Genomic DNA, 57,671 nt, shown 5'->3' with positions numbered 1-57,671 from the left:
CGTGTTCCGGCTGGCAGGGGGTATAGACCGTCAAAAGCGCCGGGGTTTCCTGATGATTGAGAAGATCCAGGACGTTTTTCAGAAAATGGTTCTGGATGCCGACCGAGGTCTGGACCACGAAGACATGGGGATGAAATGCGGCCAGAAGCCCCAATTCCTTGCGACTCTCCGTCTTTCCGCCATGTTTTTTTCCATGACGCGCCAGATCGGAATCCTGCCCCATGTAGCTCGACGTCGAGGCCTGGCCTCCGGTGTTGGAATAGACGCCGGTATCGACGATGACGCATTTGATCGGTGTCCGGGTCGCCAGCAGGCGTGACAAGGCGCCAAAACCGATGTCGAACTGGGAACCGTCGCCGCCCAGGGTCAGAACCGTCGGCAGCAGAGAGCGCTCCTCATGATCGAAATCCTCCCAGCCAAAGTATTTGAAAAAGCCATCGTGGACGGCGGGGTCGTAGCTGTCTTCGATTTCAAGTCGTGCCACCCGGACCGCCTTGAATTCCTGGGCCATGTTCTGCGACAACCCTTCGAAAATCCCCTTGGCGAGGGGCGCGGTATCGTGAAACAGGCTGTTGACCCACGGGTCGGTGTAGGGATTGAAAGGAAAGGTCGAACCATAGACACTGGTACACCCGGTGGCGTTGGCGAAAACGGCATTGGCGGGACCATTGCCGGTCGGGCCGCTTTCCAGGTTGAACAGGCTGCGTTCGATGACGGGAACGACGGCGTGCAATCGCCGGCGACGGTTTTCATCGCCGTCGAGTTGCGACAGCTTCTCCTTGACCTGGGCCAGGAGCTGTTCCAGATGCGACAGACGGCGCCGATGACGTTCGCTGTGCAGTGCCCGGTTCATGCCGGTGAACAGCCGGACCGCAGTCACTTCGCCGCATCCGCGGCAGGCGCCATGGCCTCCGGTCAGGGCATAATAGTTCTTGTGGTCGAGCATCAGTCGTTTGGTATCGCCTCCGGCCCCCAGTGCGTTGTTGAAAAACCGGTTCGGGGTATTGGGAAGGCGTGACAAAAAGGTGAAGGATTCTTCGAGCCTCCGCGCCAGGTCCGGGGTCTGGACCCGTTCGACGAGCGCCTTGGGGCCGCAGACATCGACGCATTCGAGGCATCCGGTGCATTTCCAGGGATCCACCGCCACCGAATAGAGTCCACCGCTTCCCGGAACCCCCTTTTCCATGGCATCGAAGAAGGGGCGGGTCTTGGCCACCTGAAACCGTGACAGGACCGTGACCAGTTTTGAAAAATTTTCCCGGGTGGTGGTGCTGGAACCAAAGTCCATCCCGATGTCCATCTGGAAACCGGCGTCGGCGACCGCTTCACTGAACGGCTTCGGATCCTTGGCGGGCAGTTTGCGATAGATCTCCCGGACCACATTGGCAAGAGGAATCACCAGATCGCTCAGGGCGTGCTTTTGCTGGGGAGGAATGGGCAACTCGGCGATGCCGGCGTTGATGAGGTCGTGGATTTCATGCACAGTGTTGGGAATGGCGGCGTCGGGACAGGCAATGGCGCATTCCATGCAACCGGTACACAGGTGCGGTATGTATTCGGGAACATCCAGCCGGAACAGCCCCTTGTCCTTCCATGCGGCGGTGGCAATGGGGATGTGCAATCCCTGACCGGGGAAGACCGGGCTTTCGCCGATGGTCCCCGCCTTGATCGGATCGGCGGCTGTCTTGGTAAAATAATTCTGGTCGAACATGCCGGCGCAACCCGAGGCGGGACCACGTTGCACCATGGCGGCGGATATGGCCACTCCAGGCCCGCGGCTGCTCTGGGCCTGTTGTCCCTCCGCCTCGACGAAGGCAGGCTCGTTGTATTCAACCTTGCGGGTCGAGAGGATGCCCCGTTTGATGACCGCCATGTTGCTGGCGACCACCTTGTCGCCCTTGCCGCCAAACTTTTTCTGGATCTGGTTCTGGATCTTGGTCAGCAGGGTCTCTTCGGTCGATCTTCCGACCACCTGGGAGACATTGCCGCACATGGCGCCGATGAAGGCAATGCCCATCATCCGCACCTGGAGATCCTGGGTCGGCGCGTTTTCCTTGGCGATGCTGAAGGCATCGACAACATGGAAATTGATCCCCTTTTCCCGAATCACACGCCGGGCGGAGGCGGGCAGTCCTTTCCAGACATCGAGCGGCGTCTCGTTGGACTGCATGATGAACGTGCCGCCATCGGTCAGACCGCGCAATGGATTGGTGTGCTCGAAGACCTTGTGGTCGGGGGAAAGGACGATTTCGACCTCTTCGAGCTCGGCATTGGTGATCTTGATCGGTTCAGGGCTGAGGGTCAGATAGAAGTTGGTCGGGGCGCCGCTTTTTTCGGAGCCGTATTTCGGCGCCGATTTGGAATGGAGTTCCATGACCCCGGACAGAATGTCGGTCAAAAGTTTCCCGGTGGCGATGGTGCCGTATCCGCCGACCGAATGAAACCGGACCCGGAGCGCACCGGAAGGCAGTAGGTGGGGATTGGTCTCGGTGGCGAAGGACATCCGCGTCGTTTCGGGATAGGCCTGGCGCAACCGTTGTTGCAGATCGATCAATTCCTGATCCTGGGCCTCCTCGAAAAACCGGGAGCCAAGATAGAACAGAGGGATGTTCTTTCCTTCCTCCATGTTGCGAAAAGCCGCGACCAGATGCCGGGGTTGCAGATCATGACCGCCAAGGCCGAAAATTCCGGTACACAGGATCGGGGCTTCGTGGATTGCGGGGATGCCGTCATGTCGCGGCTGTTTGTGGTTTTGCACCGCCTTGAAGAGGGCGTTGGCCACAAGTTCGCTCAAGAGGGTGGAATCGGAGCGTTCCAGGACGGTCACTGCCCGTTTACCCTGGAGTGCCGTCACGATATCCGCCTCGGGGAAGGGCATGAACTGTTTGATGGAGACGGAGCCGACCCGATGTCCCTGGTTTCTCAGGTGATCGACGACCGCTTCGACGTCGTCGGTGACCGATCCCATGGAGACAATGACACAATCGGCATCGTCGTTGCGGTAGGTCGCAACCGGGGTGTAGGAGCGACCGGTGAGCTGGGAGTACTCTTCCATCGCCTGACGGATGAATCCGGGCACGGCGCTGGCGAAGTGGGAACGGTGATCGGCGGAGCCGGCCTGAAAGTCGGGCTGGTTCTGCACCGGCCCCGTGGATCCGGGATTGTTGGGATCGATGAGGGCCGGGACCCGTTGGCGCGTACCCTTGGGTTGGGCATTGCGCCATTGACGGCTCCAGCGGGCTTGAAGGGGTTCGGGGATCCATTCGAGGGTCCGACCAATGGTGCCTCCCTCATTGTCCTGTTCCACTTCGTGGGCGTTGGCGTCAAGATGGGCCATGAGTTGACCGAAGGCGGCATCGGTAAAATCGGTCCGGTTCTTCTGGAGGAAACTCTTCAGTTGAACGACCCGCCCCTTGGCGCCAAAAAGCATTTCCTGGGCCAGGGTCGGACAGGGGATCCGTTCTTCGGGATCGCCGACGAAGGTCTTGAGCAGCTGCGCTTCGGGGAGGAGCGCCTCGCTTTGCATGTGGGAGGTGGCGAAGCCGTCCATCGCGTTGGCGACGGGAATCAGCGACAGGGCGCTGACCTTGTAGCTGATGGCCGCCAGATCCGCCGCCTCCTGGGGATTGCTGCCGAACAGGATGGTATAGCCCGAATTGACCATGGCGTAGACATCGTCATGCCCCGCCATGACGTTGAGGGAGTGTTTGGACACCACGCGCGCGGCAATATGGAGAACGAATCCACCGACTTTCTTTCCGGCGGTGACATAATGCGATTCCAGGCCATAGAGGATTCCCTGGCTGGACGAGGCGTTGGAAACATAGAGACCACCTGTCATCGCTGCCCCGAGGGCGCCGCTCTGCGCCGAGTGTTCCCCTTCCGGTTCGAAGAAAAAAGGATGCCGGCCCCAAACGTTCATGCCGCCGTTGGCCCGGTAGGATTCGTAGATCTCGGAGATTTCCGTGGAGGGGGTGATGGGGTAGCCGATCACGCCGCCACAAACATGTCCCATGACATGCGCCACGGCGCCGTTGCCGTGAATGACCGCCTTGAGACCCGGGAACCGGGGTTCCCCCGAAGAATTGCCATTTGCCATTTTCTTTCCCCATCTTTATATAAGAGACGCTCTATCTTTGGAGTTTCTCGGACTGAAACGAAAAAAGCCCATCTTTCAGGCCCTGGGCTTCGTCGATGATCCCGGAATGGGATGACGAGGGGGTTTCGGTCCGCCGTTGAGTATCGATACACCGCAGGTTACTGGTTCTAAGCCACGTATGCCCCGGGCGCAAGAAAAAATGATCATTTTTTTTCTTTATGGTGTCATCATGGTGATGGGATCGCGGCGCCGATGACCGGTTTGGACACCTTTTCCCGGGAGTGGTTCCGTGTTCCGGTCGCGTTGACCGGCAGGGGTTGGGGAGATTTCGATCGATGCCATCGAGTGACCGGAAAATGCCCGGACCGTTGTATTGCGCCAGTGGCTGTGATTTACTATCATGGGCGGAGGATCGGTTGGTCATTGAAACATCGGTCTTGAAAACCTGTGTCCAGGCAGGAAAAACAAATTAGAATAATTTCAGAAAAAATAATGAGTTGTCCAAGTGCCTCTGGCGACGGTGTCAGCGCGTTGCAGGGTATGGTGGGTTGGCAGAGCGGTTGATTGCACTAGTCTTGAAAACTAGCAAGGATGAAAGTCCTTCCAGGGTTCGAATCCCTGACCCACCGCCATCGTATGCATGGTATTGCAGGGGCTGACGGAGCATGACCATGAGCAAACGTCGCCTCATCACTTTCGACTGGGCCTTGAAACGGTTTTTACGCAGCAAGGCCAATTTTGCAATCCTTCCAGAGAGCGAAAGCAATCAGGAAGCCCGCAACGACACATTCAACCGTGTCGATCCACAAATCAAAAATACCCGTGATGAAATTGTCATCGTCGAGCCGCAATCGGATTTGCGCTGAACCAGCACAAGGTCAACCATGATCGTTGGTGTTACCATAAAAAATTTTAAAGGTATTCGTGCCGTTACAAATATCCCGCTATCAAGATTTCATGTTCTGGTCGGGCCAAATGGCGTTGGAAAAACAACATTTCTGGATGCCATCGACTTTGTGCGTGATTGCCTTGCGAAAAGCCCCGCTATAGCCGTTGAGTCTCGCCATAGTGCAGATTTTAATGACCTTACCTGGATGCGTCGGGGCGGCACGATTGAAGTTGAATTATGGCTTGATTTCTCGGATCGCCTGCCAATACCGGCGTAACCGTTCAGACCCCGTCATTCCCTGCTACAGAGGGAATCCAGGATTTGCGGGGTCTCCCTGGATCCCCGCTTTCGCTTAGGATGACGCTTGTCAAGGGGGGGATGAACGGTTGCCTTTCATCATATTAAATGCGCTGAAGAGTGGCTGAGTGGTTTAAAGCAGCGGTCTTGAAAACCGCCGTGTCGCAAGGCACCGGGGGTTCAAATCCCTCCCCATCCGCCAAATCCTTGTTCCATGCCTTTTGGTAACCTCCATGACGTACTTTCGTGCATGAACCACCCCAATAACAAACACGCCATTCGACGACGAGACTTCGACCCATTGGACGGATCCTCTTCCCTGGGTGATCATCAGGCTTCAGGGAATGAATAGCGACTTCAAAGCGGGAATGACGGTCACGACAACAACAAGCGCCAGCATCCACTTGATGAGTTTGAGTTCACCATTAATTTTTTCGAGTTCTCCTTTAAAAGTAAGATCGAGTTCTTTCAGATCGGCCTTCGTCGCCAGCCCCTTGGATTCCAGGGCTTTCGAAAGTGCGCGAGCCTGCGCCTTCGCCTGTTCTTCGGTAAAACCGGCGGCTTTCAATTCTTCGGCAAATTCCAGGGTGTCGAACGTAATCGTTGTCATATCTCTTTCTCCTATTCCGCAGAAGCATACCACATCGGAAATCATCCTGACAGTGGAACGTTCCTGGACGCAGGGCAATCGCATTTGAAATTTCTTGACACCAACAAGAAACGCTGACTGCCTTTTCTACGGTTCTGGTCGTTTCGAGAGATTGCCCGCCTCGTCGAGAAGGTCTCCAAGGGCTGTGCGCAGGGGGTGCAGTTCGTCTTCGAACCGACGCCAGCGCGCCACCGAGGTTCGATAGAGCGGTTGCCGCACCTCGATGAGGCTGGCGGTATCGACCGGACGGGAAACCTTGTGAAACTCAAGGCATCGATCCTCCCAGGGGAGTCCACAATGTTCGAGAATCCGACTGATCGATTCCTTCGGATGGGCGACGATGTCCTCATAGTGGATTTCCAGAAGGTTTTCCGGAATGGTTCGATGCCAATGTACCATCAAATGGTGATGCATGCGGTAATAACGACCCAGTTCCGTCAGATCATAGGCGTAGGGGTGGAGGCTTGCGAACATCTGCTGGTAACAACTCAGGCAGGTATCCATCGGATGGCGGCGGCAATGAATGATCCGCGCCTGGGGGAGAAGCAGGCGAATCAGTCCCAGATAAAGAAAATTGTGCGGCAGTTTTTCGGTGACGCGCAAGGCGTCGCCGCCGGCCAGGGTCAACCCCATGACAAAACTTGCTCCGAGGAGGTCCGCCTCTTCCGGGGTCAGTTCCCGGACCGCCTCGGGAAACGGTTGATGATGACGTGAAAGCACCCCAAGCGATTGGGCGCATTCCATGAGGTCGGTCCGTTCGCCGCCACCATGACAGGAGGGGTGGGCCGCAAGAATCTGTTCGACCAGGGTCGTTCCGGAACGGGGCATCCCGACGATGAAGACCGGCTTCGCCGATGAATGACCCCAGCCGCGACGCACGGCGAAAAAATCGTGATCGAACACTGCCTGGATGCGTTGAAAAAACAGCGCATCCTGATGAATGTCGTAAACGATGCCCTGGCGGACCAGGGCGTTTCCGGCACGAAACTGGGAGAAGGCTTCCGTGTGATGGCCCTGCTTCATGAACACCTTGGCCCGGGAAAAATAGGTGATGGCGCGTTCCTGGGGATGGACGTGGGGGCCAGAGGGCGATGGTTCGACCAGGGTGTTCGGGGAGGGCGCCGTACCGAAGGTTTCCCCGGGGAGTCGTCCCAGGGCGGACAGGGTTTCCAGGGATGTGGGATCGTTCGGGTTTTTCTTCAGGATATGGGTATGAATCGCGGTGGATTCGTCCAGTCTTCCCAGAATGTCGAGTGATTTGGCCAGAAGGGACAGGCAGCCCTCATGATCGGGGTCGAGGGTCAGGGCCTTGCGGCAAAGTTTTTCGCAGGCCTGGGCATCGACATGTTCCACGGAAAGGTGGAGCCTGGCCAGGTGAAAGAGGGGGGTCGGATGGTCGGGTTGGCAGTGAATTGCCTGTTCGAAGGCATGGACTGCCGCGCCATGGCGCTGGCGCCCCATGTAAAGCGATCCCAGTTCCAGCCACAATTCCGCGTGTCGCGGTTCCAGTTCCAGGGCGTGCCGCAAGGATCGTTCCGCGGCGGTCCATCGTCGCGAATGACGATAGCTTCGGGCAAGGTCGGCATGGATCCGTGCGGTTTGGTGTCCCTGTTTCAGGGCTTGATGCAGGCACGGGAGGGCTTCTCCGAAACGTCCGTTGGCCACCAGCAGGCGCCCTCGTTGTCCCCACGCCCGACCGTTGTGGGGAAAGACCCGGAGAAACATGCCCAAGACCAGAAGGGACACCGTGTTCCATCCCCGGACGAAGGAACGCATCGAGGAGATGGCCGATTCGTGCGTGAACGACGGCAGTCTCATGCCGACACGACTCCGGGGCCGCTTCCGGAGAATTCCTGGTGTGTCCACGCTTCCACGGCGGCGACCGCTTCATCCAGGCTGCCGAAACGCAGTTGCATCATCCTGGAGCGGCGGACAAGATCGGTGATCCCTTCGAAGCCGGTGGCGCCCATGGTTTCATAGTTGAAGGCATTGGCGGCCAGACGCAAGAATCCTTCGGCGGGATCGACCCGCTCCAGAGTGGTCGGGCTGTGTTCATTGAAGATGGGAAAGATGATCCGGGAAGGGGGGGCCGGGTGATCGGCTTGAACGATGCTTTGGCGGGGTGGTTGCAGATAACAGACCGTCCCTTTTCGGGTATTGGGATATTCCTGGCCGAGGATCGCCTCGGGGGCGAAGTCGCGGATGACCTCGATCGATTCGTTCTTCAGGCCGATGGGACGTGGATGGGGCAGGAATGCACGGCGTTTGGGACAATACAGGCCGAACTCATCCGACAGAAGGCGGAAACCGCGCAGCGTCAGAGCGGCGCACAGGGTGCTCTTTCCCGATCCGGGCGTCCCCGGCAACACCAGGGCCAGGCCGTCCCGTTCCACAACCGCGGCATGCAGCAGCAGAAGATGATTGACGCGGGCGGCGATGGCCATGTTGAGGCCCCATTCGAACAAGGGGGGGGCATGGTCGCGGGGAAAGGGGGCAAAAAACGAGTTGCCATCCAACCGGAAATGGACCTTGGGACGAATGAAGCGGCGCCATCCCCGGGAAGGTTGCAGGGTCAGGTGAAAATCGGCAATCTCATCCCAGGGGGGGAAGGTTGCCTGATTGTCGCCATAAAACTGCAAAAGAAACTCGGAAAACCGGGGGACGCGACTGCGAAGATGAATCAGAAACGGTCCAATCATCCAGCGCAAGCCCGTTGATCCGAGATGATGTTCAAGTGCCTCGGATGACAGATGCTGAATCTTCACCGTTCCACCGGCGCGAGCAGTCCCAGTCGATCCAGATCCTCGATGATTCGCTCCAGATCTCCGAGCACCGTTTTTTCTTCCGGATCCAACTGTAACCGTCGGGCCAGTTCGAGGGCGTCGCCGGGTTCCCGGGCCAGGGCGTGAAGGATGTCGATCACAAGGTCATTGACCCGGTGCGTCGCTCCCGACCGGCGATCGAACAGCAGATGATCCGCGCCGAAACGGGCGTGAATCCAGGTGGAGGCATCCCCGCCGACCCACCGCCGTGGCACTGGAATGGCCGCGTTTTTCAGGGGGAAAGGGGCGGAGGACATGGAATCCCGAAGATAAAACGACGTGATCAGTGAAAAGAGGTCCAACAGGATTGACGGACGGCGTAATAGCCGCTGGCGGGGGTCGTGGGATTGGCGGCGCCGGTACCATTGCCGCCAAAGGACCCTCCCGTGGCGATATTGCCCAGATTGTCAACGAAAACTGCTCCGTAATGGGTTGTTGTCGGGCAGGGACCTCCACCGACTCCCCATGTGGAGGTGTCGGTATCGATGACGTGCTTCCAATTGTTGGTCCCCGCGGCGGTGGCTGTTTTGCATCGGGCCTCATTGAACGAAGCGCCGCCACCATTGCTGATGCAGTTGGAACTGGTGCTTTGCGCGGCCAGGGCGGCGCCGCTTTGCAGGGTGACGATGGCGGGGACGCCGGCGGCAAGCCCCTTGAGAAGAAGACGCCGCCGCGCCAATCGGGCTTCGGCGGCTTCGGCGGCTTCGGCGTCTGGGGTTTGCGCGCAAGACAGACCATCGGACCGGAACGCTTCGGAGTTGGAATCATCCAATTCGTTGGAATCGTGGCGCCCTTCAGCCATGGATTTGGATCCTCGAAATCTTGTCGAAATCGTGTCGATTTCTTTGTGATGTTTGGCATGCCGGCGTCGTGCCGCCGGAATCTGTCCTCTCTGGTTGGAACATGGACACGACTCTGGCACGAATACACCATTCATGCGCAGGATACCCCGTGCGCGGAAAAAAATCAAAAGGAGATTTGTAAATTACCGTCTCTTTTGTAACAAGGAATTCTGGAACAAGATTCGATAGCTTTCGACCATGGCATCGAGTGCGTGGTGTCGTTGGACCCGGATCCTGCCCTTATTGGCCAGGGTTTGGGACCAGGCGGGATGGTCCAAGTGTCGTCGAATCGCCAGGGACAGCGCCTCGGGGTCGGCGGGGGGGACGAGGGTTCCGTTCAGGCCATCCTGAAGAAGATCGGCGACGCCGCCGACACGGGTGGCGATGACCGGTTTTTGGCAGGCCATCGCCTCCAGCAGAGTCAGAGGGGTCCCCTCGGCCAGGGAGGGGAGGACGAAAAGGTCCAGGCAGTGCAAAAGGCGTGGCACGTCGTCGCGCCAGCCGGTGATCCACATCCTGTCGGCGATGCCTGTTTCCCGGGCCAACCGTTCGAGTTCCCCGCGGTTGGGACCGTCGCCGATGAGGACCAGGTGACAGCGCTCGAACAGGGAACGGTCGTGTTGGCCGAGCCGGGCCATGGCACGGACCAGAGTGGCCTGGTCCTTGATGGGCCACAACCGACCGACGCTGCCGATGACGTATCGGTTCCCGGCGGGGAGTGGGGGAAGATCGAGGGGCAGGGAGGTCCGGGGACCGGGGTGATGAAGGGAGGTATCGATGCCGTTTTCGATACGTCGCACCTTGGCTGCGGGAATTCCGACCCGGTTGGTCAACCAGGTGTCGAGGTCGCGGGAGACGGCGACGAAACGGTCGATCCACGGATGAAGGAAGCGGCGCAGGAAAATATATTTTTTGTTTTCTCCATCGGGATCGCTGCTGTCGCGACCGTGTTCGGCATGGATGGTGACGGGACGTCCGGCGAACCAGGCGGGAATGACCCCTTCGATGGCGCCAATGTTGAAGGTATGGACCAGATCAGGTTGGATGCGGCGCAACAGTTTCCAAAGATTGAACCAGACGATCCAGTCCTTGCCCTCTTTCTTGTTCAGCTCGTAAAACCGGACCTGGGGGTTGTCGATTCTGTTCTTGAAGGAGGTGCATCGGGTCAGGGCGACGACGTGATGTTCGAACCGGTCGCGTGGAAGACGGTCGATCAGGTTGACCACGACCGTTTCCAGTCCCCCGACATCCAGGCGATGGAGCAGATGAACGATCCGCATGGATTACCCTTCCAGAATGGTGAGCACTTTTTGCAGATTGGTGTCCCAGTGGTAGAAGGTGCGCACGAACTGTCGTCCCATCTGGCCGTATTCGGCAACCCTGGGGGTTCCTTCGACGGGGTCGAGCAGTTTGAGGGCATAATGGGCAAAGAGTTCCGGAATGTCGGTGACCCAATGGTGCAGGGGGGAATGATGACGGATCCCCTCCATGGCCTGGGGGGTGGCGATGACCGGTTTGGCCATGGCCATCGCTTCCAGGACCTTGTTCTGCACCCCGCGGGCGATGAGCAGAGGGGCAACGGCGATTCGGGCATGGGCAAGGTAGGGACGGATGTCGGGGACGGCGCCGATGACTTCGATTCCCGCCCGACGGCCAAGTTTTTGCACCGCCCGGGTGGGACGGGCACCGACGATGGCGAACCGGGTGGTCGGCGCCTTCTGGCGGATCATGCCAAACACCCGCTCGGCGAACCACAGGACCGCCTGGACGTTGGGGGGATAGTCCATGGCGCCGGTGAAGACGAGCGTTTCTCCGGGGCCATAGGGATTGGGACTGGGAAGGAGCGGATCGAAATAATCGCTGTCCACTCCGTTTTCCCAGAAGTTGATTCGTTCGGAGGATTCGGGCGTCAGATGGGTGAAGAGTTCCGCTTCCGCCTGGCTGACGAACAGGGTGGCATCGAAGGTTCGGGCGATGGTTTGTTCCGCTTCGAGCAGGGTTCGCGCCTCGCGGGAATACAGCAGCTGCATCGGCCCGCGGCTGTTTTGCGCATACTGCCGCCATTTTTCCGAATCGACATCGACCAGATCGATGATGCGTCTGGGGCGGTGTGGCCAATTCTTGAGGACAAAACGGCTGGGGGCGGCGGAATAGACCAGGATTCGGGGAATCTGGTAGCGCTGCATCATGTCATCGACCCAGCGTTCCATCCCCGTGTGGGCATAGTAATGAAAGGTCAGGGCATCGTTTCCGCCGAGGGCACGAAGGGCGCGCATTTTTTGCATCCTCGGGCGCAACGTCGCCCAAAAGGTTTCTCCGCCACACCATTCCTTCACGGTTGACCCATGGTCCCGATCGGTCGGATCGTCGATGAACGCCCCGAGATGAACGCGGTAATGGCGTTCCAGAAAGCGCAACAGATGGTAGGAACGCACCTTGTCTCCCTTGTTGGGAGGGTAGGGAATTCGATGACAGAGAAAAAGAAGGTCTTTCATGCTACGGCTTTGGACAATGGGTATCCCCGGCATTTCCCCGGATATCCGGAACAGAAATTTCTTCAACAATTTCGTTGGTTCCATTCAGACCTTCCGAAACCGGGGAAATCATTTTCCTGCAAGATATTTTTTCCCGTTCTTGCAATGCTTTACCCATGGCGCGCAAATCAAAATTGAATCGAGCGGCAAACTCTTCTCGGTTTTTACGAACTTCTTCAACAATCGGATCGGTCCACATATTCAATCTTCCTCTGGCAGTTCCTCGGGTGTGACGATTATAGGAGGTACCATCATTTGTGCATGCAATGCGTTATCGATAGCACGTTTGGTTCTGCCATTTGCGATATGGCGACAATTCCACGTCAGCAAGAAATCCATACAATGGGAGGCTGCCAAAGCAATATGTAATCCGTCTGCTTCCGCTTTTTTTGGTAGATTCGCAAGCCTGTGTAAGTTCTCACCAAGCAGGATCGTCGCATCATCAAGCCTTAAAACAGGAACGGACACCACCAGAGACAACCGTCTTTGCGCTGCATCGCGATTTCCCATTTCAATTTCTTGTATGACCAATTCCGACACGTATAGTTCGTATCGATCACGTCGTTCATTCCACCATTCGTGCGTGATCTGTTGATGGGCGGCAACGATCAGATCCCGACTTGGTAACGCAGCCAGGTAGCTGATGATGCTCGTTTCCAGGTAAAGACGCGGCTTCATGCAGGACTTCCTGAAATTGGCAACGGCTCCAGTCGATCTTCCACGGCAGGAGGGTGTTCCTCTGGTGGTGTGTCGGACTTCCCGGCTTGTTTTGCCGATTTCCTGCTCCTTTTTAGTGAAGCAGCACCCCCCTTTTCGTCGTGGGCCATATGCCCAATCATGCTGCCAACCAAACGCGAAAGCAATGTCTCGTCGATTTTACCCCGATTAAAATACAATATATTACTGTTAAATATGCGCCAAAATCGTGCCAAATCCTGTTCATGGGCAACTCCTTGGGGTTTTGACTTCGTATCCCCGCAGCCAGGTTTGGCATCGGTTGTTTGCGTTCCATGAGGCATTCACTTTCCCCGAGGCCGTGCAAGGGGCTATAGTGGGGCGGTCCAGGACCAAACCTTATCCAGGGATCGATGATGAAAAAAGGCTATTTTGGCACCTTTGGCGGGGCTTATATACCGGAAATTCTGCACGAGACTTTTCGCCGTCTCACCGCCTCCTATGAAGAGGCGCGCGCCGACCCCCATTTCTGGCGGGAATATCTCGATGTGATGGAGAACTATTCGGGCCGCCCGACCCCTCTGACCTTCGCGGAAAATCTGTCACGACATTTTGGCAGGAAGATCTATATCAAACGCGAGGATCTGAATCAAACCGGCGCCCACAAGGCCAACAACGTCATGGGGCAGGGGTTGCTGGTGCGGCGGATGGGCAAGAGGCGGGTCATCGCCGAAACCGGGGCCGGACAACATGGCGTCGCCACCGCCACCATGGCGGCGCGCATGGGATTCGAATGTGTCATCTACATGGGGGCCAAGGATGTGGAGCGGCAACGCCCCAACGTTTTCTGGATGCAGCAGTTGGGGGCCGATGTGGTCCCGGTCCATTCCGGCTCGCGCACCCTCAAGGATGCCATCAACGAGGCCATGCGCGACTGGGTCGGGAGCATGGATGACACCCACTATGTCCTGGGTACCGCCTGTGGGGCGCATCCCTTTCCCGAAATGGTTTCCTGGTTTCAGTCGATCATCGGCATCGAGGCCAGAAAACAGATTCTCCAGCAGGCCGGACGTCTTCCGGACCGGGTCTATGCCTGTGTTGGCGGCGGTTCCAATGCCATGGGCATTTTCCAGGGGTTCCTGGAGGATCCCCAGGTGGAACTGGTGGGGGTCGAGGCGGGTGGGGAGGGGCTTGACTCGGGACGCCATGCGGCGCGTCTGGCCTCGGGAGATGGCCGGGTGGGGGTCGCCCACGGTTACCGGACACGATTCCTCCAGGACGATGACGGACAGATGTGTGAAACCCATTCCGTGGCCGCCGGACTGGACTATGTGGGGGTATCGCCGATTCTGGCCGATCTTCATGAGCGGGGGCGGGTCCGCTTTGCCGCGGCCAACAACCAGGAGGTCGTCCTGGCACTGAAAAAACTGATGCGTTTCGAAGGATTGATCGGCGCCCTGGAATCGACCCATGCCGTTGCCGGCGCCTTCTCCGAAATTTCCTCCATGCCGCCGGATTCGGTCGTGATCATCAATCTTTCGGGACGCGGCGACAAGGACATCTTCACCATCGCCGACGCCCTCGATGATCCGGGATGGCGTGCATTCATCGTGGAAAAGAGTCGGCAGTACCGCGCCGATTGACACATCGATCGATTGTTCCATGGGACACATTTTCGAAAATACTTCTTTTTGCTCGGAAGGGATGAACATGACCGCCGCCGCTCCAAGTTTCCTTGAGGAATGCATTCGTTCGCGTTCCGACCCCATCCAGATCATGTCCCATCTGGTGTTGGGATATCCGTCCCTGGAGGAAAACCGGAAGGTGATGGATCAAATGGTGGCGGCGGGGGTGCATGTCATCGAATTGCAGATTCCCTTTTCCGAACCCATCGCCGATGGTCCGGTGATCGCGCATGCCAATCAGGAGTCGCTCAAGGGGGGGTTCCGTGTCGCGGAGGGGTTGAAGTTGATTGCCGAGAGCGTCCGCCGCTATCCCATTCCCATTCTGATCATGACTTATTTGAACATTCTCTTGGCCCGGGGGATGGAATCCTTCATCAAGGAAGCGGCCGCGATGGGCGTCCGTGGTCTGATCGTTCCCGATCTTCCTTTCGACGAGGCGGGGCCGGCCATGGAATGGTGTCGGATCCATGGCAAGGGAACGCTGGACTGGATCCACCTGTTTACTCCGACGACGCCCGGGAATCGCCTGGAAACCCTGGGCCGGCATGCCTCGGGGCTGGTTTACTGTGTTGCCCGACGCGGGGTGACTGGACAGCATACCGAATTCGACCCCCGGTTGATGGATTTTCTTGGTCGGTGCCGTCGGGCAACGGGTGTTCCCCTGGCTTTGGGGTTCGGTGTTCGCGCGACGGCGGATGTGCAAAGTCTGATTGGAAAGGTCGAACTGGCCGTGGTCGGAAGTGCTGCCATCGAAATCCATCGCGCCCAGGGGGCGGAAGCGGTGGGACGGTTTTTTGCCGGGCTCAAGGGATGAGGACATTTTTCTCGGAGCCATCCATTGTTCCGGTTCGTCAGGGCGGTTGGGTCGAAGAGGAACGACCGAGGGCGCGAAACAGACAATTGACTCGATTCCACGGGGAGAGTTGCGGTTTTGATCGCAGGGTGTTGCCGCCATTTTCCTCGATCTTGTCAAGGATGGCCTGTCCCTGTTCGATCATGGTGGCCAATTCGAGTCGAAGGGGCCACTGGACCATTTCGAGCAGCATTTGCCCGCGATGAAACAACTGGCGGGTATCGCCGATCAGATGCAGCATCAGGTCGCCAAGCATGGGGGTGAAACGTCGCGCCAGGATCATTTCCTCGGTGACCCCGAAGCGGTTCATTTCCTCGATGGGCAGATACAACGGTCGGCCACTCCAGGGATCCTGGCCCAGGTTCTGCCACAGATGGGTCAACATCATCGCGGTGCAGATCGAATCGGCCAGGCGAATTTTGAGCGGGACCGGTTGTCGTGGTTCCTGGGTCGCCTCTCCTGCCAGGTGCATGATGATCCGACCGATGGGGTTGGCGGAATAGCGACAGTATTCTTCCAGTTCGCCGATGCAGTCATACCGTTTATTGGTGATGTTCATCCGGCAGGCGATCAGAAGCTCGTGCAGATAGATCGCCGGCAGGGCGGTGACATCGAGGGTATGGGCCAGGGAACGGAAGATGGGATGGTCCGGTTCCCCCGCTTCCGCCTGCAACAGCCGTCGCGACCAATCATCCAGCAACCGCAATCGTGCCGAGTCGTCGCGACCGGGCAGACCGGTAAAGTCATCGGCGGTCTTGGCGAAGGCAAAGATGGCATAAAGAAAGGGGCGCAGCTTGCGCGGAACCAGAAGCGACCCCAGGGAGTGCTGTTCCGAGTTTTTCCGCACGATTTCCCGGCAATACTGGAAATCGTCCGCCAGATGGATGGGTATGTTGGGAGCATGAAACATGGTAGCCGACTATAACCAGTTTTTCGTTCCGAATGAAGTGCCGTCGATGCGGGCGGTGTAAAAATATCCGTATGAAATTTATCCATTTTTTTCTTACATTTTTCCATTATTCGGGATCGATCGGACGCAGTTCGGGCTTCGGGCGTTGCCGGAACGCCTGCGTGTGCGATCCCGGGGAAAATGAAAAATATGGGACCCATGTTCATTTGAAGTCTGGACCTGTCGCGGGAATCCAGGTTACTTTAAATCTTTTTTTCAACCAGTAACCAATTCCACGGAGCGTGATCGATTCCAACATGGCCGCCGCCGTGCCGGCAGGAAGTAAGGTTTTTCGAGCGCCGTTTTCCTCCATGACGGAACCCCTCATGAACAAATCACACAATAGCGACTGTTTTGGACCGCCAATGAAAGACATGCCCGCTTACACCGACGCAGCACCCCGTTCGATCCTTCCCTACACGGACCTGGACCGCCTTTGTGTCACCACCCTGCGCATGCTGGCCGCCGACCAGGTGGAACAGGCCCGCTCGGGCCATCCCGGCATGCCCCTGGGGACTGCGCCGATGGCCTATGTCCTGTGGTCGCGGATCATGCGCTACAACCCCAAGGATCCCAACTGGCCCGATCGTGATCGGTTCATTCTTTCTCCGGGGCACGGTTCGGCCCTTCTCTACGCCCTGTTGTACATGACGGGATTTGGTCTTGAGCTTGACGAACTCAAACAGTTTCGGCAATGGGGCAGTCGCACGCCGGGCCATCCCGAGTTCGGAGTGACTCCTGGCGTGGAGACGACGACCGGCCCTCTGGGACAGGGCTTTGCCATGGGTGTGGGCATGGCCATTGCCGAACGGCATCTGGCGCAGAACTTCAATCGTCAGGAATTTCTTCCCATCGTCGATCATTTCACCTATGCCATCGTTTCCGATGGCGACCTGATGGTCGGTCTGGGATGCGAAGCGGCCTCCCTGGCGGGACATTTGTGCCTGGGAAAGCTGATCTACCTGTATGACGATAACGGGATCACCATCGACGGACCGACCAGCCTGACCTTCAGCGAGGATGTCAAGGGCCGTTTCGAGGCCTATCAATGGCAGGTATTGCGCGTTGACGATGGCGAGGACATGGAAGCGATCGAACGTGCGGTTCGCGCGGCCCAGGCCGAGGAGGAACGGCCATCGTTGATCATGGTTCGGACCCGGATCGGCCATGGGTCTCCGAAGGCCGGGACCTGTGCCAGTCATGGCGCGCCTCTGGGGCCGGTCGATATGGTGGCGACCCGACAGTTCTACAATTGGCCGGAAACCTCTTTTCATGTCCCTGCGGAGGCGTTGCATCATTGCCGGAGGATGGTCAAACGGGGGGCGGAACTCATGGGGGAATGGGAAGCCCGTCTTGGGGCTTTCGCCACCCGTTTTCCCGAGGAGGCGAAAAGATTGCGTGACTGGATGGCCGGTGTCCTTCCGGAGGGATGGGACAAGGGGCTTGATACGATCGATTTCGGCGGCAAGATGGTCACGACGCGCCAGGCTTCGGGAAAGGCGCTCAATGCCGTTGCCCGCCGTCTTCCCGCCATGATCGGCGGTTCCGCCGATCTGACCGATTCCAATCAGACCTGGATCTGGGATTCGGAAGACCGGTACATCCATTTTGGCATCCGCGAGCATGCCATGGGGGCCATCACCAACGGCATCGCCCGGCATGGGGGCACTGTCCCCTTCTGCGGCACGTTTCTCGTCTTTTCCGACTACATGCGCGGCGCCATACGCCTGGCCGCGGTCATGGGGACCCATGTCATTTTCGTCCTCAGCCATGACAGCATCGGTGTTGGCGAGGACGGACCGACCCATCAACCGATCGAACATGTCATGAGTCTCAGGCTCATCCCCCATTTGACCACGTTGCGTCCTGCCGATGCCTTCGAAACGGCTGGGGCCTGGAGGGTGGCCATCGCCAACAAACGACCGGTCGCCATTTGTCTGACACGGCAGGCGCTTCCGGTATTGACCGAACGTTCCCGCGAAATGGTTGCCAGGGGGGCCTATATCCTCGAAGATTGCGACGGGGATCCCGACCTGATCATCATGGCCAGCGGTTCGGAGGTTCATCTGGCGGTCGAGACTCGCGAAGCGTTGGCAAAACTTGGCCACGTCCAGGTGCGCGTCCTGTCGATGCCCTCCTGGGAACTCTTCAAGGAACAGCCCGCGTCCTATCAGGAGGAGATCCTTCCGGCCCGGGTCCATGCCCGATTGGCCATCGAGGCGGGGGTGACCCTGGGTTGGCGCGAATGGGTCGGCGTTCGCGGCGATGTCCTCGGCATCAACCGTTTCGGGGCTTCCGCCCCCTACAAGACGGTCCAGGAACAACTTGGACTCAGCCTTGATGTGGCACTGGCAAAATCTCTGGCTCTGCTGAAAAAATATAAAACAAACTGAAGCCCGTTGACCGATGGAACAGATTGGCGACGCAAGGGCGGGCGATGATCGAAATCCTTCCCGGCGGTCCGATGAAGCCTTCGCCGAGAAGATGCGCAAGTTGACCGAAAAGCTGGGCGAGCAGATGGCCAAGGGGCAGGAGTTGGACCAGTTGATTCGGCGGAAATTGGGTTCCTTGGGGTATGAGTTCCGATGACCATGACGGATGAACTTGACCTGTCACCCTTGGAAAGAGCGGTTCAGCGGCTCGATGAGGGTTTGAGCCGTTATCAACTGGATGTCTCCGATATCCAGATTCGAGACGGCTTGATACAACGCTTTGAATTCACCTACGAAATAAGTCACAAAATGCTCAGGAGATTTTTGGCCTCGGCATCTCCTTCGGCAGATGTGATTGATGATATGCTTTTTCCAGATTTGATTCGCACGGGCAATGAATATGGGCTGTTGTTGGGGAATTGGACCGATTGGAAAAAATACCGGGAGTGCAGAGGCAAGACCAGTCATACCTGTGATGAAATGATGGCCATTGACGTTGTTCGGTACATTCCTGCCTTTCTGAATGAGGCCCGTTATCTTCTGGAACAACTGCAAAAAAAAAAATCGAAAAGAGGTGAGAAAACAACCCCCGATTGATATCCGTCCAGACCATCTGCAAATCGTACTGGATATTCTAAAAAAACATGTACCCAACCATGAGGTGTGGGCGTTTGGTTCTCGCGTCAAATGGACCGCGAAGGAATATTCAGACCTGGACTTGTGCGTGATTTCCGACCAGCCCATCGGTTTGGATGTGCAGGGCGATTTGCGGGATGATTTTTCGGAGTCTGATTTACCCTGGAAGGTGGATGTGGTGGATTGGGCGACGACCAGTGCGTCGTTCAGGAAGATCATCGAGCGGGAGAAGGTTGTGGTGCGGATTGGGGAACAGATTTAGAGTGTGCTGGTTCAGCGCAAATTCGACAAACGGTCATCTCGTATCAGCTGGTTTTCAATCTCTCTTCAGTACATTCATGTGACGGGAGCAGCGTTTTTTCAGGCATGAAGAGGGGGCGATGATCAAAGTCCTTCCCGGCGGCCCCGTGCCGTGGTTATTGGAGACCGGATGATGAAAATCTCGCGCGTCAAACTGGAAAATTTTAAACGATTCGGGACACTGGAAATCGAGATCAAGAACGCACTGACGGATGACATCTCGGATTCGTTCCTGATTCTTGGGGATAATGGCACGGGAAAAACGACTGTGCTTCAGGCGATTGCCTTGTGCCTGTCCAGAATTACCGACACAACCCATGATGTGAACGATTTTGATTGGCAAGGGTGGGTTCCCGGACGCTATGAGAAATGGGGGACGCCCGTGGTCGAGGTGGAGGTCCATTTCAGCGACGACGAAATCATGGCGACCCAAGAGGCGGCCCGGTTATGGTATGGAAACGGAAGCCATTCTGTCGCGGGGTGTTATGTCCAACCCGGTGGTGCAACGAAGGTGACCGTTCGCTTGGAAGGCGGCCATTATTCCATTGTCGATGGCCAGCAGGAACACATTTTCCAGTTTCGCGGTCGGTATTATGCAACACAATTGGTGAAGCGTGGCATTATTGGCGCCAGGGAGTTTTTTACCCGCCTTCCTGGTATCTTTTGGTTCGACCAATACAGGAATTTGGCTTCGCCGCGGCCTGATCAACCGGAAAAAAAACGAGGACAGTTTGCCGATGACGATCAGACATTACGCCGCAACGAGCACTTTTCAATCGGTGTCTCCCGGTTGAGGAAGCACCTCAATGGATGGATGATGAATCGGTTGACAGGTGGTGCAAGCGATTGGTTGACGGAGCTTGAAAACAGCTATAAAAAGATATTCCCAGGTCGTTCATTCTCCATGCCGGAGCCCATGTTTCGAGGTGGGATGCCAACTGCGGAGGATTATTACTTCTGTCTGAACGACGGCAACCGAACCTATGACATCGAAGAGATGTCCGCCGGTGAGCAGTCGGTCTTTCCGATGCTCTATGAGTTCGTTCGGATGCGGATTCGCAACTCCATCGTGTTGATTGATGAAATCGACCTTAATTTGCATCCTCCCATGGCGCAAGCGCTTCTTTCGGCTCTGCCAACCATCGGTCCCAACTGTCAGTTCTTGTTGACCACCCATTCCGAAGCCATCTCTTCCCTGGTCAGTCCCGAGGAGACCTGCCGCTTGTCGGGAGGACGATTATGCCTGTGAATCAGCTCCTGTGCGAAGGGAAAAAGGGCAGTCCGGATGTCAGGGTCCTTGGAAAACTCCTTGCAGGGATTTGCATGGTCTCGTCTGAAGGGGGGAAGTATGGAATGGGCAACAAGATTATTGCCAAACGGGAGGTACTTGGCAATAAGGCCGTGGTGGGGATCCTGGACGGCGATTTCCTTTCGACATGGGAGCGACCGATTGGAAAACCTCGTGTCTGGAAATCAGGGGATGAGACGATCAACTTTGGTTGGCGTTGGGAGCGCAAAGAGATTGAAAACTACCTGATCGACCCGGACATCGTCGGCAAATCCATGAAAAACGAGGTTGATCTGGGTCCGTATCGTCTGGCCCTTGAAGCGGCCAGGGACCGGATTGCTGATTATCAGGCGGCACGAACGGCGTTGAGTGCCAATCGGAAGCGTTTCCATGATCTTGCTTCCAGTTTCGGTGATGAACGGGGAAAGGAACGGCACCTTTTTCCTAATGAACTGGATGAACGGCATTGCCTTGATGGCATCAGAAAGACGGTCGGCGACCACCGGCAGGGTCAATTGGTCTGTGAGAACGAAGTGGTGGAATCCTTCAAAAGGTACCTTGATGAATGTCGTCCCCAAGGAAGCAGATGGCGACATTTTCTTTATGCGTTCGCGGGCAAGGACCTCCTTTGGGCCATGGATTGCTGGCTCAAGAAAAATCAGTTGGGTGGAGCGTGGGCATTTCGAGAAAAGGTGTTGAGAGGCATTAGTGGTACCGATAAAGACATCGCGTCTTGGTTGCCTGAGTGGTGGCAACTCCGTCAGTGGATCAAGGATGAACCATGAACCAATGAATGCCCGAATGATTGCCAACGGGCAAAAAAAAAGACCGCCGATGAAAAACAGGGCTACTCCTTCAGCCCGGTCCGAATCACCGGCAGGTCTCTTTTTTACAGACGTTCCATCCACACCACCAGTCCCACCCAGAGTGGAGGACCTTGAAGCAGGTCGCCCTTCGTTCTCTCGACGAACTGGGGAATCATCCTCTCAGCACGACATCCGTTCCGTTGGACTTGATGGTTTGACTTGCGAATTGCTGCTGTTCGCAACCAAAACCTGCCACTGATCGGGTGGATCGAGTTGTTCTGATCCCCGGAGGGGTAAGGAAAAATGTCTAGACCACCTCCACGTCGTTGGCCTGGAGACCTTTTTGGCCTTGAACAACGGTGAATTCGACCTTTTGACCTTCCTTCAGCGAACGAAAGCCGTCGCTCTTGATGGAGGAAAAGTGGACGAAGACATCTTCACCATGTTCGCGGGCAATGAATCCAAAGCCTTTGCTGTCGTTGAACCATTTGACGGTTCCTGTTTCCCTGTCAGCCATTATGCAAAACTCCTGTTGGTTTGATCAATGTACAGGGCGTTTATAGCATGTTGCAGCCCGGAAGCAAACAAATTTGTGCAAAAAAAAAGCGAAATCGCAAAAAAAACGATTTTCCGGATCATTGACGGGTGTGAATCCACGGTGACCTCCGCTGGGCTCCTGGTGAATGTGATGCCGGGGGGGACATGTTTTCTGGCTTCATTCGGGGTCGGGTCGATGGTGGTCGATGAGGGCTGTGTCGGAGGAGCGGATCCAGGCGCTGCCGCCGTTGGCCAGGGTGATGCGGATCCAGTCGCGGCGTCGTTCGAGGATGCGTACCTCGGTACCGGCGGGCAGGGGTTGGGGAAAGGCGGGCGGGGAATTGATCGAGTCGGCGGCATGGCCGATGGTTTCTTCCTGGACGATGACGGCGTGGTCTTTTTCCCGGGCGGTGCGGATGGTCTCGTGGAGGAGCAGGGTCATCCAGAGCAGAAAGGGGATCAGGGCGATGATACGGGTGCGAACGCTTTTGCGCTGGACCGCAATGGCGACGAGGGCCGCGCCAAGGAAAAAAAGAATCCCTTCGAGCGCGGCCCGTCCGGTGGTCGAGCGCATGTTCATGCCCGGTATCGGGAGGAGGTCCAGGTCATCCGTCGCCGGACGGGGGATCGTCGGGGGGAGGGTGTCGCGGGCATGGTGAAGATTGTTTCGCGCCTGTTCGTGTCCCGGATCCAATACCAGGGCGCGGCGAAAGGCGAGAATCGCCTGACCCAGATCGCCCCCCTGGAGGGCGGCATTCCCCAGATTGGTGTGCAGCGCGGCATGAGGGGTCATCCCATCGGCCAGTTCCCGGAACAATCGGGCCGATTGACGAAAACCATCGCGACGGGCGGACGGATCCCGTTCTTCCTGGGCCTTGAGATACAGACCGATGGCCTCATCCAACCGTGACTCCGTTCCCGCCCATGCGGGGACGACGACAAGAAACAACAATAACCAACCATTGAAAGAAAAAAGGGGGGCCCACCGTGGCAGGGAATGACGGGGATTGCCCCAGGATTTTGTTTTTGACTTTGATGTCGGTATCTTTTTGACCGCCATATCCGCACGCCGATTGAAAATGTTCATGATGCCGCATCCATGAGCCGTTTGGCAAACGCCACGGCCCGGGATTTCAGTGCCGATGGAATGTCTTTTTCTCCCGTTCCCGGGGCATAGGCCAGGTTGTCCAATGCTTCGAGCAGTGAATCCAGTTCAGGGCGCGAAAAATCGGTCGCGACCATGGCCATGCGGCGCAAGGCGTCGGCCAGGGCCTTGGGCGTTTTGCCGTGCGTGACCTCCAGGGCCAGGGGACGGAGCATGGCCCGGCGCCGCGCCTTGATCGGATCTTCCCGATTGCGCCGCCAGCGCCACAAGGCGTATCCAAGACAGACCACCCCACCGCCGTATCCTCCGATCCACACCCCCTGGAGGATCCGGTCGGTGGGTGTCTTTCCCTGGAGGACCGCCACCCGTCGCTCGATGGCAAAATCGGCCCCGGTCCAGGGGGAGGTCTCCGTGTTCAGGCCCTTTCCGTTGGCGGCGGTGGCGTCTTCCTTCACGGAGGTTGAACCGGGGGGCGTTTCGGGTGTGACGGTCGGTGTTTCATGCCGCTGTTCCGGAACGGTCGCGGGCACGGCATCGGTGGCCGACTCGGGCAAGCGGTCGGGGTGTTCTCCCTCCGTTCTTCCTCCACGCTCCACATCCGCCGCCGATACCCGCCGCGCCGGGCTGACCGACAGGGCGATGGGACGGGAGTGGGTGGTTTCGTAGCGTCCGCTTTTCGGGTCGAACCAGGAAAAGGCAAGCGGTGGAATTTCCCGGACCCCTTCATGCAGCACCCGGACCGTCATCTCGAATTTCTTGACTCCGTCGGTGACAATTCCCGCCACATGGCCCTCCGGAACGCGAAAATCCCCGACCGGCAGGCCCCCATCCGCCCGGTCGAGCGGTGGCAGCCCCGCCATCGTCAGCGTCCCTTCTCCTTTGAGGGTCAGGGTCAGATGAATCGGATCTCCCGCCTGAACCACCGAACGTTGGGCCGTCACCTCCAGGGAAAAATCCTGGCCGATGGCCCCGGAAAATCCCCGAGGCCGTCCCTCTTCGGGGAGCGGTTTGACGTGAAGCGTCCTTGGGCTGTCGGCAACCCGCAACCGCCGTACCTGGGTGGCGGTTTTTTCACCGAAAAAGGTGCGCTGCCAGCGGATTCCCTCCTCCAGGATGACACTCGTTCCCGGAATGTCAAGATCCCCCTCCTTGAGCGCGATCATGATCCGATCGACCGTCAGCACCAGCCATGAACGCCCCTCCCAGGTCCCCCGCGAGGTATCGGCGGCAAACTTTTTCGCGCCGGAAGGGGAGTGTATCACCAGGGCGTTGGTTTGATTGTCCTCCCTGACCTCCTCGAAGGCCAATCGATCGGTCATCTCGAACAGGGGAACCCGCGCTTCATGTCCAACCAGCCGTTCCGCCAGCGATTCCTCGATCCACCATTGCAGGCGGACCGGAACCCTTTGTCCGACATAAATGCCCTCTTCCGGCAGGCTCAATACAATCCGTTGATCCTTTCCCGCGACCGGGATTTCCCCCAGTTCCAGGGTCACGGGGGTGGTGAAGGCTTCATGCGTCCCCTGCACCACCTGAAAGGGACCCAGGGTCACCGTTCCGGTCCGGTCGCCGATGAAGCGGTAGTGGAAAATAAAGCGGACGCTTTTCCACTGGCTCATCTGGCCATTGACGATCTGGACCTGCGAACGGACCTCGGGACTGATCCCCACCAGTTCAAGCTGTCCCCAGGGGGGGGCCGCAACCCGGACCTCGGGTTCCGGCGTCTCCGCGAAACCGGTGGCCACGATTTCGATACGAATCGGGACTTCCGTCTGATGGGGACCTTCCTCCAACCGTATTTGCGCCTCCTGGCCCAGGGCTGGGGCGGCCAGGGTCAGCCAGATAAAACCCATCACCACCAGCCATCGCCGGATCACCATCACCAATCCTTCTCCACCGGTTCATACTTCATGGTTCCACGAGCGCCCCTCTGCCGTTGTCGCAGCGCTTCCCGATCCCGGATCCCCTGCAATAGCGGTGATTCTCCCTCCATGGTGGGGGACGGTCGCCGAGGCTCCTGTCCCGAGGCCTCTTCCCCCTTTTTCTCCTTGTCACCCGCCTCTTTCGCGCCGTTTTCCGAATGTGTCGCTGTCCCTCCCGCTTTTTCCATCCCTTCCTTGTTTTTCGACGGGTCATTTTGGTCCGGGGGGGACAACAAGGCAAGGGCCTCGGCCAGCGCCACGAGCGCCGCCTCTTGTGAACCTCTGGCCGATTCCAGTTGTTTTCGCGGATTGTCCAGGGACAGGGCCGCTTTTTCCATCTCCTTTTCCGCCGTGTCCACCTGGACGATGGCCTTCCCCAGTTTTTCAATGTCTCCGGTCCGGGTCGTCTCGGGGGTCTGGGCGGAGGTGGGGGGGGGTCCACCGGCTTTTGCGGGTGCCGCTTGAGGAGATGTCTGGTGATTCTCCGCGGGGCTTCCGGGATCGCCCTGGATCGCCGGGGCGGATGGCTGGGGCGGGGATGACATCGCATCACGCTGTTTTTCCAGGGACTCCCGGATCGCGTGCGTGGTCCGGGCCAGGCCCCGTTGCCGTTCTCCGAGCGGTCCGGCGCGCTCTTTCAAGGGTTTTTCTTCCGGTTCCGCCGTCAACGGTTCAAGCCCCCGGGTTTCATCCGCCAGATCCTGCTGGCGTTGCGCGGTCCGTTGCAAATGTTGGACGATCGAAAAAAACAATTGCCTGAGTTCGTCCAGGATCGCCACCGCCACATCGACCCGCACCCGTGCCGGTCCCGGATCCATGGGGGCAAGAGGAGCGGTGACGGATCGATCCTGGATGAGGCGAAGATCCTGCCGCGCCTGATCCATCCTTTCGCTCGCGAGCGCCGCGAGTTCTTTCGCCCGTTCCAACCGTTGAACCTCCTCGTTCCGAACGCCATTCGCCGTCGTGGTGTCCGCGGCGGGTTGTTCCGTGCCGACCGTTCCGGGGGGGCCCGATGCCCGGGCCTGACGCAGCCTTTCGTCGATCCTGGCCCCGATCCGGCGCATCCGTTCAATGTTCGCCTCCTGCAACGTCATGGCGGACGGGAGCGCGTTTTTGTCCAGGGAGGGATCTTCCCGAAGGTGTTGGCGTATCCGTTCCTCTTCCAGCCAGGAACGCTCGATCAGATCCTCCAGGGAAAAAAACAGTGCCCGCGCCGTTTCGAGTCCCTGGAGGGCCATTTCCTGATGCTCCAGGGCCTGACGTGTCTCTCCCGTCCCCAGGGCGGCCTGGGCCGAGGCAAAATGTCGTGCCACCCCGTCGATCAGGGGGAGGGCCTTTTCGAGAAGGTGTGTCTGATCATGATGCGATGTCTCATCGGCTTTGGCGGAGGATGGTTCCCTGGTCACGGGTGGGGTCGGCGTCGATGCGGTTTCCTCCCGATTCAATCCTGTCGCGATCTCTTCCCGCAACGCCCGGGTCCGATCGGACAGGACTTCCTGGACCTCCCGCAACCAGGTTGTGGTGTACCCGGGGGGGCGGGAATCCTTTTCCCCTTCGGGATGGGCAACGCTCCGGGTATGCCCCGCCAGTTCCGCCGCGTCCATGGACAGGGTGGCCAATCGGGACGGCAATTCCGCCAACCGCTCCCGGGCCTGCTTCAACCGCGCAAGGGCCACCGTTGCCCTGCGAAAGGCGCGGATCCCCTCGCCGCGGCGCAGGGCGCCGCGTCCCTGTGTCATTCGTTCCCGGGCCTCGTGCAGATCGGCCAACATCCGTTCCAGACGCAGTCGGCGCAGGCGGTCATCGGGGGTGCCTTCCCCCTTGCGGCTCAGGTTTTCCTGTTCCAGGGTGGCCATCGATCCCAGATCTTCCCCCTGGGACAGAAGTTCAAGCTGGCCCGCCGCCAGGTCGCGCAAGGATTGTTTCAGTTTCGGGTCCCTGGTCATGGCGGGGGAGGTTTCTTCCTCTTGCGAACCTTCGCCGATCAACGGTGTCATCTGGTCGAGAAGCGCCCTTTGGCCCACGATCAGGGCCTCCAGACGGGCCGCGATGTCGTTCTTGCCCGTCGTCGCCATCGCGTCGGCCAACGCCAGTGCCCGCCGCGACACGATCTCCAGATTGTAACGGCTCTCCTCATGGGTTGGATCGAGTTCCAGGGCTTCGCGAAACCAGGATGCGGCGCGATGAATTCCCCGCAACGCCTCCTCGGGGGACGCCGCGACCTGTGTCGCTGCCCGTTCCGCCTCGGCCCATCCCAGGGCATGGGTTGCCCGGAGTCGCAGTGTACCATCGGTTTCCGCCTGATCCCGTCCCTTCGTCAAGTGTTCCATGGCGCTGTCGTAATTCTTCTGCCCGAGGAGGACCAATCCCAGATTGTACTCTTCCCGTGCCGTCCGTTTTGTTTCGTTGGCGGCCTGGGGTGTGATGTTGCTCCCGGTCGCCGTCGTCTGTTGTTCCCGAGCGTTTTTTCCTTCCTGGGACTTCGTTGCCGGGGCGGCGTTCGCAGACGGCAGGGAAAGAAACACGCCCAGGAGGAGAAGACCGATGTTTCGGGCCGGTTTCATCCATGGCGGAGAATCGGGTCCGCCCCGGCCCGAGGTCGTGGCCACCGCGGCCAATAATGAAACCAGGGCCGACAGGACGGCCCACGGGTAGACCTCGTTGCCGACGGTGCGCCGGGTGCCATCGATCGCGCCCCGGGTCAGGGGAGCGATGTGCCGGTCATGGATGGCCTTGAGATCGAGGACGCCGGTCCCCGCGGGGATGTAGGCGCCATCGGTGATCCGGGCGATCTGGCGCAACAGGTCGCCATCGAGCCTGCTTTTGACCACCTGGCCGTTGGCATCGCGCAGGAGCGAGCTTGTCCGGGTTTTGTGATCGGTGATCGGGATGGCGCTTCCCGCTTCGTCACCGAAGCCGATGGCAAGGATGCGGATGCCACGTTCCGCCGCCGCGTGGGCCGCCTCCAGGGGGAAGGAATCCTGGTCCTCGCCGTCGGTGATGAGGAGAATCGAGCGGGAGACTCCTGCATCCGCGTTCAATCCGGCGATCGCCTTGCGGATCGGCTCCTCCAGACGGGTTCCGCCACGGGAGACGCTGTTGGGGGCGGCCTGATCGAGGGCCAGGCGGAAAAAGCCGAAATCGGGCGTCAGGGGGGAGACCACCGTCGCCCGTCCCGCGAACAGGATCAGTCCCACCTGGTGGCCGTGCAGGTGGGACAGAAGATCACGCAATTCCGCCTTGGCCCGTTCCAGGCGGTTGGGGGCGACATCTTCCGCGAGCATCGATTTGGAAACATCGAGGCAGACCATGAGGTTGGCGCCGCTGCGCGGCGTGATGACCTGGTGGGTTCCCCATTGGGGTCGCATCAGGGCGATGGTCAGAAAAACCAGGGTCAGGGTGGTGAAAAACAATCCCAATCCTCGGCGAACCCTGCCCGGTCCCGAGACAAGTCCTGTCTGAAGGGGCGGGGCGATCACCAGGGACAGCCGTCGCCGGGCACGGCGGTCGAGAATGAACAGGGCCGTCATCAACCCCAGGATGGCCCAGAGCAGATGGATCGCCTCCGGATGGGCGAACGATGGTTCGCTCATGGCAGCCTCCGCAACAAGGTGGCGTTCAACAGCAGCGCGACCGCCATCAGCGCCATGGCGGCGGCGACAAAGTAGGGATAATGTTCGCGATACTGAAGATAACGAATTTCGCCGATGTCGCTTTTTTCCAATTGGTCGATGGCCTGGTAGGTCTCGGCGAGTTCCTGGGCGTCGCCGGCGTGAAAGAATCGTCCCCGGGTCCGTTGCGCCATCGCCTCAAGTGTTTTTTCATCGACTTCCATGTATTGCCGGACAAGCCGTTGCTGACCGTCGGCGGTGGTCATGGGGATGGGGACGTTGCCGGTGGTCCCGGCGGCGATGGCATGAATCTGGATGTCGAGGCTTGCGGCCAGGTCGGCGGCGTGCAGCGGATCGAGGTCGCCTGCGTTGTTGACCCCGTCGCTGAGAAGAATGATGACCTTGGAGCGGATCGGTCCCTGGGAGGGATCGCGTTCCAGAAGCCGCAGACGTTCGACCGCCAGGCCAACCCCTTCGCCGATGGCGGTGGCCGCCTCCGATTTTTCATTGGCGACCGTGACCTGATCGAGAATGGACAACAGATTGTCATGGTCCAGGGTCAGGGGGGAAATGCTGTCGGCATAGGTGCCGAAGGTGACGATGCCGATCAGGTCGTTGCCCCGTCCCGGACCCGATTCGCCCCCCTTGACGAAGGTTGCGATGACCTTTTTTACGGCGTCGAGGCGACTGACGCTGTAATCCTGGGCGACGAAATCGCGGGCGTCCATGGAGCCGGAACGGTCGATGACCAGCATGATGGCGATTCCCTCGCGACGGATCCGGGAGGTTTCATCGCCGGTGCGCGGTCCCGCCAGGGCGATGGCGAGGCAGACCAGTGCCAGGGCCGACAACAATCCCGGAAACCCGATCCACCCGACCAAGGCCCCGTGCCGCGCCCCCTTCACCAGTCCAAGGTGTGAAGTGACGACCGTGCCCGTGGGTCGTCGCGAGCGCATGAAGACCCAGGGGGCCAGCGCCATGACCAGCAGGGCCAGGGGTTCGCGCCATTCCAGACCTGAAAACATCCCCTCAAACATGGGGCGCCTCCGTTCGGCCCGTCTGATGGAGAAAATCTTCCGCCGCTTGCAGCGCCTGGGACACATGATCCGGGGTTGGCCGGTGCCGGGCAAATTTGACCTGGTCGGAGAACTCCAGAAATCGAAACAGGAATCCCCGATGTTCCGCCGTAAGCTCGGGTGATTGCCCTGCGGCCTCGAAGAATTCCTCGGTCGTCTTTTCCGGGGCGCGGATGCGAAAACGATCTTCGAGATAATGGCGGATGATGGCCGACAGTCGCACAAAGAAAGGATCCATTTCGTCCGCGGTCGGTGGTGGTTCTCCCTTGAGCCGTCGCAGGCGGAACAGGGCGATTTCATAGGGGGTGCGGATGGTGGTCGTGCGCCGTCGTCGTCGGGCGACGATCCAGAGTGTCGCCAGAGACAGAGCCAGCGTCAAGAGTCCGGGAAGGAGCCATCCCGACGGGACGGGGTTCAAGGTCTTGATTGGCGCCAATGGTTGCGGTGGTGGTTTCAGTTCCAGCGCCGCATCCTGGGGCGCGACCGGATCGACCGTGAATTCCAGACGTTCGGTGATCAATTCATGGGCGTCCTCTCCGGGCGGGGCGGGGGGATGACCGGGACGGCGGTCGATGAATTCGATGAGCAGCGGCGGGATGAACTGCCGGCCCGACATCGATGGGTGCAGGGTATGGCGTTGCCAGGAGACGGTTTTTCCATCCGGATCGATTTTTTCTCCAGGGGCGAAGGCGACGATGATGAACCGTCCCAGGGATTGACCGAATTCGGGCATCAGGAGTTCGATTCCCGGTTCCGCCGTGACCTCCAGGGTCAGGGTGAGCGGATCGCCCAGCCGCGATTTTTCCGGGGACAGGATCAACCGGGCCGAGACCGGTCCATTTTTTGTCGTGGCTGTCGTTTCTCCGCCATGGGCGGATGACAGGCCGCCCCAGAGCAGCATCAGCATCGGAAGAAACAAGTCCAAGGTCGTCCGGTGACGCCACCTGTTGTTCATCGGCGAATTCTCCGCTCGCGCATCCGGAAAAAATGGATCAGGGGATCGACGACATTGTGCGTGGTATCGACGTGGATGCAATCGATTCCCAGGGAACCGAACCGTTTTTCGAGGGCGCTGATTCGTTCTCTGGCCTGTCGCGCCACGCCGTCGCGAAAGGCCTGCGATCCGGTATCCACGACCTGGATTTCCCCCGTTTCCGCATCCTGCAAGGTCAACAGTCCGACGTCGGGGAGGATCTCTTCCCGGGGATCGCTGACGAGGACGGCGATCACGTCGTGTTTCCGGTTGGCCGCGGCCACTGCCCGATCGAATTCGGGGGCGAAAAAGTCACTGATCAGAAAACAGATGCCCCGGCGTTTGTTGACCGTCATCATGAAATCCATCGCCTGGGCGATGTCGGTGTTTGGCGGTGGGGATGCGTTTGTGCCGGTGCGCCAGCGGCGCCATTCCTGGCGCAGGAGGGAGGGGTGGCGTATGAAATCACGCCAGGGTGTTGGCCGGGTGGGTTGTCCTGGGTTTTCCCTGGTGTCGTCGCGGCCATGGGCCAGGACTTCGCGTACCACGCGCAGGGCATGGGTTTGTCCGCGTCGGGGGGGGATGTAGTGTTCGATGCCGTCGTGAAACAGGAGCAGACCGACCTTGTCGTCGTTGTGAATGGCGGAAAAGGCGAGGAGTGCGCACAATTCGGCGGTGATTTCGCGTTTGCTTCGGTTGTGGGAGCCGAAGTTTTGCGAGGCGGAAACGTCCGCCACCATCAGCAGGGAGCGTTGCCGTTCTTCCTGAAATCGTTTGACGAAGGGTTGTCCGGCGCGGGCGGTGACGTTCCAATCGATGGTCCGGATGTCGTCGCCGGGGACATAGGGGCGGACCTCATCGAATTCGACGCCGCCTCCCTTGAAGACCGACATGTATTCACCCGCGAGAATATCGGTCACCGGACGACCGGTGCGGATTTGGATTTCCTTGACGCGGCGGATGATTTCACTGGTCAACATGCGCGGTTTTCCCTATTGTGGGGGTCCGGGGGGGATCATCCCCCCCGGCGGAGGTTTGGAGGCAGAGCCTCCAAGGTTTTTATTTTTTATTATTTTGATTATTTTTTTCTACGCGCCCTTTTTCCTTTTAATAATTTTATTCTATGTCAACACACCCTATGGGACCAGAACTGAATCCAGGATTCTTTGGATCAACCCATCGGCATCCTTCCCCTCGGCCTCGGCTTCATAACTGGGCTGCACCCGATGCCGCAAGACATCGGGAACCAGGCTTTTCACATCATGAGGGGTGGCATAGTTGCGTCCCTGAAGGAACGCCTGGGCCTTGGCCGCCCGCATCAGGGCAATCCCCGCCCGCGGACTGGCCCCGAATTCGATCATCCCCTCCAATCCCTCGATGCCCGCCTCCTTGGGATTGCGGCTGGCGCGCACGACATCGACGATATAGTCGCGAACCTTTTCATCGACGAAGACCTCCTCGACCCCCTGACGCGCCCGGGCAATCTCCTCGGGGCGGGTGACGGGACGAATCCGGGGCAGCGGTTGATGACCCGCCATCCGATCGAGGATTTTGCGCTCCTCGTCGCGACTCGGATAACCAACGCGGACCTTCATCATGAACCGGTCAAGCTGCGCCTCTGGCAAGGGATAGGTTCCCTCCTGTTCGATGGGGTTCTGGGTCGCCAGGACCAGAAAGGGTTCCTCCAGGGGATAGGTCGTCCCACCCAGGGTCACCTGGCGTTCCTGCATCACTTCCAGCAGTGCCGACTGCACTTTGGCGGGGGCGCGGTTGATTTCGTCGGCCAGGACCAGATTGGAGAAAACCGGCCCCTTCTTGACGCTGTAGGTCCCTTCCCTGGGATTGAACACCTCGGTTCCCACCACATCGGCGGGGAGCATGTCGGGGGTGAACTGGATGCGGGAAAAGCCGGTGTCGATCGCCTGGGCCAGGGCGCGAACCGTCATCGTCTTGGCCAGTCCCGGCATCCCTTCCAACAGGATATGTCCCCCGGTCAAAAGACCGATCAACAGTCGTGTCACCAACGCTTCCTGTCCTACCAGGACCTTGCCGATCTCCGTGGACAGGTCCGTTCCCAGATGGCCCGCTCGTTCCATCGTTTTCTCCTGAATTATTATTAGTGACAATCGATCGATTGATCTGGCGGTCACCCGTTTCCAGGTAATCACGTTTACCGCTTTTTCAAGAAGGGTGGAACCGGTATCGATAAAGATTTTTCCCGCAGCCGCGATTCCAGACGAATTTTCATCATCAGGATGAAGAGCAGAAGAAGAAAGGCGATCGAATTGGCGATGACGATCGGCCAGGCGTTCAGGATCCAGCCGTAAAGGACCCACAGGAAGGCCCCCAGGCTCGACATGACGTACATTCCCAGGGAAATGGCCCGGGTGTCCCGGGTCCTGAGGATACGCAGCGCCTGGGGAACCAGGGCGAAGGTGGTCAGAAAAGCGGCGGCGAAACCCAGGAGCGATGTGGGGATCATGGACACATACCCTTTGACGGTCGTGGCGATGGCTTCGTATCATCGTTTGCGGTTGTGCGCCACTTTACAGCATCCGGATGCGACCGTATCCTGACGGCATGAACATTCTCACCTTCACCACCCTCTATCCCAACGACAGCCAGCCCAACCATGGTCTTTTCGTGGAACATCGCGTCCGCCGTGTGGCGGCGAGCGGTGAGGCGCGCGTGCGGGTTCTGGCTCCGGTGGCCTGGTTTCCCTCGACCCATCCCCGGTTTGGCAACTATGCCGGGCTGGCGCGGGTTCCACGGACCGATCTTCGCCATGGATTGCGTATCGATCACCCCCGTTTTCCCCTGATTCCGAAAATTGGCATGAACCTGACCCCCTGGACCATGGCCGCCGCCATGATCGGTCCGGTTGGCGACATTCTTCGTCAGGGATTCGCGATCGATCTGATCGATGCCCATTTTCTCTACCCCGACGGGGTTGCCGCGGCACTGCTGGGACAATGGTTTGACCGACCGGTGGTCCTGACAGGTCGAGGTACCGACATCACCCTGATTCCGAACCATCGTATTCCCCGGCGCATGATTGCCTGGGCTTGCCGCAAGGCCAAGGCAGTGATCACGGTGTGCAACGCCCTCAAACAGGCGCTGATTCCCCTGGGGATCCCCGAGGAGCATATTCGGGTGTTGCCCAATGGGGTCGATCTGGAGCTTTTCCGTCCCCTTGATCGCGACGCGGCGCGGCGGGAGCTGGGCATCGAGGGAACGACTCTGTTGTCGGTGGGGCACCTGGTACGGCGCAAGGGGCATGACATTCCCATTCGTGCCCTGCCTTCTTTGCCTGGGGTTCGTCTGGTGGTGGCGGGGGGGGGCGGCACCTTCGAGGATGACAACGAACTCGTCCTGAAACGACTGGCTCGGGACCTGGGGGTTGCCGACCGGGTTTGTTTTGCCGGACCGGTACCGCAAGCCCGGTTGCCGATGCACTATTCCGCCGCCGATATTCTGGTGCTGGCCAGTACCCGTGAAGGGTGGGCCAATGTGCTTCTGGAGGCGATGGCCTGTGGTCTGCCGGTCATCGCCTCCAATGTCTGGGGGACGCCGGAGGTGGTGGCGGCGCCCGAGGCGGGGGTCTTGATGGAGGAGCGTTCGGTGGCAGGCTTCCTGGCCGCTTTTGGCCGACTTGGCGCTGCAATGCCCGAGCGGTCCGCGACCCGGGCGTATGCCGAACGGTTTTCCTGGGACCGGACGACCCGCGGGCAGCTTGAATTGTTTGACGGAATCCTGCGCGGGGACGTGCCGAACTCCTTGGACACCCGCCGCGAACGGAACATGCGGACTTGAGTGATGGGTAAAGCGATCTCCAGGGAACGATGGTGGCGTTTTCGCCACATGCTGGCCAACGAATGGCGGGGACGGCGGCGGCGTCAGGTTCATTTCGTCACCGATGCGGCCAACTGGTCGTTCAAGTGGGATGCCCACTACATCGCCACCGGCATGAGCCAGCTTTTGGGCGATGAGGTGCCCATCATCACGACGCCCTGGCATTTGCGCCATCAGGACATCCTGTTCGGCAACCGCTACCCCTGGTTTTTCGGTCCCAGGCAACGTTTGCACCCGTCCAACAGGCTGTTTCTGACGTGGTTCCATGGACACCCGGACGATCCCGATGAAAACATGCGCGCCATGTTTCGACAGTTGCCGGCGGCGCTCGATCCTATGGTGGCGGTGGTGGTGAGCTGTTCCATTTCGCGGCAGGTTCTTGCTGACAGTGGTGTTCCGGAGCACAAACTGGTCACCATTCCCCTCGGGGTCGATCTGACCCGTTTTCGCCCCCCATCCGCGGTGGAAAGACAGCGTTGCCGCGCCGACCTGGGGATCCCCGAGGAGGCCTTTTGCATCGGTTCCTTCCAGAAGGATGGATCGGGTTGGGGCGATGGTTTGCATCCCAAACCGGTCAAGGGTCCCGATGTCTTCCTGGAAACCTTGTCGCGATTGCGGATTCCCAGGGAACGGTTGCTGGTTCTGCTGACCGGACCGGCGCGGGGGTATGTCAAGCAGGGGCTTGATCGATTGGGGATTTCCTGGCGGCATCGTTTTCTCGACGATTATCATGAAATCGTCTCCTGCTACCATGCCCTGGATGCCTATCTGATCGGTTCCCGCGCCGAGGGGGGACCCAAGGCGTTGCCCGAATGTTGGGCTTCGGGCGTTCCCGTGGTCTCGACCCGGGTGGGGATGCCCGCCGATGGCATCCGTTCGGGGGAAAACGGTTTCCTCGCCGACATCGAAGACTGCCAGTCCCTTGCCTCTGCCCTGGATACGCTTTTTTTCGATTCCGGATGCCAGCGTGCCTGTCGTCAGGGTGGGCTCGATTCCGTCCGTCACCTGGACTGGACGGAAATTGCGGGAAACTATTTTCGATTGATCCGGGGTGGGTGATCAAAGAGTGGTAACTGCCAGGGGATCTGAATGATTCCCTGAAATCGGGCGCGGGGACATAATCCCTTCCGCTCAACGATAGCCGGCCAGTTCGACATAGCCGTTGCCTTGAACTTCCCTGGTCCCATGGACGCCCCGCACCCGGACCGCCCCTTCCCAATAGCGGATCAGGGTTTGGTTCAATTCCTGATCCCGGCTCCACGGGATCAGCGTCAGGTCGATGCCCAGGGAGGCGATCTTCAGTGACCAGCCCGATGGATAGATGATGCCGGTGACGGGACTTTGCCAGTGATCATGGGGCACGATGTCCATCTGCTGGTTGTCGATGGCGGTCGTTTTACCTTCGGGATCGATCAGGGTTCCACCGCTCGTCGATTGCGACCGTCCTGTTTTGTCGCGCATTCGATAGAGCATCAGGTCCCAGCCGTCGGAGAGTTGCACGGCGAACCAGTCCCAGCCCTCCTGGTTTTCGTCGAGAGGGTTGGTGCTCCATTCCCGGTCGAACCAACTCCACCCGGAAACCTCGAACCGTTCTTCCCCAAGGGTGATCGTCCCCGAGGTTTCCATTCGCGGCAGGGAATAATAATAGGAGGCGTTTCCCGGACGATCACCCTTCCGGCTCAGCCCGTCCTGTCCCTGCAACACCACCGGTTTGCGAGCGACCAAGTTCAGATCGAGCCGAATGTTTTTTTCTCCCCCCTTCAGATGCAGAATGGGCCGTTCCGGGGTTCCTCCCGTCGCGGTGATCGACCAATCTCCCAACCACACCCGGAACGGATCGGCGATCGCTCCCGCAAGGTCGAGGGCGATACGGGAAAAGCGCTCTCCATGATGGAATTGTTGTTCCTGGATGTCGGTCAGGGCAAAATGTCCCATCATCACCTGCGAACTGCCCCAGGCGGAGGTTCGTGCCGTTGCTTGCGGCGCAAGGGCGATGCGAAACAGGGTCAGTTCGAAACCAAAACGGCGTTCTTGAGGTTTTGTGGCCAGATTTCCCGTCATGTACCACCATTCCTGCTTGAACCGGGCATGGGGGCCATGATCCTCGGGAAAACGAAATTCCCTTGGCGCCAGGGGTCGGTCGAAGCCGGGATCGGTCGCTTCTCCGAGAAATTTGACGATGGGCGCGGGCGCGACGTTTGGCTCCTGGCGCAGGAAGAAAAATCCGAGACCCATCACGCAGAGGGCGACGATCCACCTATTCCAGTTCACGCAAGGCCTCCATGGGGGAGGTCGCCGCCATGTGTCGCGACGGGAAAAACCCTGCCATGAGCGCGGCGGGAAGGGCGATGGCGATGGCCTGGAGGATCAGGCCGGGGCGGGTCTCCAGGACAAGGCTCCAACCAAAGGAGCGATGGTTGATCACCTCGACGAGAAGAAGTCCCAGGAGCCATCCAAGCGGCATGGCGATGATTCCGGAGACCAGACCCAGGAGGGCCGTTTCCAGCAGGTTGATGTGCAACAGTTCTCCACGGGTCATTCCCAGGGCGCGAAAGACCGCCAGTTCCCGGGTTCGTTCCAGTTGAATGGCCATGAGGGCGGTCCAGATGCCAAAAAAGGCGATGGCGATGCTGATCAGGCGCAATACCCGGGTCACGGCGAAGGTGCGGTCGAAAATTTCCAGGGAGGCCTCGCGCAGTCGGCGATTGGATTGAATTTCCACCGGTTGCCAAGGTGTTGCCGCCTGATACAACCGGTCCATCACCGTGTCAAGGTTGGCCTCCCTGGCGATCCGGATGCCCATGCTGCCCATCGCGGCATCGTCCCAAAGGCGGGCAAAGAGGGAACGGCTGATGGTGATGGAAGCGGTATCGGACCGGTAATCGGCCAGGATTCCCCCGATCGCAATGGGATGAGGTCCTTGTGGTGCCGGAAGGTCGATGTTGCTCCCAGGCCGCACCTTGCGGCGAAAGGCGAACGATTCGGAAACCAGGACGATGTCTCCGTTGGCAAACCGGGGCCAGAGCGTTTCCGGGTCGCCCGCGAGAAACCATCGATCCAGGAAGCGCTCCCGATCGACATCGAGAACGAACAGGTTGATCATCCCTTCCGGGGTTTCCAGGGCGAGGCGCCGTCCCAGGCCGACGCTGGCAACCCCCGGAACGCCGGCAAGGGCCCGGATCAGCTCGGGATCGAGCGTTCCCGTTTCGACCCCTGCCCCGGAGGAGGTTTCACCAGAGGAAACGTAGATGTCGGAGGCGATCGTTTCGTTCAGCCAGCGCTCGACGGTGGCACGGAAACTTTCGACCAGGATACCCATGCCGATGGCGGTCGCCACGGCGACGGTCAGGGCGGCCATGGCGACACCGGTCCGGCTCAGATTGCGGGGGATCGACCCCAGGGCCAGGTTCAGTTTCCATTCGCCGAAGTAGCGTGCCATCGGACGCAGACCCGCGACCAGAACGGTCATGAATCGTGGGATCATCAGTGCCGATCCAGGGATGATGAGCCCCAGGGCGGCGAAACCGGCGTCAAGGTGTTCTCCCGGAAGCCACAGGATCGCCCCTCCCGCGAAGAGAAGAATCGCCCCCCAGCGACCTGCCCGGGATACGCCCGTCCCCATCGATTGTTCGAGGGCCGAACGGGTCAGGGCGATGGATGGGGGGATCGAGACCGCTTCCCAGGCGGCAGGCCAGGTCGCGACTGCCGTGGCGCCAAGTCCGAGGAGGGCGCCCTTGAGCAGCGACAGCGGTTCGGGAGACCAATGGACGACCTCCAGTGAAAAATAAAGATCGTTGATGGTCTGGACGACCAGTCCCAGGAGACCCTTGCCAAGCGCGATGCCCAGAAGGAGCCCCAGGAGGGTGCCGGGGAGTCCCAGAAGGAGCCCGTCGATAAACAATTGCAGCATCAATTCCCTGCGCGTCACCCCCTGGGCGCGTAACAGTCCGATGAGGTGACGGCGACGGACGACGGAGAAGGTGATGGTATTGAAGATGATGAACATTCCGACCAGAAGGGCGAGGAGTCCGAGGACCGACAGGTTGCGCCGGAAGGCCTCGGTCATCCCTTCGAGGGCGTTTCCGTGGTGCCGGGTTTGGATCCAGTGAAGAGGGCGGACCACCGGGGGAGGGGACATCCCCGGAGTCGCCACCAGGTCGATTCGTGTGAGACGCCCCTGAAAATCGAGCAGTTCCTGGGCGCTGGCGATGTCCATGACGACGGTATCGGCCAATCCCTGGCGTATGTGTGGGTCGGCGGGATCGATCAGACCGATGAGGGTGACGTTTTTTTTCCGGTCACCGAGCAGAAGGGGAATCGTGTCGCCGACGGCAACGCCCATGTGCGTGGCGGTTGCGGTCGATAGAAGGGCGGTGCCGGGAACGGTCAGAAGGGAATGCAGGTGTGGGCCCTGGATATTTTGCGTCAGGCGCGGGCGGATCGGGATTTCGGCGATGGGATCGATCCCAAGGATTTTCAATGTTTTTTCGGGAAACCGGTGCCATCGTGCCGTGCCTGCGACGATGGGCGCGGCGTGTTCCACCCCCGCGGACCAGCGCAATGGCGCGAACAGGTTTTCGTCCAGTCCGGTTGTGGTTCCCGAGAGGGTGTGGGTCGTGGTTCCACCGAGGGAGGAGACGGTCAGACGCATGGCCCGCATCGCCCCTTCGTTGGCCAGATCCACTGCCGTCACCACCGCCACTCCGAGGGCGATGCCGAAAATGGCCAGGCCGGTCATCCAGGGATGGCGGAGAAAATGACGCAGGGCGGCACGGATCAGGAGTGGTGGCAAGGGACGGTTCATTGACATCATGGGGACAATGGGTCCGGGATCGGTCTGATTCTACAACGCCTCCTGAAGAATTGATTCATGCAGCCGTCCCCCCTCCATGGTCAGGATGCGCTGGGCCTGGCGGGCGAAATGCATGCTGTGGGTGACCATGATCAGGGTCTGGCGATGTTGGCGCACAAGCTGCGTCATCAAATGAAGGACGGCGATACCCGTTTCCTGATCAAGGTTGCCGGTCGGTTCATCGGCCAGGAGCAGGTGGGGTTGATGGACCAGGGCCCGGGCGATGGCGACCCGTTGCCGCTCGCCGCCCGAGAGGCGGTCGGGATAGGAATCGCCACGGTCGGCCAGCTCCACCTGTTCGAGGAGGGTTCTGGCCCATCGTTGTCCGGGGGGACCTCCCTTTCCGATCAGTTGCAGCGGGAACAGGACGTTTTCCAAGACGGTCAATGTTGGAATCAGGTTGAAAAACTGGAAGATGAAGCCAATCCGGTGACGGCGAAAGAGGGTGCGTTGTCCATCGTCCATCCGTGTCAGCTCGACCGCGCCGATCCGTACCGTTCCCTTGTCGGGAAGGTCGATGCCGCTGACAAGATTGAGGAGGGTCGTTTTTCCCGATCCCGAACGACCGATGATCGCGGTGGTTTCTCCTTCATTGAAAACAGCATCGAGTTGTTGCAGCACCGCCACCTTTCGTTCTCCTTCGTGGTAGCACTTCTCGAGGCCGTTCAGACGGATGAACATCGATCAATCCAACCTTATGAACCATAGGTACACAGATAGGCGGTATCGATGTCAACCTTGAGTTGAAATTTTTGTTGGGCCGCCACTTCGAAGGATTGATTGGGTGTGAAGGTTTGCCATTCTTCCCGCCCCGGCAATTTGACGGTCAATGCGCCGCTGATGACGGTCATGGTTTCATGTTGCGCGGTGCCGAATTCATAGGTCCCCGGCGCCATGACCCCCACGGTCGCCGGAAGGGTGGCGGTCCGAAAGGCGATCGATTTCACCTTTCCATCAAAGTATTCATTGACCTTCAACATGTTGCCGTCAACTCCCTTGCAAGATTGCATGACGATGATCCAATCCCCCGGACATCGGGAATCGGGTTGCTTGCGGTGAAGTTTGCTGTGGATCCTCGGGCAAGGCAAGTGCATCCGCGCCGTATCCGAAAGAAAAAGAATGCGTCACGCAAGCCGAGTACTTCCGTCAGGCAGTTCGCGAGATGTTCGATGGCGCGGGATTCGTCGTTGCCTTCGCCCCAGGTCCAGGTTATCCTGCTCTTGAGCTTGAGGAAGGATGCGCATGGAGAACCCTATATGACTTCTATTTCGTCGTCCGAGATTCCGGCGGGAGACTTCCAGGCCCGGTGCCCTCAGCTGATGGATGAAGTGGCCAACGCGCACGATGAACTGATCGTGACCCGGCGGGGACGCCCCATGGTCAAGGTGATTCCAGAGGAAGAGACGCTTATCCCCGATCTGTTTGGCTTCATGTAAGGCACGGGCTCCATCCACATTGCTGGATTATCTGTCTCGAATGGATCTCCTGGAAGTATCCACCAATCCGTTTGCCATCGTCACTCTGGCACATCTGACCGGCAAACAGACCAAAAACCAGCCGACAGAGCGATTCCAGCAGAAAATGCGCATCACGCGCATGCTGTACGAGCGTGGTTTCAACCGCCAACAGATCGTTGATCTCTTTCGATTCATCGACTGGGTGCTGAGCCTGCCAGAAGAGTTGGACAACCAATTCTGGACAAATCTATCCAACTTTGAGGAGAACCAAAAGATGCCTTATATCACGAGCGTGGAACGGATTGGTCATAAGAGAGGCAAGGAAGAAGGCCGTCAGGAAGAAGCCGTAATCATGCTTCTGAAACAGATGCGCCGCAAGTTCGGCCAAACACCAGACTGGGTGACCGAGAAGGTGAACTCAGCGAGCCTGGAACTGATCGAGACATGGAGCGACAACTTTGTGTTCGCGAATTCCGTGGACGAGGTATTCGCGTCTTGACTTGGGCCTACTGGATCGGACGAGGGGGATTGCGATGCCCTCATTTCCGCCCCAGGTTTTCGTTATTCTCCGGAAACGTTCATTTTGATGGCAGCCTCGTAACGTTGCAGTTCCCGGGTTCGCAAATGATTGACGATAAAGTTTTTTGATTGGATCGTCCTGGCCTTGGCAAGATAGGCCCGGGCATCATCGATCAGCCCGGCGCTCAGCAACCAGCGCACTTGTTGCAGGCAGGCGTCCAGGCGCAGGTCGTGTTCCTGGGAATGATCGAAATGGGTCATCGCCCCATTCAGGTTGCCCAACACCGCATAGGCGCGACCTGTCATCAGGTGCAGGCTGCTTTTGGTGATCGGTCCGCCGAACGATGGGTTTTCCAGGAATCCAAGAAGAATTTTTAGATAAAGTTCCGGATCGATCGACGGACATTTCTTTTGTTCAAACGCGGCAAGGGTAAACTCCAGAATACCGGTGATGGTTGCCTTGTTGCCATCCTGTTTCCGGGTGACGTCGCGAATGTAGGCATCGTCCACCAGGATCTTTTTTTCGGGATGATCGCAACGTATTTTCAGTTTGACCAGATCCGCCGAAGGGTCGTCGGGATGGAGACGGCTGTAACGATCCAACAGGTTTTGGGCGTCATCGATCAGATCGACCGCATACAAGACATTGCCCCAGTTCAACAGTGCCCGCATCGAATCGGGGTTTTCCTCGGCCCAGACCAACGCCTGCCGAAACGGTTGTCCCCATAAAAGACTTTCCTGGCGGCTCAGGAAACCGAGTGGCAACACGATCACCAGCCCCAGAAGCAGCGTCAACCCTTTCAGTCGCACCGTTGCGGCGTGACGATGAAGATGGTTGAACCCTGCCGCTAACAGAAAGGTGATGCCAAACAGCGGTAGATAGTTGCGGTGTTCAAAATAGAGTTCCAGCGGCAGAATCGTCGATTCCAGAAGGTGGCCGGCGAAAAACCATAAAATCCCGAAGGAGATCCAACCCCGTGCGCGGAGAAAATAATACGCGATCCCTGTCAGGGCGAGGAGAAACAACAGGGCGCCAAAGGTTGAAAGCGGTTGTGTCAAACCATGGGAGATCGGATAATCGTCATGAAACAAACCAAGCCCCTGGCTTCGCGGAAAAAGAATGTGCCACAGGTATTCGGTAACGATTCGTCCCTGGGTCAGGAGCCGTTCCATCATCGTATAGGGACGTGACGCATAATGTCCGGCAAGGCTGTCCCAGGTGATCGCCAGATAGAGGCACATCACGATCCAGGGACCGTGCAACAACGTGCCACGCCACATCCTGAAACGCTTGGGCCAGGGGCGATGGGCCAGAAGGGCCGTTTCGATGGCGAGTACAAAGACCGGAAGCAACGCCCCGTTTTCCTTGGCAAGGGCTGCCAGGGTCCCGCCCACGGTGATCCCCAGTCCGCTCAACACCAGTCCCCGGGTTTGTTTTTTCTTTTCCGCTTTCGCAAGCATCCATTCCCGACCCTTCAGACAGGTCAGGATTCCCAACAGGACAAAGGTGGCGGACAGGAGGGTCATCCGCTGCACCACGTAAAAGACGCTTGAAACCTGCATCGGATGGAGCAGCCACAGGGCCGGGGCCATTAATGCCACGGGATGGGTGAAGGAGACGGGCCACGAAGCCAGACGCCCCAGCATCATGAGGGTGATGTGCAGCAGGACGCCGTTGAACAGATGAATCCCAAGATTGACCAGCTTGAAATCGACCGGAAGCTCGGGCCATGAAGAATATTGCGCGGCAAAGGTCAAAAGCGACAGCGAACGCCCCCCCGGACCGCTGCGTCCTTCAAACAGAAAACTGACCCAACTGTAGATCGAAGGATCCTTCCGGATTGCCGACAATCCACCAAGATTGGCATTGTCATCCAGAAGGAAACTTCCCGGCAACCCGGGCCAGAACACCGCACCCGAGGCAACCAGAAGAAGAAGAAACAAAAAAAAAGGTCGGACGTGCAATGAAGGACGAAGTCCAAACGCAAGGGGCCTGACATGCGCCAGGCCCCGGGAGTCGCGTCGATCGGACAAGGTCAACGGCACTCTTTTGGTACATACTTGTCGGCAATGGCGGTCGTGCAGGTCCAGCGAACGGTACCCGACGCATCGGCACCCTGGAAGACGATGGTCGAACCCGAAGCGACGGCGCTGTTGCCGATGGTTTTCAGCAGCACCGTGATCTGACTGGAAACAACGGCGAGACGGGACACATAGGAACTGGTGTAGGCACTGGAGGAACTCATTCCCGCCAGGCTGTTCGTGGCGGGCCAGGACCCGTTGGCCTGGTAGAACTCAGCCACATGGGACTTGGCCATGGCGGCAAGGCTCAAGGGGCCGGACATCTTGGCGCGAACGGTGTAGTCCATGTAGGATGGAATGGCGACCGCGGCCAGAATGCCGATGATCGCGATGACGATCATCAATTCGATAAGGGTAAAACCTTTTTGATCCATGCGGTGTTTCATTGTTCCTCTCCCGATTAGGTGATCATCATCCGTTAAGATTGAAGGAATGCCTTCATATGGGCAGCGCTTCCGCGGTGTTCCCGGAGCCGATCGACAGACAATCATGTCGCAAACAACGGGCCAGTATAAAAGCCGAAAAATCGTGGAAAATGTGCCTTTGATGCCGGCTAATGAAATAATATTTTACACATGTAAAACTATGTACCGATCCCCTTTGTCGAGACAATTTTTCTGACAACCAATTCGTGAAACAAACCCCGATTTTCGATACGGATGACCTCATGCCCTCCCAGGCGGAGCGATCCAGGGACGTTGACCAGGGCTTCGTCACCTTTCAGGCGCACCCGGAGCAGGGCGCCCGCGACCAGCGATTCCATCCTGAGCTTGACGCGAACGAAGGTCATCGGACAGGCATCGCCGGTGATGTCGATGAATTCCTCCACGATGCCATGAGGTTCCCGGCCCGGATCGTTTGTGATCGCCTCCGGAGAAGCGCCGGAAGCATGATCCGGACGGGGTGATCCGCCGCTCGATGCATGGGTTCCACATTCACCGCATTCAATTCTGCTCAGGGGCACAACCGGGTCATAATGGCTTTTTTTGGCATCGATGCGCAACAAAAAAATTGGCTGGCCAAGCTCCAGACCCGCCAGACGCGACAACAGCGTGCCGGCACCAACGGTTGCGGTCAGGCGTGCGAGAAGAAGTTCGAGGGAAGGGGGGGGGGGATGACACGGCGTGGCATCGAGGGGCGGGGCGCCGCCGGGGCAGATTCCGGTGTCATCGTTCATGGGGGGATGGGGAGGCGACCAGACCCAACCGTATCCCTGGGACAAACGGCAGGAGAGAAAAAACTTGCCCTGTTCCCGGCAAAAATGCCCCAGTCGATGGGCAAGTCCAGGATCGCCCGAGGTATCCACGATCCCGTCCCAGGGCGTGGCCCAGTGAAGAAGCCCGTCAAGGGGAGACGATGGGGTGGGAAGATGCGTTGTTCCATCGGCCTGGAGAAGGGTATGGCGGTTGGCCAGACGAACGCGCCGTGTGACACGCGCGCCAAAGGTGGTGGTAGGGATCGGGGGGATGGAGCAACATTTCCGGGGTAACGTTTCCGGTCCGATTCCAAGGGTGCCGATGCCGCTCCGGGCGAAGATTTCGAGCATGGTTTCGGCCATTGCGGTATGGCCGACGACGCCGATGGCCGACTTCATCAACCGTTCCTGTCCCCGCCCCCCGAATTCGGGGATGAGAATGTGTCTGGAATAGCGCTCGGCGCCATCGGAGTGGATCATCAGGGCTCCTGAAACTGCGGCATGGACAGATAGCGGTCGGCGAAGTCGGGCAGAAGCGCCAGGATTCGTTTGCCGCGATAGCCGGGGTCTTCGCCGATTTCCAGGGCTGCCGCCAGGGCCGCTCCCGAGGAGATGCCGCAGGCGATTCCTTCCAGGCGGGCGCACATCCGGGCGGTCTTGATGGCCCGTTTGTCGCCGATGCGGATGATGAGGTCGATCTGGGTGCGGTCGAGAATGGGGGGGATGAATCCGGCGCCGATTCCCTGAATCAGATGAGGTCCCGGCATGCCTCCCGACAGGACCGGCGAATTTTCCGGCTCCACCGCGACGGTTGTGAAGTGGGGAATCTTTTCCTTGAGGGCGCGGGAGATTCCGGTCAGGGAGCCTCCGGTCCCGACCCCTGCCACCAGGACATCCAGTTTTCCGTCGGTATCGGCGAGGATTTCCCGGGCGGTTGTTTGGGCATGGGTTTCGGGGTTGACGGGGTTTTCGAACTGGTTGGGCATGACGGCATTGCGCTCGCTTGCCAGGATGCGCCGCGCCTCGTCGATGGCCCCTTTCATCCCTTCCAGGGCTGGCGTCAGGACAACGCGCGCCCCGAGAAGTTCGAACAGGCGGCGGCGCTCGACCGACAGGTTTTCCGGCATCGTCAGCGTCAGGTCATAGCCGCGGGCGGCGCAGACGAAGGCGAGCGCGATTCCGGTATTGCCCGAGGTCGGTTCGACGATCCGGGTGCGGGCATTGACCTTGCCGGACCGTTCGAGGGCTTCGATCATGGCCAGTCCGATGCGATCCTTCAGGGAACCCATCGGATTGAACGCCTCGACCTTGGCCATGAGTTCGACGTTCAGGCCGGAGGCGAGTCGCTGGATGCGAACGATGGGGGTTCGTCCGATGGTTTCCGTGATGCTGTCGTAAATGTTTGCCATGGAACGCATACCTTGGTTTCAATGGGTGTTTATGGGGTTGGAGCGGCAGCCGGGGCACCGTGACTGACGTGGCAGGGGGACGTGTCGGCGTATGTGGCGCGTCAGATCGATGGTCAACATTCGGTCGGTCAGAAGATCGGGGCTGTTTTCCAGAAATTTGACGACTTCCATGGCGGCAAGCCAGCCGACCTCCATGACCAGGGGGCCGAAAATTCCACCCTCCCGGCAGGTGGGAAGATTTCGGATGGGGGGGGCTTCGAAAAGGCAACGCAGGCAGGCGGTGCGGTGGGGCAGAATGGTCATGACCTGTCCCCTGAGGCCGGTGGCGGCGCCATGCACGAGTGGCCGGCCGGACCGAAGCGCAACATCGTTGGCCAGAAAACGGGTGGCGAAGTTGTCGGATGCGTCGATGAAGCAATCATGGTCCTGCGCCAGGCAGACCAGTTCATCGAACCGGTCGAGCTTTTGTTGCACGATGCCGATCTCGATTCCGGGCCGGATCTCCTGAAGACGACGGGCCGCGACGGTGACCTTGGGCTGGCCGACATCCTCTTCCAGATAGAGCGGTTGTCGATGAAGGTTGGAGACCTCCACGACATCGGGATCGGCCAGGGTCAACCTGGCGATGCCCGTTTCGGCCAGGGCCATTGCCGCCACCGAACCCAGACCTCCGGCGCCGATGATCAGGACCGAGGCGTGTGGCATGGCGATTCTGGATGGTTCGGATCCATGACCAGTCAGACCTCAGATGGAATAGGTGATGCGACTGTAGACCTCGCTTGGAACCCCGTTGCGAAAGGCCCTCGTTGTCAATTCCTCGATGGTGATCCGGTCCATCATGTCCAGGATCTGGTCCTGGAATTCCGACCACAGGGGGCGGATCACCTGCCGACCGATCGGACCGGTGGCCAGATCGTCGGGGAGACCCGAATCGCCCGCCGGTCGAACTTCCATGACGACCCGGGCAATGTCGCCGACGCTGATCCGGGAACGTTCCCGGGCCAGAAGGTAGCCGCCTCGGGGACCGCGGATTCCCTTGAGGATGCCTGCCTTGACCAGTCGTTGCATCACCTGTTCAAGATAGCGTTGCGGCACCCCTTGACGGTTGGTCACCTCACGGATCTGCACCGGCTCTCCCCCGGAGTTGTAGGCGATATCGACAACCGCCTCGATGGCATAAAGCAATTTCTTTGAAAATTTAAGCACTGTCCTTACCTCGGATCATCCTTTCGTCAAACAACCCAAGCCGGAAAATCATCATGTTTGATGATTGTCACGGCCCCCCTTCCGCTTCGGCCCCAAGGCGTCCATGCTTGGCTTCCTGAATCGACCTCGCCCTTGGTGGATGGTTCCTCCGCGTGAAAAAAACGGGAGGGTGCGGCGATTATCGATTGCGGTCAACGTTTTTCGTGTTGGATGCGGGCGGCGATGGCGCCAACCAATCGTTCTCCCACCGCATCCTTGGACATGAGTGGCCAGACTTCCTCGTTGCCCTGGTGATCGAGCACTGTGACCCGGTTGGTCGCCACGCCAAAACCGGCGCCCTCTTCGAGCAGATCGTTGATGACGAGAAGATCGCACCCTTTTCGTTTCATCTTTTCCCGACCCCGTTCCAGGGCCGATCCGGTTTCCGCGGCGAAGCCGACGAGAAGTGGAACGGGATCTCCTCCACCGGCGGATCGTTTTCTGGAAAGATCGAGGAGAATGTCGGGATTGGCTTCCAGTTCGATGTGAAGATGGTCGGCGCCATTTTTCTTGATTTTTTCGGCATGGCGCGTGACAGGGCGATAATCCGCCACGGCCGCGGTCAGGACGATGGCGTCGATGGTGTGTCCGGGCATCGGGTGACGTTCCCGGAGATCCATGACCGCGGCGTGCATTTCCCGGGCGCTTGCCACCGGGACCATGGTCGCCCCCAGGGGGGGGGGAAGATGGACCGGGCCGTGGACCAGGGTGACCCGGGCACCGGCGCGCAGCGCCGCCGTGGCGATGGCGTAACCCATCCTGCCGCTCGAATGATTGGAGATGTAACGAACCGGATCCAGTTCCTCGCGGGTGGGGCCGGCGGTGATGACGACATGGCGTTCGGCGAGTGGTTTGGTTTCCAGGAGCCGCCGTGCCGATTCGATGATGCTTTCCACGGTGGCCAGGCGTCCCATTCCCTCCTCGCCGCAGGCAAGGAGGCCCGATTCCGGGCCGTGGAAAAAAATGCCCGAGGATTCCAGTATGTTCCGATTGCGCCGGGTGGCGGGGTGTTCCCACATGGCGACATTCATGGCCGGGGCGGCCAGAACGGGTCCCCGGCGTGCCAAAAGCAGGGCGCTGGCCAGATCGTTGGCCAGGCCGTGGGCCATTTTGGCAAGGAGGTCGGCTGTCGCCGGGGCGATGATCACCAGTTCCGCCTCCCGCGCCAGCCGGATATGATCCATTCCCCCTTCCAGGGTGGGATCGAACAGATCGCCGTGAAAGGGACGACCGGAGATCGCCTGGAAGGTCAGAGGGGTCACGAAACGGGTGGCGGCGGGTGTGCCGACGACGGTGACCTGGGCGCCCATGGCCTTGAGTCCGCGGATAAGATCGAGGGCGCGGCAGGCGGCGATGCCACCACCAACAATCAGGACAATCTCTTTTCCATGCCAGAACTGCAAAGGAACCTCCAAAAAATTGAAATATTTTATGAAAACATTATCCACCAATTAAGGTGTGAGTCAATTGTTTCCCATGTCGAACGGGTGTTGAATGTCCGTTTTTTTTATTGATAAGAGGTATGAAATTTGCAAACCATTAACCTTGCCGGCCACGGTCATTGTGCTTGCGGGATGGGGGTCGGGTCCAAGATTCTTTTTTTCTGGTGGAACGTGTACGTGATCAAACATTCATTGCACGATGGCGGCGGCGGGGGCCTTGCGGTTTCGCGGCGGACCCGGCGCCGGTATCGCTTGTGGCCCGGGATGGTCCTGGGATTGTTTCTGGCTGTTCCTGCCTGGGAGGGGGAGGCTGCGACGGTGGCCGATCCCGCCAAATCGCTCCCGTCGCCGAAGGGGGGGGGAGCGACGGCGGTCGTGGAGCGTCGCATCGGCCTGTTCGAGGCGATGGGCGTGGGACTGGGAGCGGGAATGAAGGAGCGGATGGATCGGACGCTTCAGGCATTGATCGCCCTGACGCCGCCCGATGCGACCCCGGCGCGGTTGCGGGAATGGCTGGAAACGGCGGGATGGATGGGCGGAAAAGGGATGAGGGGGGAGGAGGAGGCGCGTCTTGGGGAATTCGATCCGGCGGTGGTATGGAACCTGGTGACGCTTGCGTTGGAAAAGGAACGGGCGCCACGGGAACCGGGAGGGGGCGAGCCTGCGCCATCGCTGGTCCGCGCCGTTGCCGTGACGCTCGCGACCGATGTTCGTGCCGCCTACTGGCGCTCGGCGACCGCCGATCTGTTGCTCGATGAACTGGATCGATTGCTTCAGGAGGCCAACGCGGCGTTGGTGCGCCTGCGAACTCCCAAAGGAACCCTGGCCTCGGCGGATGCCAGGATGCTGAAAAGCCAGAGCGACCTGCTGACGACGACCGACACGTTGTGGAAATGGCGGAAGACGTTGCAGGCATCCAAGGAAACGCTCGCCCGATTGCTGGGATGGCCGGGGGGGGCCGGAGCGGTCCGGGTGAAGGTGGCGGCGACCGAGATGCTTGATCCGGGGATTCTCGCCCTGCCGGTTGTCTTCATGGAGGACCAGGCGTTGCTCCATTGGGCCAACCGCGCCCATCTTCCCAGGGAAGAGCGGTTGGGTGGCGCCCAAGTGGAGCGGGGTCTCATGGCGGCTTTTCCAGGGCATTCCTTTCCCGGTCTGGGACATGAATCGGTGGCGTGGGCGCCGGCGGGGGCACCGTCATGGGTCGAGGCGGGGATGACGCTGACGGGACAGCTGGTCGAGGGGCAACGGCCTCCCGCCGCCGACTCCGACACCGGGAATCGGGTGGTACGTCTGGCCCAGGGGGTTGCCACCCTCATGCAGGTGCATCTGGCGCTCCTGGAGTGCCGGATGACCGAAAAAAGGCTGGCCGGGATCCGCGACCGGAACAAGGAAGGGTTGAAACGGACCACCATTCGTTTTCCACCCGGCAAGGAGGACGATCCCGACAGTTCGCGGATTGTCGCCAATGCGGAGGGCTTGATCCTGCGCGTGCTTCAGGGATTGGCCTTCGCCGACCATCAGGTCGCTTTGGGTCGATTGTTGATGTCCCTGGGACGCGATCCTGTTCCTCCCATGCCCGGCCTCGAAAACCTTGCCCCACCGACGTTGACGGCCAATATCGCCTTTCGCCATGAAAGCGCCACGGCGGCCCTGCTCGCGGCCATGGAGACCGGAAATGAACCTGATGTCGAGGAACAGCTTAAAATGATGTCGGGATCGGGCGGAACATCCGATAAGGAGGGCATGTGGCAGAGGATGCATGATTTCTCCCAAAACAAGGGATTATCATCACCCAAAACCGTCAAGCCCCACGATGTCGGCGGCTCGGGAAGTCCGGAGGGGGTCGATTTTTCGCTTCCGGAGGAGGATGCGCGGGTTCCCATCGCGGCGGAGTGACATCGGGAGAACGCCGCTTGAGCGGATCGGGGAGGGCCGTGTCGCCCCGATGCTTCCAGGGCGGTCGTTGTTCCCGGTCATGACGGTTGGGCCACACCAGGTCAGGTCGGTCGTGCAACTCAAGTCCCGGTGGTCCAGGAATCATGAACACTCCAATGCGTGTGTTGTCGCGGGTTGGTCATTGCGATTGGCGCAAAGCGATGGCCGTGGCGGTTGTCCTGTTCGGGTTCATGCCCCGGTTTGCCACCGCCGAATGCCTTCGAGGGGATTGCCAGGATGGGGTTGGAATCTTCCTGTGGCCTTCGGGGGATCGTTATCACGGCCAGTTCAGGAACGGGCAGCGTCATGGTCGGGGGCAGTATGTCCACGGCGACGGTTCGGTCTACACCGGCGAATATTACATGGGCTGGCGCCATGGACAGGGGACCTTGATCTGGTCCTCGGGGAAAAGATATTCGGGGACCTGGAACCGCGGCTTTCAGCATGGGCCGGGACGGAAATCCTGGCCCGATGGCCGCATCGAACAGGGGACCTTCTGGCGTGACCGGTTGGTCGGCGCGGCACGGGTCAAGGGAACGCCCGTCCGAAACGAGGGAGATTCATCCAATCCCAAATCCAGGGGCGGTTCCAAGGCCAGCTCCAGGGAAGTTCTCAAGCCCAGGGAAGTCGTCAAACCCAAAGAGTCTTCGGGACATCGCGAACGGTCCAAGACCCGGGAGATTGGTCAACAGGGGGGAAGCGCCACTCCTGCCACCCCTGTAAAAAAAGGGATTCCCGCGAAGGACGTCCCCAAGGCGACCAGGGAAGCGGCTCCCAAGACCCCGAAGGAAGCGCCCGCGGTCGAGAAAAAGACGACGGAAAAGGAATCCACGAAACCCGCGAAAGAAACGCCCGCGAAGGAGAATCCCAAGGGACGGGAGGTGATGCCGCCCAGGGAGATGATCGAACCGCGGCAGGCGGTTCCGGCGAAGGAGACGAACAAAACCTCGGGGCCATCGGGTGGAAATGTTCCAAAAACCCCGGAAAAGAAAGGAAATGCCACTCCGGGTCCAGGGGTTCCTCCCGCCATGCCCAAGGTGGAGCAACCGGAGCAATCACCCAAGGGGGGGCGGCATCGTCCCACCCGTGAGGGGCAAGGGAGTCCGGGAGACACTTTGCGCACCCCCAATCCCGATGCCGGCAGCGCGGGCAACGCCGTATCCCGGTCGGGGTCCCGTCTGGAGGGGGAAACCCTGTCGGTGGCGGATGCGCGTCCTCTTTTGCATCGGGATGCCGCGATTCTTGGTGTCTGGCCGTCCTTTCAATCTCTTTCACCGCTTCCATCCGTCGCACCCCGTGTGCGTCATTCCGTGCCCGCCCGACGCCAGGAAATCGCTTCCCAGGAGGCAAAGCCTGGCGTCATGGGGCGGCACAAGGGGCCGATGTATCCGGTCACCCTGACTGAAGTGGAACCCGTCGGCAGGCTTGATCGGATCCTGGGTGAAGACACATCTCCCGGTCCGCGTCCCGTGCCGTTGCCGAAGGCGGTGGTGCGCGTGCAACAATCACCCGAGGAGGTCGTGCGGATGACGGCAACGATGGCGGTTCCCACGCCCCGTTTGCGAAGCGTGGCGATCGTCTCGTCCGTGGTGGTGCTTCCGGCGAAGGAGACGACCCAGGCCGAGGCGGTCACGGACATTGGGGCCACGGGCGCCGGGGGCTCTGCCACTGTGATGACACCCGAGGAAACACTGCCGGTGGCGGTCGCCAAACTCGAACCAGTTTCGATCATGGTTCCGGTGACCCTGCCCAAACCGGTCCCCAAACCGGAACCGATCCAGGTTCCCGCCGTCACACCGATGGTCCGTCCACGCCTGGTCTTCCCGGAACCGTTGCCTCTTGCCCGGAGGGGGACCTCGTTACCGATCGTTTCCGTTGCGAAGGGTTTGGGTGTCGTCTCCACGTCCCAGGAAGTGGCCGGAGGAACCAGCGATTCTTCGGGAACGTCCGTTGATGCGGAAACGGAGAAAAGGGGATTCGACGTGACCGAACCGGTCTTGCCGGAGAAGGATGTGCCCGAGACGCAGTTGGGGCGGGTCCTTGATGATTCCGAATGGCTTCCGGGGATGGGGGTGGCAGTGCCGGAGCCAAGGATCCGGGTAACGGACGCGATCATGGCTCAGGTGTTTCGGCGAATGTTGGATGAAGTCAAACCCAAGGCCCGAGTGAAGGATACGGTTCGGCTGAAGGCTTCGTGGACGGTGACGTTGGTGGATGGCGCTTCCGTGTCCATGGAGCGGCAACCAGTGGCGTCAGGAGGGGAAGTGGCGTCAGGAGGGGAAGTGGCGTCAGGAGGGGAAGTGGCGTCAGGAGGGGAAGTGGCGATCGATGAAACCGAGGTGGTTCGGGAGGATGCGATCGCTTTCAAGGATTTGCCGATGCCGCCGCGGGAGAAGGTTCGGGATGTGGCGGCGGAACTTGGGCAGTTGTTGCGTGAAGGGGAAATGCAGAATGAGAAGGGGCAGTACAATCGTGCCATCTACACCTTCACCTGTGCCCTGGGACTCAAGCCGGACAATCCCGAGGCCCATCATGGACGGGGAATGGCATTGTTGAAGTTGGGGATTCCCGATCGGGCGATTCGTGATTTCGATGCGGCGTTGGAAGGGGATCCGGGACGTTTCGATACCTTGCTCCATCGTGGTCTGACGTTGCGTCTGCTCAAGGATTTCAAGGGGTCGCTCAGGGATCTGGGTTTGGTTCTGGTCCGTCCCGAAACGGGTCCCGAGCCTTTTGTCGAACGGGCACTGACTTACATGGAGATGGAGCGTTACGAGGAGGCCCTGGCCGATCTGCGGCAGGCCCTGACCCGGGAACCCAGGCTGGAGCGGGCCCATTATGTGAAGGGATTGGTGTTGGCGCGAAGCAATCGTGCGGACGAGGCCATCGAAAGTTTCAATCTGGCCATTGCTCTGAATCCCGACGAGGCCCATTATTATTTCGAGCGCGCCAATGCCATTGGCGCATCGGGACAGATCAGCCAGGCCATCGGCGATTATGACAAGGCGATTGCCCTGGAGGAAAATGATGCGGAGTATTATTTTGCCCGGGGCAATGCCCATCAAAGCCTGAAAAATGTCGATGCCATGTGCCGTGACTTGAAGAGTGCCTGTGGCAAGGGGGACATCGAGGCCTGCGATGCGGCGCAGATTCAGTGCCGTTGAAGAAAATTTCCATAACCACCGTTTTTGGGAGCATCGTTGCATGTCGCATCGAATCTCTGGTTTGGCTCTGGCGCGTATGTTTTTTCGTGTGACGCTGGCCTGTTCCATGGCGGTAGAAGATTCCGTCCATGAATGACGTTCCTTCTCCAAAACCCATGGAATGGACGGAAGAGCGGGTCGGGCGGTATTGGGATTATTGTCAGCAGTTTCCGGAGACCTACTTTACCTACGACCATGGCGTGGGAATCGTCGATCTTCTTGGGAAGGATTTGAACAAAAACGAAGATATGCTTGACTATGGGGCGGGACGTGGTTTTTTGACAAAAGCTTTGCTGGCAGCCGGGTACCGGGTGACGGCGGCTGATTTTTCCAGGGCCTCGGTTGTGTCGCTCGCGGCCACCTTTTCTGGCGAGCCAAATTTTGGCGGTGCTCTGACCCTGGAAGAGATTCTTGATCAGGGGAAATCGTTTTCGACGATCCTGATGACTGAGGTCATCGAGCATTTGGATGATGAACGGCTTGAGGATACGTTTAATATTATTGGAAAAATATTGAAACCTGGTGGATTATTGATCATTTCGACACCCAACGATGAAAATCTCCAGGATCGGACCATTTACTGTCCATGCTGCAACCAGACGTTTCATCGATGGCAGCATTTGCGGTGTTGGGACCGTTTTACGCTGGGGGGGTGGCTGGAGAAGAAGGGATTTGTGGTTCGGAGGGTATTCGAGACCCGGGTACGTCGGCGCATGCGGCGACGCGAGCGGGTGATGCAATTCGTGAAGCAAAAATGGGGCGCGATTTTTGGCATGCCGCGCAAACAGCCGCATTTGATCGTCCTGGCGACGTTGAAGGGGGCGATGGTTTGAGTGATGTCGCTCCGATGTGACATCTTCGTCTCGAAGGGTGGGGTCTGTGAGGACCCTGGACGTTGTGTCGCGGTGTATCGGGAAGGGGTGTCCCCTTCCCGGGTCAAGTCGGCGTTTTTTGCGTGTTCATTGATAGCGGATGGCATCTCCCTGGACGACCCAGTGCATTCCATCCGGGGAAAATTTGCGTACCCGTCCGAAGGGGACGATGATGGCGTTGGCGCCCAGTTCTCGTGCCGTGGCCCGCATGTCTTCCAGCAGAAACACCTCCGACATGACCCCTTCGTTGCCCAAGGTTTCCATGCGGGCAATCTTGACGAATGATTTCTTGGGGGCGGTTTCCAACAATTCCACGGATTCGCTGGGTGGGTATTTGACTGCCGGATCCATCAATGCGGCATTTGTCACCGCCTGGGGTGGATACATCGTGGCGCATCCGGAGAACAGCAGGGCGACGAGGGGTATGGCGAGAAGCGTCGGATTTATTTTCATATTCATCTCCCTTTGGTTTTGGGTGTGACGGGGTATGACCGATGACGATGGCCATCGACGGTGCGGTTTTTGACTTGCATCACGGTTGCCAAGACATTAAAGAAAGTGTTGCACTTTTTCTGGAAAGGCAAGGGAGAATGAAAATGATTGGACCACGGGAAAAAATTCCTGTTGGATTATGGAAGTATTGTCTCATGTCTCTTTTGGGATTGTGGTCGCTTCTGGCGGGATGCACCAACAATCTTCAGAGGGTTCCCATTCAGTACGCCCCTTCCGTGGAACGATCCAGCCAGGATCAAAGCAATTCTGATTCCAGAACGGCAGGGGAGAAGGAATCTCCGGGCGATTTTTCCTCGGGGCGGGGGGAAAAAATGGTTCCTTCGACCCCTTCGGTTCCCGTGGTTCCCGAGAAACCCAAGGTCGAGGTTCCCGTGACGCCGCCGGAGGTCCCCGCAAGGGTGCCCTGGTTGCGGGAAGGGACGGAAAAGGTGATGGATGGGCCTTCCGATGCCGCGGTTCAACCTTCGATGCCTGCCGCGCCGCTGCCTGATCGGGAACCCCCGGTCGTCACCTCGGCGGAGAAGATGGGTTTATCTGACGAGAGGGTTGTTCTTCCCGAAGGGGGACCGTCGATGGAACCAATGCCGGATGAGGGTCGATCGGTGACGGAAGAAAAAAAAGACGATGGGGCGGCTTCCGGGATTCTTTCGACCTGGTATCGGCAGGCGAGTGCTCAATTGGCGGAACTTTTGAAGGGGTCTTCGGCGGAAGGAGGGGCTCCGAAGGATGCGATCGAGGTGGAATCGCGTCAGGTTCTTGCCGCGGGACCGGACAAGGGGGGGTACACGTTACGTCCGTCTCTTTCGGAAAAAGAGGTGCTTGGTGATGATCGGACGGCGTTGGATTCGGGTACCGTTTCGCGATCGGAGGCGCATCCGGAGGAGGTTTCGGGAGGCGACATGATGGCGGCGGCGTCACGGGAAGAACCGAAGGTCGATGGTGCCGGGGAGGGTTCATCGGCGGTTGGGGGATTTTTTGGCAAATTGTTCGGGTCTGGCAATAAGGAACCGGAGCCTGTCGTATCTGGCGTGGATCAGGTTGTTCCAGATCAGGACGGTTCCGAGGGAGGCGTGTCTCCGTGGCAATCGGGGACCATGACTGATTCTGGCAGTGGCTATTATCTTCCGGTGGGGGCTTTTCCCGATGGTGAAAGTGCGGATCAATTGGCAAAACAATTAAAAAAATTGAATGTTCCTTTTCTTCGGCAGCAGGCGCGTGTCGCGGGGGAGGTGGTACACAAGGTTTTTGTCGGTCCCATGGCGGATCGCAAGGATGCGGAAGCGATGGCCAAGGATTTGGAGAAAAACAAGATCCAGGTAGGGTCCATCACCAATCACCTGGAATGACTGTCGCGGAAAACTGTTGCTTAGTCCAGGGGGATCATCCCCCTGGTGGGGTCCAGAGGCGAAGCCCCGAAGGGGGTTCTGGACCCGAAAGTGGCCGTTTCCGATCGTCATCCTTCAGGGTATTTCCGATGCTTGAAACCTTTGCCAATCCCAATCCTGGACGCGATTATGAAATCTCCATGACCTGTCCGGAGTTTACCTGTCTTTGTCCCAAGACGGGGCAACCCGATTTCGCGGTCATTCATGTCCACTATGTCCCGGACCGGTCATGCGTCGAGCTTAAATCATTGAAACTTTATCTATGGAGTTTCAGGGATGTGGGGACGTTCCACGAGGCGGTGACCAATCGGATTCTCGATGATCTGGTGGCGGTGGTGCAGCCGCGATCCATGGTGGTTCGGGCGGTGTTCAATGTTCGTGGCGGCATCACCACGGAGGTGAAGGTGGCATACAAACCGCACGACCGCCTCTGAAAGAGCGGACGACGTAACTGCCCAGGTACCTTACGGGTTTAATTATTGAAAGAAAAAAGGGGTCTGGGGGATTGCCCCCAGGGTTTTGATTTTGACTTTGTTTGTAACTGCCCAGGTACCCCAGGGTCCAGAATTATTGAAAGAAAAAAGGGGTCTGGGGGATTGCCCCCAGGGTTTTGACTTTGTTTTTGACTTTGTTTTTGACTTTGTTTTTGATTTTGTTTTTGACTTTGTTTTTCCACGCGCCATTTCACCCGAAGCAAGATTCCCGCGTGGTTTTTGCGGGAATCTTG

General features: G+C 59.0%; 52 protein-coding genes, 1 tRNA gene and 1 pseudogene (1 of these 54 running past the window's edge). 19 read left to right on the top strand and 35 right to left on the bottom strand.

Going from position 1 to position 57,671, the window contains the following annotated elements; all coding sequences use genetic code 11:
* Positions 1-4,099 carry the 5' portion of a 2-oxoacid:acceptor oxidoreductase family protein gene (locus tag HQL76_12130; GenBank protein MBF0109913.1) on the bottom strand. The gene continues 941 nt to the left of window position 1, outside the view, so 4,099 of the gene's 5,040 nt are visible here — the first part of the coding sequence; it begins with the start codon at positions 4,097-4,099; its stop codon lies off the left edge, out of view.
* Between the two features lie 542 nt (positions 4,100-4,641).
* On the opposite strand from HQL76_12130, the gene HQL76_12125 reads away from it, so the two are divergent.
* From HQL76_12125 to HQL76_12115, 3 genes and pseudogenes are all read left to right on the top strand, one after another.
* Positions 4,642-4,731, top strand: a tRNA-Ser gene (locus HQL76_12125).
* A 39-nt stretch (positions 4,732-4,770) separates the two neighbouring features.
* A complete protein-coding gene (locus HQL76_12120) occupies positions 4,771-4,965 on the top strand; it encodes a hypothetical protein (GenBank protein MBF0109912.1) in 195 nt (64 codons plus the stop codon).
* An 18-nt stretch (positions 4,966-4,983) separates the two neighbouring features.
* Positions 4,984-5,235: pseudogene (locus tag HQL76_12115) on the top strand (AAA family ATPase).
* Positions 5,236-5,622: 387 nt separating this feature from the next.
* Here the strand turns inward: HQL76_12115 and HQL76_12110 are convergent.
* The 10 genes from HQL76_12110 to HQL76_12065 form a co-directional block, all read right to left on the bottom strand.
* A complete protein-coding gene (locus HQL76_12110; protein MBF0109911.1) occupies positions 5,623-5,895 on the bottom strand; it encodes a DUF1640 domain-containing protein in 273 nt (90 codons plus the stop codon).
* 126 nt (positions 5,896-6,021) lie between these two features.
* Positions 6,022-7,752: a sulfotransferase gene (locus tag HQL76_12105; GenBank protein ID MBF0109910.1), complete on the bottom strand. Its 1,731-nt coding sequence runs from the start codon at positions 7,750-7,752 to the stop codon at positions 6,022-6,024.
* Positions 7,749-8,642 (bottom strand): HprK-related kinase A, encoded by an 894-nt coding sequence (locus HQL76_12100; protein MBF0109909.1) that lies wholly within the window; start codon positions 8,640-8,642, stop codon positions 7,749-7,751. Before HQL76_12100 ends, HQL76_12105 begins: the two co-directional genes overlap by 4 nt.
* A gap of 53 nt (positions 8,643-8,695) precedes the next feature.
* Positions 8,696-9,013, bottom strand: a complete 318-nt coding sequence (locus HQL76_12095) for an HPr-rel-A system PqqD family peptide chaperone (protein MBF0109908.1) — start codon at positions 9,011-9,013, stop codon at positions 8,696-8,698.
* Between the two features lie 26 nt (positions 9,014-9,039).
* A complete protein-coding gene (locus HQL76_12090; protein ID MBF0109907.1) occupies positions 9,040-9,558 on the bottom strand; it encodes a hypothetical protein in 519 nt (172 codons plus the stop codon).
* 183 nt (positions 9,559-9,741) lie between these two features.
* Positions 9,742-10,878: a TIGR03088 family PEP-CTERM/XrtA system glycosyltransferase gene (locus HQL76_12085; GenBank protein MBF0109906.1), complete on the bottom strand. Its 1,137-nt coding sequence runs from the start codon at positions 10,876-10,878 to the stop codon at positions 9,742-9,744.
* Between the two features lie 3 nt (positions 10,879-10,881).
* Positions 10,882-12,093 carry a TIGR03087 family PEP-CTERM/XrtA system glycosyltransferase gene (locus HQL76_12080; protein ID MBF0109905.1) on the bottom strand — a complete coding sequence of 404 codons (1,212 nt, stop codon included), beginning with the start codon at positions 12,091-12,093 and terminating at the stop codon, positions 10,882-10,884.
* Between the two features lies 1 nt (position 12,094).
* Positions 12,095-12,331: a hypothetical protein gene (locus tag HQL76_12075; protein ID MBF0109904.1), complete on the bottom strand. Its 237-nt coding sequence runs from the start codon at positions 12,329-12,331 to the stop codon at positions 12,095-12,097.
* A gap of 2 nt (positions 12,332-12,333) precedes the next feature.
* Entirely contained in the window at positions 12,334-12,810 is a 477-nt protein-coding gene (locus HQL76_12070; GenBank protein ID MBF0109903.1) for a type II toxin-antitoxin system VapC family toxin, read from the bottom strand.
* Positions 12,807-13,151: a hypothetical protein gene (locus HQL76_12065; GenBank protein ID MBF0109902.1), complete on the bottom strand. Its 345-nt coding sequence runs from the start codon at positions 13,149-13,151 to the stop codon at positions 12,807-12,809. Before HQL76_12065 ends, HQL76_12070 begins: the two co-directional genes overlap by 4 nt.
* A gap of 69 nt (positions 13,152-13,220) precedes the next feature.
* On the opposite strand from HQL76_12065, the gene trpB reads away from it, so the two are divergent.
* Both trpB and HQL76_12055 read left to right on the top strand, forming a co-directional pair.
* On the top strand, positions 13,221-14,450 hold the full coding sequence (trpB, locus tag HQL76_12060) for a tryptophan synthase subunit beta (GenBank protein ID MBF0109901.1): 1,230 nt from the start codon (positions 13,221-13,223) through the stop codon (positions 14,448-14,450).
* A gap of 61 nt (positions 14,451-14,511) precedes the next feature.
* Entirely contained in the window at positions 14,512-15,306 is a 795-nt protein-coding gene (locus HQL76_12055; protein MBF0109900.1) for a tryptophan synthase subunit alpha, read from the top strand.
* Between the two features lie 37 nt (positions 15,307-15,343).
* Here HQL76_12055 and HQL76_12050 read toward each other — a convergent pair whose 3' ends face one another.
* Complete coding sequence (locus HQL76_12050) at positions 15,344-16,255, bottom strand: squalene/phytoene synthase family protein (protein MBF0109899.1); 912 nt, start codon at positions 16,253-16,255, stop codon at positions 15,344-15,346.
* A gap of 202 nt (positions 16,256-16,457) precedes the next feature.
* The gene (locus tag HQL76_12045; protein MBF0109898.1) at positions 16,458-16,607 is read right to left on the bottom strand and encodes a hypothetical protein; all 150 of its coding nucleotides are present in this window, start codon (positions 16,605-16,607) and stop codon (positions 16,458-16,460) included.
* A gap of 52 nt (positions 16,608-16,659) precedes the next feature.
* Between HQL76_12045 and tkt the strand changes: the two genes are divergently transcribed.
* The 5 genes from tkt to HQL76_12020 all read left to right on the top strand — a co-directional run bounded on the left by tkt (position 16,660) and on the right by HQL76_12020 (position 20,911).
* The gene (gene tkt, locus HQL76_12040; protein MBF0109897.1) at positions 16,660-18,687 is read left to right on the top strand and encodes a transketolase; all 2,028 of its coding nucleotides are present in this window, start codon (positions 16,660-16,662) and stop codon (positions 18,685-18,687) included.
* A gap of 13 nt (positions 18,688-18,700) precedes the next feature.
* On the top strand, positions 18,701-18,883 hold the full coding sequence (locus HQL76_12035; protein MBF0109896.1) for a hypothetical protein: 183 nt from the start codon (positions 18,701-18,703) through the stop codon (positions 18,881-18,883).
* Between the two features lie 2 nt (positions 18,884-18,885).
* Positions 18,886-19,323 carry a nucleotidyltransferase substrate binding protein gene (locus tag HQL76_12030; protein ID MBF0109895.1) on the top strand — a complete coding sequence of 146 codons (438 nt, stop codon included), beginning with the start codon at positions 18,886-18,888 and terminating at the stop codon, positions 19,321-19,323.
* Positions 19,250-19,624, top strand: a complete 375-nt coding sequence (locus HQL76_12025; protein MBF0109894.1) for a nucleotidyltransferase domain-containing protein — start codon at positions 19,250-19,252, stop codon at positions 19,622-19,624. The genes HQL76_12030 and HQL76_12025 overlap by 74 nt, the downstream gene beginning before the upstream one ends.
* Positions 19,625-19,795: 171 nt before the next feature.
* Positions 19,796-20,911, top strand: coding sequence for an AAA family ATPase (locus HQL76_12020; protein ID MBF0109893.1), 1,116 nt, complete (start codon positions 19,796-19,798; stop codon positions 20,909-20,911).
* Positions 20,912-21,135: 224 nt separating this feature from the next.
* Here the strand turns inward: HQL76_12020 and HQL76_12015 are convergent, their stop codons facing one another.
* The 10 genes from HQL76_12015 to HQL76_11970 all read right to left on the bottom strand — a co-directional run bounded on the left by HQL76_12015 (position 21,136) and on the right by HQL76_11970 (position 33,462).
* On the bottom strand, positions 21,136-21,858 hold the full coding sequence (locus tag HQL76_12015) for a hypothetical protein (GenBank protein ID MBF0109892.1): 723 nt from the start codon (positions 21,856-21,858) through the stop codon (positions 21,136-21,138).
* 205 nt (positions 21,859-22,063) lie between these two features.
* Positions 22,064-22,273 carry a cold-shock protein gene (locus HQL76_12010; GenBank protein ID MBF0109891.1) on the bottom strand — a complete coding sequence of 70 codons (210 nt, stop codon included), beginning with the start codon at positions 22,271-22,273 and terminating at the stop codon, positions 22,064-22,066.
* A 198-nt stretch (positions 22,274-22,471) separates the two neighbouring features.
* On the bottom strand, positions 22,472-23,380 hold the full coding sequence (locus tag HQL76_12005) for a tetratricopeptide repeat protein (protein MBF0109890.1): 909 nt from the start codon (positions 23,378-23,380) through the stop codon (positions 22,472-22,474).
* Positions 23,377-25,281: a BatD family protein gene (locus HQL76_12000; GenBank protein ID MBF0109889.1), complete on the bottom strand. Its 1,905-nt coding sequence runs from the start codon at positions 25,279-25,281 to the stop codon at positions 23,377-23,379. Before HQL76_12000 ends, HQL76_12005 begins: the two co-directional genes overlap by 4 nt.
* On the bottom strand, positions 25,278-28,913 hold the full coding sequence (locus HQL76_11995; protein MBF0109888.1) for a VWA domain-containing protein: 3,636 nt from the start codon (positions 28,911-28,913) through the stop codon (positions 25,278-25,280). The genes HQL76_12000 and HQL76_11995 overlap by 4 nt, the downstream gene beginning before the upstream one ends.
* Complete coding sequence (locus tag HQL76_11990) at positions 28,910-29,968, bottom strand: VWA domain-containing protein (GenBank protein MBF0109887.1); 1,059 nt, start codon at positions 29,966-29,968, stop codon at positions 28,910-28,912. The genes HQL76_11995 and HQL76_11990 overlap by 4 nt, the downstream gene beginning before the upstream one ends.
* A complete protein-coding gene (locus HQL76_11985; protein MBF0109886.1) occupies positions 29,961-30,962 on the bottom strand; it encodes a hypothetical protein in 1,002 nt (333 codons plus the stop codon). The genes HQL76_11990 and HQL76_11985 overlap by 8 nt, the downstream gene beginning before the upstream one ends.
* Positions 30,959-31,960 (bottom strand): DUF58 domain-containing protein, encoded by a 1,002-nt coding sequence (locus HQL76_11980; GenBank protein ID MBF0109885.1) that lies wholly within the window; start codon positions 31,958-31,960, stop codon positions 30,959-30,961. Before HQL76_11980 ends, HQL76_11985 begins: the two co-directional genes overlap by 4 nt.
* 156 nt (positions 31,961-32,116) lie before the next feature.
* Positions 32,117-33,076: a MoxR family ATPase gene (locus tag HQL76_11975; protein ID MBF0109884.1), complete on the bottom strand. Its 960-nt coding sequence runs from the start codon at positions 33,074-33,076 to the stop codon at positions 32,117-32,119.
* A gap of 74 nt (positions 33,077-33,150) precedes the next feature.
* Complete coding sequence (locus HQL76_11970; GenBank protein MBF0109883.1) at positions 33,151-33,462, bottom strand: SemiSWEET transporter; 312 nt, start codon at positions 33,460-33,462, stop codon at positions 33,151-33,153.
* A 98-nt stretch (positions 33,463-33,560) separates the two neighbouring features.
* Here HQL76_11970 and HQL76_11965 point away from each other — a divergent pair, with 98 nt between their 5' ends.
* Entirely contained in the window at positions 33,561-34,793 is a 1,233-nt protein-coding gene (locus HQL76_11965; GenBank protein MBF0109882.1) for a glycosyltransferase, read from the top strand.
* A gap of 3 nt (positions 34,794-34,796) precedes the next feature.
* Positions 34,797-35,891 carry a glycosyltransferase family 4 protein gene (locus HQL76_11960; GenBank protein MBF0109881.1) on the top strand — a complete coding sequence of 365 codons (1,095 nt, stop codon included), beginning with the start codon at positions 34,797-34,799 and terminating at the stop codon, positions 35,889-35,891.
* 72 nt (positions 35,892-35,963) lie between these two features.
* On the opposite strand, the gene HQL76_11955 is transcribed toward HQL76_11960, so the two are convergent.
* The 4 genes from HQL76_11955 to HQL76_11940 are packed head-to-tail and all read right to left on the bottom strand — an operon-like array spanning position 35,964 to position 40,664.
* On the bottom strand, positions 35,964-37,067 hold the full coding sequence (locus HQL76_11955; protein MBF0109880.1) for a carotenoid 1,2-hydratase: 1,104 nt from the start codon (positions 37,065-37,067) through the stop codon (positions 35,964-35,966).
* Between the two features lie 22 nt (positions 37,068-37,089).
* Positions 37,090-39,645 carry an ABC transporter permease gene (locus HQL76_11950; GenBank protein MBF0109879.1) on the bottom strand — a complete coding sequence of 852 codons (2,556 nt, stop codon included), beginning with the start codon at positions 39,643-39,645 and terminating at the stop codon, positions 37,090-37,092.
* Between the two features lie 30 nt (positions 39,646-39,675).
* Positions 39,676-40,365, bottom strand: a complete 690-nt coding sequence (locus tag HQL76_11945) for an ABC transporter ATP-binding protein (GenBank protein ID MBF0109878.1) — start codon at positions 40,363-40,365, stop codon at positions 39,676-39,678.
* A 14-nt stretch (positions 40,366-40,379) separates the two neighbouring features.
* The gene (locus tag HQL76_11940) at positions 40,380-40,664 is read right to left on the bottom strand and encodes a pyrimidine/purine nucleoside phosphorylase (protein ID MBF0109877.1); all 285 of its coding nucleotides are present in this window, start codon (positions 40,662-40,664) and stop codon (positions 40,380-40,382) included.
* Between the two features lie 276 nt (positions 40,665-40,940).
* Between HQL76_11940 and HQL76_11935 the strand changes: the two genes are divergently transcribed.
* The gene (locus tag HQL76_11935; protein ID MBF0109876.1) at positions 40,941-41,120 is read left to right on the top strand and encodes a type II toxin-antitoxin system Phd/YefM family antitoxin; all 180 of its coding nucleotides are present in this window, start codon (positions 40,941-40,943) and stop codon (positions 41,118-41,120) included.
* A gap of 40 nt (positions 41,121-41,160) precedes the next feature.
* Positions 41,161-41,640, top strand: coding sequence for a DUF4351 domain-containing protein (locus HQL76_11930; GenBank protein ID MBF0109875.1), 480 nt, complete (start codon positions 41,161-41,163; stop codon positions 41,638-41,640).
* A gap of 62 nt (positions 41,641-41,702) precedes the next feature.
* Here the strand turns inward: HQL76_11930 and HQL76_11925 are convergent, their stop codons facing one another.
* From HQL76_11925 to coaBC, 7 genes are all read right to left on the bottom strand, one after another.
* Positions 41,703-43,625: a tetratricopeptide repeat protein gene (locus tag HQL76_11925; GenBank protein ID MBF0109874.1), complete on the bottom strand. Its 1,923-nt coding sequence runs from the start codon at positions 43,623-43,625 to the stop codon at positions 41,703-41,705.
* 71 nt (positions 43,626-43,696) lie between these two features.
* Positions 43,697-44,116 carry a pilin gene (locus tag HQL76_11920; protein MBF0109873.1) on the bottom strand — a complete coding sequence of 140 codons (420 nt, stop codon included), beginning with the start codon at positions 44,114-44,116 and terminating at the stop codon, positions 43,697-43,699.
* A gap of 209 nt (positions 44,117-44,325) precedes the next feature.
* Positions 44,326-44,919, bottom strand: a complete 594-nt coding sequence (locus tag HQL76_11915; GenBank protein MBF0109872.1) for a sulfurtransferase TusA family protein — start codon at positions 44,917-44,919, stop codon at positions 44,326-44,328.
* A gap of 497 nt (positions 44,920-45,416) precedes the next feature.
* On the bottom strand, positions 45,417-46,346 hold the full coding sequence (cysK, locus tag HQL76_11910; GenBank protein MBF0109871.1) for a cysteine synthase A: 930 nt from the start codon (positions 46,344-46,346) through the stop codon (positions 45,417-45,419).
* A gap of 18 nt (positions 46,347-46,364) precedes the next feature.
* On the bottom strand, positions 46,365-47,051 hold the full coding sequence (locus tag HQL76_11905; protein ID MBF0109870.1) for a HesA/MoeB/ThiF family protein: 687 nt from the start codon (positions 47,049-47,051) through the stop codon (positions 46,365-46,367).
* A 39-nt stretch (positions 47,052-47,090) separates the two neighbouring features.
* Positions 47,091-47,552, bottom strand: coding sequence for an Rrf2 family transcriptional regulator (locus HQL76_11900; protein MBF0109869.1), 462 nt, complete (start codon positions 47,550-47,552; stop codon positions 47,091-47,093).
* Between the two features lie 191 nt (positions 47,553-47,743).
* A complete protein-coding gene (coaBC, locus tag HQL76_11895; GenBank protein ID MBF0109868.1) occupies positions 47,744-49,006 on the bottom strand; it encodes a bifunctional phosphopantothenoylcysteine decarboxylase/phosphopantothenate--cysteine ligase CoaBC in 1,263 nt (420 codons plus the stop codon).
* Between the two features lie 204 nt (positions 49,007-49,210).
* Here coaBC and HQL76_11890 point away from each other — a divergent pair, with 204 nt between their 5' ends.
* The 3 genes from HQL76_11890 to HQL76_11880 all read left to right on the top strand — a co-directional run bounded on the left by HQL76_11890 (position 49,211) and on the right by HQL76_11880 (position 55,007).
* Positions 49,211-50,932 carry a hypothetical protein gene (locus HQL76_11890; protein ID MBF0109867.1) on the top strand — a complete coding sequence of 574 codons (1,722 nt, stop codon included), beginning with the start codon at positions 49,211-49,213 and terminating at the stop codon, positions 50,930-50,932.
* A 143-nt stretch (positions 50,933-51,075) separates the two neighbouring features.
* Positions 51,076-54,135, top strand: coding sequence for a tetratricopeptide repeat protein (locus HQL76_11885; GenBank protein MBF0109866.1), 3,060 nt, complete (start codon positions 51,076-51,078; stop codon positions 54,133-54,135).
* A gap of 128 nt (positions 54,136-54,263) precedes the next feature.
* Positions 54,264-55,007: a class I SAM-dependent methyltransferase gene (locus HQL76_11880; protein ID MBF0109865.1), complete on the top strand. Its 744-nt coding sequence runs from the start codon at positions 54,264-54,266 to the stop codon at positions 55,005-55,007.
* Between the two features lie 126 nt (positions 55,008-55,133).
* Here HQL76_11880 and HQL76_11875 read toward each other — a convergent pair whose 3' ends face one another.
* On the bottom strand, positions 55,134-55,499 hold the full coding sequence (locus tag HQL76_11875; GenBank protein ID MBF0109864.1) for a hypothetical protein: 366 nt from the start codon (positions 55,497-55,499) through the stop codon (positions 55,134-55,136).
* 194 nt (positions 55,500-55,693) lie between these two features.
* Between HQL76_11875 and HQL76_11870 the strand changes: the two genes are divergently transcribed.
* Positions 55,694-56,905 (top strand): SPOR domain-containing protein, encoded by a 1,212-nt coding sequence (locus HQL76_11870; GenBank protein ID MBF0109863.1) that lies wholly within the window; start codon positions 55,694-55,696, stop codon positions 56,903-56,905.
* 128 nt (positions 56,906-57,033) lie between these two features.
* Positions 57,034-57,378 carry an NADPH-dependent 7-cyano-7-deazaguanine reductase QueF gene (gene queF, locus HQL76_11865; GenBank protein MBF0109862.1) on the top strand — a complete coding sequence of 115 codons (345 nt, stop codon included), beginning with the start codon at positions 57,034-57,036 and terminating at the stop codon, positions 57,376-57,378.
* The last annotated feature ends 293 nt before the right edge of the window (positions 57,379-57,671 follow it).

It is taken from the genome of Magnetococcales bacterium, assembly GCA_015228815.1.
Lineage (GTDB): Bacteria > Pseudomonadota > Magnetococcia > Magnetococcales > UBA8363 > UBA8363.
This window is presented reverse-complemented; position numbering and strand designations above follow the sequence as displayed.

Coding starts and splice junctions, on each gene's coding strand:
- HQL76_12120 (MBF0109912.1), top strand. CDS start 4,771: ATGAGCAAACGTCGCCTCATCACTTTCGACTGGGCCTTGAAACGGTTT.
- HQL76_12110 (MBF0109911.1), bottom strand. CDS start 5,895: ATGACAACGATTACGTTCGACACCCTGGAATTTGCCGAAGAATTGAAA.
- HQL76_12105 (MBF0109910.1), bottom strand. CDS start 7,752: ATGAGACTGCCGTCGTTCACGCACGAATCGGCCATCTCCTCGATGCGT.
- HQL76_12095 (MBF0109908.1), bottom strand. CDS start 9,013: ATGTCCTCCGCCCCTTTCCCCCTGAAAAACGCGGCCATTCCAGTGCCA.
- HQL76_12090 (MBF0109907.1), bottom strand. CDS start 9,558: ATGGCTGAAGGGCGCCACGATTCCAACGAATTGGATGATTCCAACTCC.
- HQL76_12085 (MBF0109906.1), bottom strand. CDS start 10,878: ATGCGGATCGTTCATCTGCTCCATCGCCTGGATGTCGGGGGACTGGAA.
- HQL76_12080 (MBF0109905.1), bottom strand. CDS start 12,093: ATGAAAGACCTTCTTTTTCTCTGTCATCGAATTCCCTACCCTCCCAAC.
- HQL76_12075 (MBF0109904.1), bottom strand. CDS start 12,331: ATGTGGACCGATCCGATTGTTGAAGAAGTTCGTAAAAACCGAGAAGAG.
- HQL76_12070 (MBF0109903.1), bottom strand. CDS start 12,810: ATGAAGCCGCGTCTTTACCTGGAAACGAGCATCATCAGCTACCTGGCT.
- HQL76_12065 (MBF0109902.1), bottom strand. CDS start 13,151: ATGCCTCATGGAACGCAAACAACCGATGCCAAACCTGGCTGCGGGGAT.
- trpB (MBF0109901.1), top strand. CDS start 13,221: ATGATGAAAAAAGGCTATTTTGGCACCTTTGGCGGGGCTTATATACCG.
- HQL76_12055 (MBF0109900.1), top strand. CDS start 14,512: ATGAACATGACCGCCGCCGCTCCAAGTTTCCTTGAGGAATGCATTCGT.
- HQL76_12050 (MBF0109899.1), bottom strand. CDS start 16,255: ATGTTTCATGCTCCCAACATACCCATCCATCTGGCGGACGATTTCCAG.
- HQL76_12045 (MBF0109898.1), bottom strand. CDS start 16,607: ATGGAGGAAAACGGCGCTCGAAAAACCTTACTTCCTGCCGGCACGGCG.
- tkt (MBF0109897.1), top strand. CDS start 16,660: ATGAAAGACATGCCCGCTTACACCGACGCAGCACCCCGTTCGATCCTT.
- HQL76_12035 (MBF0109896.1), top strand. CDS start 18,701: ATGGAACAGATTGGCGACGCAAGGGCGGGCGATGATCGAAATCCTTCC.
- HQL76_12030 (MBF0109895.1), top strand. CDS start 18,886: ATGACGGATGAACTTGACCTGTCACCCTTGGAAAGAGCGGTTCAGCGG.
- HQL76_12025 (MBF0109894.1), top strand. CDS start 19,250: ATGAGGCCCGTTATCTTCTGGAACAACTGCAAAAAAAAAAATCGAAAA.
- HQL76_12020 (MBF0109893.1), top strand. CDS start 19,796: ATGAAAATCTCGCGCGTCAAACTGGAAAATTTTAAACGATTCGGGACA.
- HQL76_12010 (MBF0109891.1), bottom strand. CDS start 22,273: ATGGCTGACAGGGAAACAGGAACCGTCAAATGGTTCAACGACAGCAAA.
- HQL76_12005 (MBF0109890.1), bottom strand. CDS start 23,380: ATGAACATTTTCAATCGGCGTGCGGATATGGCGGTCAAAAAGATACCG.
- HQL76_11995 (MBF0109888.1), bottom strand. CDS start 28,913: ATGAGCGAACCATCGTTCGCCCATCCGGAGGCGATCCATCTGCTCTGG.
- HQL76_11990 (MBF0109887.1), bottom strand. CDS start 29,968: ATGTTTGAGGGGATGTTTTCAGGTCTGGAATGGCGCGAACCCCTGGCC.
- HQL76_11985 (MBF0109886.1), bottom strand. CDS start 30,962: ATGAACAACAGGTGGCGTCACCGGACGACCTTGGACTTGTTTCTTCCG.
- HQL76_11980 (MBF0109885.1), bottom strand. CDS start 31,960: ATGTTGACCAGTGAAATCATCCGCCGCGTCAAGGAAATCCAAATCCGC.
- HQL76_11975 (MBF0109884.1), bottom strand. CDS start 33,076: ATGGAACGAGCGGGCCATCTGGGAACGGACCTGTCCACGGAGATCGGC.
- HQL76_11970 (MBF0109883.1), bottom strand. CDS start 33,462: ATGATCCCCACATCGCTCCTGGGTTTCGCCGCCGCTTTTCTGACCACC.
- HQL76_11965 (MBF0109882.1), top strand. CDS start 33,561: ATGAACATTCTCACCTTCACCACCCTCTATCCCAACGACAGCCAGCCC.
- HQL76_11960 (MBF0109881.1), top strand. CDS start 34,797: ATGGGTAAAGCGATCTCCAGGGAACGATGGTGGCGTTTTCGCCACATG.
- HQL76_11955 (MBF0109880.1), bottom strand. CDS start 37,067: ATGGGTCTCGGATTTTTCTTCCTGCGCCAGGAGCCAAACGTCGCGCCC.
- HQL76_11950 (MBF0109879.1), bottom strand. CDS start 39,645: ATGATGTCAATGAACCGTCCCTTGCCACCACTCCTGATCCGTGCCGCC.
- HQL76_11945 (MBF0109878.1), bottom strand. CDS start 40,365: ATGTTCATCCGTCTGAACGGCCTCGAGAAGTGCTACCACGAAGGAGAA.
- HQL76_11940 (MBF0109877.1), bottom strand. CDS start 40,664: ATGTTGAAGGTCAATGAATACTTTGATGGAAAGGTGAAATCGATCGCC.
- HQL76_11935 (MBF0109876.1), top strand. CDS start 40,941: ATGACTTCTATTTCGTCGTCCGAGATTCCGGCGGGAGACTTCCAGGCC.
- HQL76_11930 (MBF0109875.1), top strand. CDS start 41,161: ATGGATCTCCTGGAAGTATCCACCAATCCGTTTGCCATCGTCACTCTG.
- HQL76_11920 (MBF0109873.1), bottom strand. CDS start 44,116: ATGGATCAAAAAGGTTTTACCCTTATCGAATTGATGATCGTCATCGCG.
- HQL76_11915 (MBF0109872.1), bottom strand. CDS start 44,919: ATGAACGATGACACCGGAATCTGCCCCGGCGGCGCCCCGCCCCTCGAT.
- cysK (MBF0109871.1), bottom strand. CDS start 46,346: ATGGCAAACATTTACGACAGCATCACGGAAACCATCGGACGAACCCCC.
- HQL76_11905 (MBF0109870.1), bottom strand. CDS start 47,051: ATGCCACACGCCTCGGTCCTGATCATCGGCGCCGGAGGTCTGGGTTCG.
- HQL76_11885 (MBF0109866.1), top strand. CDS start 51,076: ATGAACACTCCAATGCGTGTGTTGTCGCGGGTTGGTCATTGCGATTGG.
- HQL76_11880 (MBF0109865.1), top strand. CDS start 54,264: ATGAATGACGTTCCTTCTCCAAAACCCATGGAATGGACGGAAGAGCGG.
- HQL76_11875 (MBF0109864.1), bottom strand. CDS start 55,499: ATGAAAATAAATCCGACGCTTCTCGCCATACCCCTCGTCGCCCTGCTG.
- HQL76_11870 (MBF0109863.1), top strand. CDS start 55,694: ATGTCTCTTTTGGGATTGTGGTCGCTTCTGGCGGGATGCACCAACAAT.
- queF (MBF0109862.1), top strand. CDS start 57,034: ATGCTTGAAACCTTTGCCAATCCCAATCCTGGACGCGATTATGAAATC.